Below are 55,100 nucleotides of genomic sequence, written 5' to 3' on the forward strand. Positions count from 1 at the left end.
AGGCGAAGATCCTCTACGTCGAACCCGACAAGGCCGACAAGGCCGAGAAGACCGGGCATTCGTCGTGAGAGGTAGGGCGGGGATAAAGGCGCACGAGAGAGCCTGCTATCGTCCGGTGCCAACTGCGGCATCGCGGGCGCGGGCATCTGAGCTGACGCCTGGTCAATCGCGAGGCGAGATGCCCCCCAGCCGCCCCCACATCCGTAACACCAGTCCCGTGCCGAACCGCGGCCCCGCGCCGCGCCGACACAACGAGGTTGCCGTACCCATGCGCCACGATGAAGGAGCCCGCGGTGAGTGCTGACCCGACGCAGACGCTCGCTTTCGACACGAGCTGCCACCTGTTCGACGGGTGTGGCTTCCCGGCTCCGGGCCTGCACTCGTTCCTGTTCAAGCCGCTCTTCGGCGACGCGGACAGCAACCTGTACTTCAACAAGACGATGCTGCTGGCGCTGCTCGGGTCGATCGTCATCGTGGGCTTCTTCTGGGCCGCCTTCGCCAAGCCGAAGGTCGTCCCGGGCAAGCTCCAGATGATCGCCGAGACCGGCTACGACTTCGTCCGGCGCGGTGTCGTCTACGAGACCATCGGCAAGAAGGAAGGCGAGAAGTACGTTCCGTTCGTCGTCTCGCTGTTCTTCTTCATCTGGATGATGAACCTCTGGTCGATCATCCCGATCGCCCAGTTCCCGGTCACCGCGATCATCTCGTACCCCGCGGCCCTGGCCGGCATCGTCTACATCACGTGGGTCGCGCTCACCTTCAAGCGCCAGGGTTTCGTCGGCTTCTTCAAGAACGTCACCGGCTACGACAAGACCCTCGGCGCGGTGCTGCCGCTCTCGATGACGATCGAGTTCTTCTCGAACCTCATCGTCCGGCCCTTCACCCACGCCGTACGACTCTTCGCGAACATGTTCGCCGGTCACACCCTGCTGCTGCTCTTCACGATCGCCAGCTGGTACATGCTGAACGGCATCGGCATCGCGTACTCCGGTGTCTCGTTCGTCATGGTCCTCGTGATGACCGCCTTCGAGCTCTTCATCCAGGCTGTCCAGGCCTATGTCTTCGTACTGCTGACCTGCAGCTACATCCAGGGCGCGCTCGCCGAGCACCACTGAGCCGTCCCACCACCCACCCAGACATCCGGTGGCCAACCCCCACCGGTCCTTGAAAGAGAAGGAAGAACCGGCATGTCCGCTCTCGAAACCCTTGCCGCCGGCGTCCAGATCAAGGGCAACCTCGGCTCCATCGGTTACGGCCTCGCCGCGATCGGCCCGGGCGTCGGCATCGGCATCATCTTCGGTAACGGCACCCAGGCGCTCGCCCGCCAGCCCGAGGCGGCCGGCCTGATCCGCGCCAACCAGATCCTCGGCTTCGCCTTCTGTGAGGCGCTCGCCCTGATCGGTCTGGTCATGCCGTTCGTCTACCCGACCTCCTGACCCGACCGTCGCGCACCAATAGACGAAAGGCACTGATATGAGCCCCCTGGTTCAGCTCGCGGCTGAGGAGGCCGAAAACCCCCTCATCCCGCCGATCCCAGAGCTCGTCATCGGCCTCATCGCCTTCGTCATCGTCTTCGGCTTCCTCGCCAAGAAGCTCCTTCCGAACATCAACAAGGTTCTGGAGCAGCGCCGCGAGGCGATCGAGGGCGGTATCGAGAAGGCCGAGGCCGCGCAGACCGAGGCCCAGAGCGTCCTTGAGCAGTACAAGGCGCAGCTGGCCGAGGCCCGGCACGAGGCCGCGCGCCTGCGCCAGGAGGCTCAGGAGCAGGGCGCCGCGCTCATCGCCGAGATGCGCGCCGAGGGCCAGCGGCAGCGTGAGGAGATCGTCGCCGCCGGTCACGCCCAGATCGAGGCCGACCGCAAGTCCGCGGCTCAGGCACTGCGTCAGGACGTCGGCCACCTGGCCACCGACCTGGCCGGCAAGCTCGTCGGCGAGTCCCTGGAGGACCACGCCCGGCAGAGCCGTGTGATCGACCGCTTCCTCGACGAGCTTGAGGAGAAGGCCGAGGCGGCTCGATGACAGCGCACGGAGCGAGCCGCGGAGCCGTGGCAGCCGCACGTGAGCGTCTCGACGCGCTGACGGACTCCACGTCCGTGGACGCGACGCGGCTCGCCGACGAGCTGGCGGCCGTCACCGCGCTGCTCGACCACGAGGGCGGCCTGCGCCGGGTCCTCACCGACCCGGCACAGGCCGGCGAGGCCAAGGCCGAGCTGGTCCGGCGCCTGATCGGCGGCCAGGTCTCCGAGGCCACCGCCGACCTGGTGTCCGGCCTGGTCCGCTCCCGCTGGTCGCAGCCCCGCGACCTGGTGGACGCGCTGGAGGAGCTGGCGAACACCGCCGACCTCACGGCCGCGGAGAAGTCCGGCGCGCTGGACGACGCCGAGGACGAGCTGTTCCGGTTCGGCCGGATCGTCTCCTCCAGCACCGAGCTGCGCGCCGCGCTCACCGACCGCAAGGCCGGTGCCGCCGCCAAGATCGAGCTGCTGCACCGGCTGCTCGGCGGCCGCGCCAAGCCGGTCACCGAGCGTCTGGTCACGCGCCTTGTGACCGTGCCGCGGGGACGTAGCCTGGAAGCGGGCCTGGAGGCCCTCTCCAAGCTCGCCGCGGAGCGCCGCAGCCGCGTCGTCGCCGTCGTCACCTCCGCGGTGCCGCTGAGCGAGCCGCAGAAGCAACGCCTGGGCGCCGCCCTCGCGAAGCTCTACGGCCGCACGATGCACCTCAACCTCGACGTCGACCCCGCGGTCGTCGGCGGGATCCGGGTGCAGGTCGGTGACGAGGTCATCAACGGTTCCCTCGCGGACCGGCTCGAGGACGCGACCCGCCGCATGGCGAGCTGACACCGACTCAAGAGCAGTACGTACTTACGACGGCCCGGGTTGGGCCGTACAAGAAGAATCCTGGGGGTCGCCCCCAGACCCCCCAAGTGAAACTTCGGGCCCAACAAGGAGAGCAGGGAACCCAGATGGCGGAGCTCACGATCCGGCCGGAGGAGATCCGGGACGCGCTGGAGAACTTCGTCCAGTCGTACAAGCCGGACGCGGCCTCGCGCGAGGAGGTCGGTACGGTCACCCTTGCCGGCGACGGCATCGCGAAGGTCGAGGGTCTTCCCTCGGCCATGGCCAACGAACTGCTGAAGTTCGAGGACGGCACCCTCGGCCTCGCGCTGAACCTGGAAGAGCGCGAGATCGGCGCCATCGTCCTCGGTGAGTTCAGCGGCATCGAGGAGGGTCAGCCGGTGCAGCGCACCGGTGAGGTCCTCTCCGTCGCGGTGGGCGAGGGCTACCTCGGCCGCGTCGTCGACCCGCTCGGCAACCCGATCGACGGCCTCGGCGAGATCGAGACGTCCGGCCGCCGTGCCCTGGAGCTGCAGGCTCCCGGCGTCATGGCCCGTAAGTCGGTGCACGAGCCGATGGAGACCGGCTACAAGGCCGTCGACGCGATGACCCCGGTCGGCCGCGGCCAGCGTCAGCTGATCATCGGCGACCGCCAGACCGGCAAGACCGCCCTGGCCGTCGACACGATCATCAACCAGCGCGACAACTGGCGCTCGGGCGACCCGAAGAAGCAGGTCCGCTGCGTCTACGTCGCCATCGGCCAGAAGGGCTCGACCATCGCCTCCGTGCGTGGCGCCCTGGAAGAGGCCGGCGCGCTGGAGTACACGACCATCGTCGCCGCCCCGGCGTCCGACCCGGCCGGCTTCAAGTACCTGGCGCCGTACACCGGCTCGGCCATCGGCCAGCACTGGATGTACGACGGCAAGCACGTCCTCATCATCTTCGACGACCTGTCGAAGCAGGCCGACGCCTACCGCGCCGTGTCGCTGCTGCTGCGCCGCCCGCCGGGCCGCGAGGCCTACCCGGGTGACGTCTTCTACCTGCACTCCCGTCTGCTGGAGCGCTGCGCGAAGCTCTCCGACGACATGGGCGCCGGCTCGATGACCGGTCTGCCGATCGTCGAGACCAAGGCCAACGACGTCTCGGCGTTCATCCCGACCAACGTCATCTCCATCACCGACGGCCAGTGCTTCCTGGAGTCGGACCTGTTCAACGCCGGTCAGCGCCCCGCGCTGAACGTCGGTATCTCCGTCTCCCGAGTCGGTGGTTCCGCGCAGCACAAGGCGATGAAGCAGGTCTCCGGCCGTCTGCGTCTGGACCTGGCCCAGTACCGCGAGCTGGAGGCGTTCGCCGCCTTCGGTTCCGACCTGGACGCCGCGTCGAAGTCGCAGCTGGAGCGTGGCCAGCGTCTGGTCGAGCTGCTCAAGCAGGCTCAGTACCAGCCGATGTCGACCGAGGACCAGGTCGTCTCGGTCTGGGCCGGCACCACCGGCAAGATGGACGACGTCCCGGTCTCCGACATCCGCCGCTTCGAGAAGGAGCTGCTGGAGTACCTGCACCGCAAGGAGCAGGGCCTCATGACCTCCATCAAGGAGGGCGGCAAGATGTCGGACGACACCCTCACCGCTGTTGCCGACGCGATCGCCGACTTCAAGAAGCAGTTCGAGACCTCGGACGGCAAGCTTCTCGGCGAGGACGCCCCGGCCGCGGCCAAGTGACGTAAGGAAGGGACCTGACTCATGGGAGCCCAGCTCCGGGTCTACAAGCGTCGCATCCGATCCGTCACCGCGACCAAGAAGATCACCAAGGCGATGGAGATGATCGCCGCCTCGCGTGTGGTCAAGGCGCAGCGCAAGGTGCGGGCCTCCGCGCCGTACGCGACCGAGCTCACCCGCGCGGTCACGGCGGTCGGTACCGGCTCGAACACCAAGCACCCGCTGACCACCGAGGCGGAGACGCCGACCCGTTCCGCGGTCCTGCTCCTCACGAGCGACCGCGGTCTGGCCGGCGCGTTCAACTCCAACGCCATCAAGGCCGCTGAGCAGCTGACGGCGCGCCTTGAGGCGGAGGGCAAGGAGGTCGACACCTACATCGTCGGCCGCCGCGGTCTGGCCCACTACAACTTCCGCGAGCGCAAGGTCGTGGAGTCGTGGTCGGGCTTCACCGACGAGCCCTCGTACGCGGACGCCAAGAAGGTCGCGGCGCCGCTGATCGAGGCCATCGAGACGGAGACGGCGGACGGCGGCGTGGACGAACTCCACATCGTCTACACCGAGTTCGTGTCGATGATGACGCAGACGGCGCTCGACGCCCGGCTGCTGCCGCTGCGCCTCGAAGAGGTGGCCGAGGAGAAGCCCCAGGGCGAGATCCTCCCGCTGTACGACTTCGAGCCCTCGGCGGAGGACGTCCTCGACGCCCTGCTGCCGCGCTACGTGGAGAGCCGTATCTACAACGCGCTGCTCCAGTCGGCGGCTTCGAAGCACGCCGCCACGCGGCGCGCGATGAAGTCGGCCACCGACAACGCGGGCGAGCTGATCAACACGCTCTCCCGTCTTGCCAACGCGGCCCGCCAGGCCGAAATCACCCAGGAAATCAGCGAGATCGTCGGTGGCGCCAGCGCCCTGGCCGACGCGACCGCGGGGAGTGACCGATAATGACCACCACTGTTGAGACCGCGACGGCCACGGGCCGCGTCGCCCGGGTCATCGGCCCGGTCGTCGACGTGGAGTTCCCCGTCGACGCGATGCCGGAGATCTACAACGCCCTGCACGTCGAGGTGGCCGACCCGGCCAACGCCGGCGAGAAGAAGATCCTGACCCTGGAGGTCGCCCAGCACCTGGGCGACGGCCTGGTCCGCACCATCTCCATGCAGCCCACCGACGGTCTGGTCCGCCAGGCCCCGGTCACCGACACCGGCGACGGCATCACCGTCCCGGTCGGCGACTTCACCAAGGGCAAGGTGTTCAACACCCTCGGTGAGGTGCTGAACGTCGACGAGCAGTACGAGGGCGAGCGCTGGTCCATCCACCGCAAGGCCCCGAACTTCGACGAGCTCGAGTCGAAGACCGAGATGTTCGAGACCGGCGTCAAGGTCATCGACCTTCTCACCCCGTACGTCAAGGGTGGAAAGATCGGTCTGTTCGGTGGTGCCGGCGTCGGCAAGACGGTGCTCATCCAGGAGATGATCTACCGCGTCGCCAACAACCACGACGGTGTCTCCGTGTTCGCCGGTGTCGGTGAGCGCACCCGTGAGGGCAACGACCTCATCGAGGAAATGGCCGACTCGGGCGTCATCGACAAGACCGCCCTGGTCTTCGGCCAGATGGACGAGCCCCCGGGCACCCGTCTGCGCGTCGCGCTGGCCGGCCTCACCATGGCCGAGTACTTCCGTGACGTCCAGAAGCAGGACGTGCTGTTCTTCATCGACAACATCTTCCGCTTCACGCAGGCCGGTTCCGAGGTCTCGACCCTGCTCGGCCGCATGCCCTCCGCGGTGGGCTACCAGCCGAACCTGGCCGACGAGATGGGTCTCCTCCAGGAGCGCATCACCTCGACCCGTGGTCACTCGATCACCTCGATGCAGGCGATCTACGTCCCCGCGGACGACCTGACCGACCCGGCCCCGGCCACCACCTTCGCCCACCTCGACGCGACGACGGTTCTGTCCCGTCCGATCTCCGAGAAGGGCATCTACCCGGCCGTGGACCCGCTGGACTCCACGTCCCGGATCCTGGACCCGCGCTACATCGCGGCGGACCACTACAACACCGCGATGCGCGTGAAGACGGTCCTCCAGAAGTACAAGGACCTCCAGGACATCATCGCGATCCTCGGTATCGACGAGCTGGGCGAGGAGGACAAGCTCACCGTCCACCGTGCCCGTCGCGTGGAGCGCTTCCTGTCCCAGAACACCCACGTCGCCAAGCAGTTCACCGGCGTCGACGGGTCGGACGTCCCGCTGGACGAGTCGATCGCGGCCTTCAACGCGATCATCGACGGCGAGTACGACCACTTCCCGGAGCAGGCGTTCTTCCTGTGCGGTGGCATCGAGGACCTCAAGGCCAACGCCAAGGAGCTGGGCGTCTCCTGAGCCCCGTGCTCTGACGGAGGGGGCGGGCGCGTCCCGCCCCCTCTCTCACGCCCCCTAGAATTGACCCCAACACCCGGCACCCCTGCCGGGTGGTGACCCGAGGAGCCACCCTTGGCTGCTGAGCTGCACGTCGAGCTCGTCGCCGCGGACCGCCAGGTCTGGTCCGGCGAGGCCACCCTGGTCGTCGCGCGCACCACGTCCGGCGACATCGGCGTCATGCCCGGTCACCAGCCGCTGCTCGGTGTGCTGGAGTCGGGCCCGGTGACCATCCGTACGAGTGAAGGTGGGACGGTCGTCGCCGCGGTGCACGGCGGTTTCGTCTCGTTCGCGGACAACAAGCTGTCGCTGCTGGCAGAGATCGCCGAGCTCTCGGACGAGATCGATGTCCAGCGCGTGGAGCGGGAGCTGGAGCGCGCGAAGGCGGAGGGCGACGCCACCGCCGAGCGGCGCGCCGACGTCCGCCTGCGGGCGGCGACTGCTCGCTGACACACTGCGCGTATGCGTTGACGTAACTCAGCCGCGGCTGGGACCGGAGCCATCCGGACCCAGCCGCGGCTGAGGTAGATCTGGGTCTTTTTACGTTCCATTACCTAGGAGACGGGGAGGTCGGTGCCGATGGTCCTCGCTCTGACTGTGGCCGGAATCGTGGTCGCGCTGGTAGTAGTGGGACTTTTCCTCTTCGGCCTGCGCCGCAGACTGATCCAGCGCTCCGGCGGCACCTTCGACTGTTCCCTGCGCTGGGACGTCCCCGAGAAACCGGACACCAGCGGAAAGGGCTGGAGCTACGGCGTGGCCCGCTACAACGGCGACAGCGTCGAGTGGTACCGCGTCTTCTCCTACGCCTACCGCCCCCGCCGGGTCCTGGAGCGGGCCCAGATCGAGGTGGCCGGCCGCCGCCTCCCCGAGGGCGAGGAGGAACTGGCGCTGCTCTCGGACGCCGTGATCCTCGCCTGTACCCATCGGGGCACCCGCCTCGAACTCGCGATGAGCGAAGACGCGCTGACCGGATTCCTCGCGTGGCTGGAAGCAGCCCCGCCCGGACAGCGAGTGAATGTGGCGTAGCCACATTCACTCGCTGGGTGGGGGTCCCCCCGGACGAAGTCTGGGGGAGCGTCAATGTCGCCTGACGGCCTTACAGGTTGTTGCTGATGGCGCTCACCAACTCGCCGTTGCTCGTGTCGCCGCTGAACTCCCAGAAGAACGCGCCGCCGAGACCCTGGGTCTTGGCCCAGCTCATCTTCCCGGCGATGGTCGACGGGGTGTCGTACGACCACCAGTTGCTGCCGCAGTGCGCGTACGCGGTGCCCGCGATGGTGCCGGTGACCGGGCAGGACGTCTTGAGGACCTTGTAGTCCTCGATGCCCTGTTCGTAGGTGCCGGCCGCCGCGCCCGTGGCCGTGCCGCCCGGTGCGTCCTGCGTCACACCCGTCCAGCCGCGCCCGTAGAAGCCGATGCCGATCAGCAGCTTGCTCGCCGGCACGCCCTGCGCCTTGAACTTGGCCATCGCGTCGGCCGTGTCGAAGCCGGCGGTCGGGATGCCGGTGTACGAGGTGAGCGGGGAGTGCGGGGCCGTCGGCCCGGTGGTCGCCCAGGCGCCGAAGAAGTCGTACGACATCACGTTGTACCAGTCGACGTACTGCGAGGCGCCCGCGTAGTCGGTGGCGTCGATCTTGCCGCCGGCGGAGCCGTCGGCCGTGGTGGCCGCGGTGACCAGGTTGCTGGAGCCGAACTTGGCGCGCAGCGCGGACATCAGGTTCTTGAAGGCCGCCGAGCCGCTGGTGTCGCAGCTCAGCCCGCAGGCGTTCGGGTACTCCCAGTCGATGTCGATGCCGTCGAAGACATCGGCCCAGCGCGGGTCCTCGACCAGGTTGTAGCAGGAGTTCGCGAACGCGGTCGGGTTGGCCGCCGCCTGTGCGAAGCCGCCGGACCAGGTCCAGCCGCCGAAGGACCACAGGATCTTGATGTTCGGGTACTTGGCCTTCAGCTCGCGCAGCTGGTTGAAGTTGCCGGCCAGCGGCTGGTCCCAGGTGTCGGCGACACCGCTGACCGACTGGTCGGCGGTGAACGTCTTCTGGTAGTCGGCGTAGGCGTCACCGATCGCGCACTGGCCGTTCGTCACGTTGCCGAAGGCGTAGTTGATGTGCGTGATCTTCGCCGCCGAGCCGGACGTCACCAGGTTCTTGACCTGGTAGTTGCGGCCGTAGATGCCCCACTCGGTGAAGTAGCCGAGCTTGACCTTGGAGCCGGTGGTCGGGGGAGTGGTGGTGCCGCCGGTGGTGTGCACCGCGACCGCGCCGCTGACCGGTCCTGTCTGGTTCGCGGTGTCGCGGGCCTGGACCGTGTACGAGTAGTCGGTGCCGGCCGTGAGCCCCGTGTCGGTGTACGACGTGGTGGTCACGGTGGAGACGACCTTGCCGTCGCGCAGCACGTCGTAGTTCTTGACGCCGTTGTCGTCGGTGGCCGCGGACCAGGCGAGCTTGACCGAGGTGTCCGTGATGGAGGACGCGGTCGGGGTGCCGGGCGCGGAGGGTGCCGCGTCACCGGGGACGGTGGTGCCGCCGTCGCAACTGGCCCCGTTGATCAGGCAGTTGCTGGGCGAGCCCGAGCCGGCGCCGTTGAAGCCGAAGGAGACGGAACCGCCGGGGGCGATGGTGCCGTTGTAGGACTTGTTCTTGGCGGTCCAGTGGGTGCCGGAGGAGGTGACGTCCGCGTCCCACGCGGAGGTGACCGAGGTTCCGGACGGGAAGTCCCACTCGACGGTCCAGGAGCTGATGGACGTGGTGCCGGTGTTCTTGACGGTCCAGCTGCCGCCGAAGCCGGTACCCCAGTCCGAGGACTTGGTGTACGTGGCCGTGGCGGACGTCGCGGCCTGGGCCGGGCTCGCGAGGCCGACCAGGCCGGCCAGGGGGAGCAACAGGGTCGCGAACCCCGCCGCGGCTCTGTGTCTGAAGCGCATGCTGCGCCTCCCTCTCGATCGGGGATGACGTGGGCATGACTGAGCCTCCATGCCCATGGTGCCGCGAGAATAGAAAGGTCTGGACCATCGGTCAATAGGTCTGGACCACTTCTGTATACGGCGATCAGCTCCCCAACTCCTGCGCCGGCGCGGCCGCTTGCACCTGGCCGCGCCGCGAACTCGGCGATCAGCCGTCGGGTGGCGGCGGGCGCGATCAGCCCCTCGCCACCCGCGACCGTGCGCACCGCGGCCACCGGATCCGGCGCCTCGGTGTTCTTCAGGAGGAAACCGGCGGCACCCGCCCGCAACGCCCCGAACACATACTCGTCGAGGTCGAAGGTGGTCAGCACCAGGACGTCCGCGAGCCCCTCCGCGACCACCTCCCCATCGGGCGCGCAGGATGGCGATCAGCCGGCGCATCTCCGCCAGCCCCTCGACGCTGTTTTCCCGGATGACGCCCAGCGCGTCCCGGGTGGTCGCCGGGTCGTCCAGGGAGAGCGCCGCCGAGGAGTGGATGGCGATCGCGGAGAGACGGGCCCGCGACCAGGCCGTGCGGCTCACGGGCCATCCGGGCGCGCTCCGCGGTGACGCCCTGAGCCCGGTCGATCTCGGCGAGCGGCGCGGTGTGGGCGGCGCGCGGCCGGGCCGGGCCGCCTCGGCGGCGTCCCGGCGGTGGGTGGCGCTCAGGGCCGTTGGCATGCACGGCCTGGTCGCGCCGACCTACGTCGTGTGGCCGAAGAAGCGGCTCGCGTCAGCGCTCCCCGCCGGGGACCCACAGCACGTCCCCGACGTCCTTGTTGGCTGTGCGGGCCAGGATGAACAGCAGGTCGGACAGCCGGTTGAGGTAGGTCGCGGTCAGCGGGTTCATCACCTCGCCGTGCACCTCCAGCGCCGCCCACGTGGACCGCTCGGCCCGTCGGACGACCGTGCAGGCCTGGTGGAGCAGGGCCGCGCCCGGGGTGCCGCCGGGGAGGATGAAGGAACGGAGCTTCTCCAGCCGCTCGTTGAAGCGGTCGCAGTCCGCCTCCAGCTTGTCGACGTAGAACTGCTCGACCCGCAGCGGCGGGAACTCCGGGTTCTCCACCACGGGTGTGGACAGGTCCGCGCCGACGTCGAAGAGGTCGTTCTGCACGCGGGTGAGTACCGCGACGACCTCGTCCTCCAGCCCGCCCAGCGCGATCGCCGTCCCGATCACCGCGTTCGCCTCGTTGGCGTCCGCGTACGCCGAGATCCGCAGATCCGTCTTGGCGACCCGGCTCATGTCCCCGAGGGCGGTGCTGCCCTGGTCGCCGGTCCTGGTGTAGATGCGCGTCAGATTGACCATGTGACCAGCGTAGTTACGCGCCCGCCGTGCGGAAGACGCGTGTGCCCACTGTCACGGCCAGTGTCGCGAAGCCGACGGCGACGAGGACGCCGTACACCATGTGGGTGCTCGTGTACGAGCCGACGTAGGCGTCCCGGACCGCGTCCACCAGGTAGCGGAACGGGACGAGGTGGGAGAGCGCGTCCAGCCAGGCCGGTGCCAGGGCCATCGGGAGCATCAGGCCGGACAGGAGCATGGACGGCATGGTCAGGGCATTGATCATCGGGCCGAACTCCTGCGGCGTGCGGACCTTGAAGGCCAGCGCGTACGACAGCGAACCCAGCGAGACGGTCAGCAGGGCAACGAAGGCGAAGCCGATCAGGATGCCGGGCACCGGGGCGCGCAGGCCCATGGCCACCGCCGCGAGCACGAGCAGCACGGCCTGGAAGACGAAGACGGTGGCTTCCCGCAGGACACGGCCCAGCAGCAGTGCGAGACGGCTGACGGGCGTCACGCGCATCCGCTCCACCACACCCTGGCCGTTCTCGAGGATGATGGCGAATCCGGCGAACGAGGCGCCGAACAGGGACAGCTGGAGCAGCAGCCCGGGGACGAGGACCTGCCAGCTGGAGCCGCGGGGGCCCAGCGGCAGGCGCGTGAGCAGTGGCCCGAAGAACAGCAGGTACAGCAACGGCATCAGGACACCGAAGAGCAGGGCGAAGCGGGAGCGCAGGGACTGACGGAGGTAGCGGCCGTAGATCAGGCCGGTGTCGTGGAGCAGCATCTCTTCCGGATTCCTATACGGCTACGGGTGCCACGTCGGCCGGGGAGGGACCGCGGCCGGTGATGGCGAGGAAAGTGTCCTGGAGGCTCGCGTCGATCGAGCCGCCGTGCGCCAGCTTCAGCGCGGTCGGGGTGCCCTCGGCGGCGACCACGCCCCGGTCGACGATCACCAGGCGCTCGGCGAGGGCGTCGGCCTCGTCCAGGTAGTGGGTGGTCAGGAAGACGGTCGTGCCGTGCTCGTCGCGCAGCCGGCGGACCAGATCCCACAGGTCGGCCCGGCTGCCGGGGTCCAGGCCGGTCGTCGGCTCGTCGAGGAACAGCACCTTCGGGCGGTGGGTGAGGGCCATCGCGATGTCGAGGCGCCGGCGCTGGCCGCCGGAGAGTGCGCCGCACTTGCGGTCGAGGAGCCCGGCGAAGCCCAGGTCGTGCGCCAGCTCCCGGGCCCGGGCGGCCGCCTGGGCCCGGGGCAGGCGGTAGAGGCGGCCCTGGGTGACGAGTTCCTCGCGCACGCCGATGTTCGGGTCGACCCCGCCCGACTGGGCCACGTATCCGCACGCGCGCCGCACCCCGACCGGATCGGCCGCCAGGTCGTGGCCGGCGACCGAGGCCGTGCCCCCGGTCGGCGCGAGCAGGGTCGTGAGCATGCGGAGGGTGGTGGTCTTGCCGGCGCCGTTCGGGCCGAGGAAGCCGAGGATCTCGCCCTCGCGGACGGTGAGGTCGACACCGCGCACCGCCTCCACCGGGCCGTGCTTGGTCTGGAAGGTGCGGGCCAGTCCGGCCGCGCTGATGACTGCTGCCATGCCGTCCAGAAAAACAGAGTCCCTGAAAATTTGCAATGTCCCCAAAATTTAAGGGAATCCAGGAAGGGTTACGATGCGGTCATGGCGGAAGGGCTCAGGGAGCGGAAGAAGCGGCAGACCCGGCAGTACATCTCCGATGTCGCCACGGGCCTGTTCGTCGAGCGTGGCTTCGACGCCGTGACGGTCGCGGAGATCGCCGACGCCGCCGACGTCTCCGTCAACACCGTCTACAACTACTTCCCGGCGAAGGAGGACCTCTTCTTCGACCGTTCCGCCGGGCTGGTCGACCGGATGGCCCGCTGGGTGCGCGGGCGGAACGCGGGGGAGTCGGCCGCCGCCGCCGTCCTGCGGGAGCTGCGCGAGGAGGTCGAGGCGGTGTCGCCCCGGGTCGGCCTGATCCCCGGATACGCCGCCTTCATGCGCGTCATCGAGCACGCGCCCGCGCTGCGCTCCCGGCTGTGGGCGATCGGGCAGGAGGTTCAGGGCAGGCTGGAGGACGCTCTGCGCGAGGACACCGGCGCCGCGGCCGACGACCCCATGCCGCACCTGATCGCCGGTCAGCTCGGCTGGGTGCACAGTACGGTCATGGCGGTCATCGGGCGCGAAATGGTCAAGGGGCGCGATCCGCGCGAAGTGTCACGAGAGGTACTTGCCCTTCTCGACGACATCGAGGACCTGTTGAGCGAGAAGGTCCTCAACTACGCCGTGCGTGGCGCGTAATGAACGGTGCCGCCGGGCTCCTCTGACGGGACGTGACGGTTGTCTCACCCCCTGAGACCGTGACACGCATTACTTACCGGGTTTCCCGGCCCCCGACGAGCGCTAGGGTCCGCCCAAGAGCCATACCTAAACAGCGTGTAAGGGGAGCGGAGTGGCACGGAAACTTGCCGTCATCGGTGCCGGCCTGATGGGTTCCGGCATCGCCCAGGTCGCCGCACAGGCCGGCTGGGACGTGGTCCTGCGTGACGTCACCGACGAGGCGCTGGACCGTGCCGTCGGCGGTATCCAGGCCTCGTACGACAAGTTCGTGAGCAAGGGGAAGTTGGAGGCGCACGACGCCGACGCGGCCCTGGCCCGCATCACCACGACCACCGACCTGGACGCCGTCGCCGACGCGGACATCGTGGTCGAGGCGGTCTTCGAGAAGCTGGAGGTCAAACACGAGATCTTCCGCGCGCTCGACAAGATCGTGCGCCCGGACGCCGTGCTCGCCTCCAACACCTCCGCCATCCCGATCACCAAGATCGCGGCGGCCACCGAGCATCCCGAACGGGTCGTCGGTGTCCACTTCTTCTCACCGGTGCCGATGATGCAGCTCGTCGAGCTGGTCCGCGGCTACAAGACGAGCGACGAAACCCTCGCCACCGCGCGGGAGTTCGCCGAGTCCACCGGCAAGACCTGCATCGTGGTCAACCGGGACGTCGCCGGCTTCGTGACGACCCGGCTGATCTCGGCGCTCGTCGTCGAGGCCACCAAGCTGTACGAGTCGGGCGTCGCCACCGCCGAGGACATCGACCTGGCCTGCAAGCTGGGCTTCGGTCACGCCATGGGCCCGCTGGCCACGGCCGACCTCACCGGCGTCGACATCCTGCTGCACGCCACCGGCAACATCTACACCGAGTCGCAGGACGAGAAGTTCGCCCCGCCGGAGCTGATGCGCCGGATGGTTGACGCCGGTGACATCGGACGCAAGAGCGGGCAGGGCTTCTACACGTACTGAAACATCAGTGCGTACAACCCCTGACCGCCACTGAAAGCGCACAAGCCCTGGGGGTTTCACTCCAGGGGGTGAATTCGGTATCGGTTCGCTTACAAACGGCAACCTCTGACCGTCGAACGCAGTCAGAGGTTGCATCACCGGACATCACATTTCACGGAGTAGGACACGCACTCTCGGGGAGCGCATATGTACATCAGGGGCGACCACGCCGAGCTGGTCGTCGGGGGCCGCCTCGACGTCCGCAGCGCGGCGGACGCCCGTACGGTCCTGCACTCGGCCGTCGACGACGGAGTCGGCGATCTGGTGCTGGACCTGTCCGAGCTGGACTCCTGGGACGCCACCGGCCTCGGGGTCATCATGGGGGCCCACCGGCGGGCCGGCCGCTGCGGCCGCCGCCTGGTGCTGCGCGATGTACCACCGCAGATGCAGCGCCTGCTGGTGGCCACCCGGCTGCACCGGATCCTGGCGATCGAGGGGGGCATCGGGGTGGAGTCACTGCCCCGGGTGTGACACCGGGACGGGCCGTGCGGTGGTGATCCGGTGTGGATCGGGCGACAGGGGTGACCCGGACGGACGGCGCACAAGCGCATGTCAGACGCAATCCTCACGAGACTGTGATGTCCCGGACGGCGCGGTACCCCGGACTGTCGTAGATACTGTGCCAAGGTTTAAGGTTCGGTCGCCCGCCGCCCTTGCCACCCTTCGAGCGCGGGCCCGGACCAGAAGCGACAGCGCGGTGTGCAACAGGCCGGGAGGGGCCGGAATTCACGGCACACGACGCTTTTGGGGGGCTAGGAACCTATGGACCCGATCAACCCGGGACCCGAGGGGTACGGCCAGGACGGTGACGGCAGCACGCCGCGCCAGCGCCCGCCCAGGGAATCCCTCACCAACGACTTCGGCCAGAGCACGCCGGCCATGGCCCGCACGGCCCGGCTGGTCTCCGGCGGCTTCCTGCTGACCGTCAACCCGGTCGACGGGAGCGAGATAGAACCCTGCCCCCCGACCGAGCGCCCCGCCAGACCGGAGAAGCGCACCGCCGACGAGCGCGCCGAGTACGAGCGCGCCGCCCGGCCGCCGGTACCGCCCGGCCCCGCCCAGCCCGAACTGCACCTCCTGGAGCGCCAGGACGACCGCGAGCGTCTCGTACGACTCCTCGCCCGCGGCCGCTCCGTCCGGCTCACCGGCCCCGCGGGCTCCGGCCGCACCGCGCTGCTCGACCTGGTCGCCGACGACTGCTCCGACCTCGCCCCCGACGGCGTGGTCCGCCTCAACGGCTTCCACCGCACTCCGGACGACCTGCTCCGCGACCTGTTCCACGCCGTCTACAAGGCGCCCGGGCACCGCCCCGACCACGACGAACTCCTCGGACTGGTCCGTGACATCGGCGCCGTCGTCGTCCTCGACGACATCGAGTTCGGCGGCGCCGGACTCGACGAGCTGATCGACGCCACCCCCGAGTGCGCGTTCCTGATCGGCGCCACCCCGGAGGTACCGGCGCCCTCCGCCGACTCCGCCGTCGAGGAGGTCTTCCTCAGCGGCCTGGAGCGGGCCGGGGGCGTGGACATCCTGGAGCGCGCAGTCGGCCGGGTGCTCACCGAGGAGGAGGCCAACTGGGCCGGCGACCTCTGGTTCGAGTCCGAGGGCCTGCCGCTGCGGTTCGTCCAGGCCGGCTCGCTGCTGCGCCAGCGGGACCAGCTGCGGGCCAGCACCGGCGCCGTCGACGAGCTGGGGGTCTTCCAGGACGCCATCCCGGCCGACGCGCCCTTCGACGCCGAGTCCACCGACGAGGTCCCGCTCCCGTCCCTCGGCGAGGCCGCCGCGCCCGCCCCGCTGCTCGCCGCCCGGCTGAGCACCTCGGCCCGGGCCACCCTGCGCTTCGCGGTCGCCCTCGGCGGCGAGGTGCCGCACCAGGCCCACCTCCCCGCGCTCGTCGGCGACACCCACGCGGACGCCGCTCTCGGCGAACTGGCGGCCTGCGGACTGGTCTCCCCGGTGGGCTCCCGCTACCGGCTCGCCGCGGGCGTCCTGCAGCAGCTGGAGGCCGCCGGCTACGGCGACGACACCCCGGCCCAGGCGCTCACCGCCGCCCAGCACTACGCCTGGTGGGCCGGGCACCCGTCGGTCACCCCCGAGAGGGTCTGCGCGGAGGCCGACGCGATCCTCGCCGCCCTGACGGTCGTGGTCCCCGACACCGTGCCCCCGGCCGAGGACGAGGAGTCCACGCCGGTACGACTGGCCCGTACGGCCGCGCCCGCGTTCGCGGCGGGGCTGCACTGGAGTGCCTGGGATCGGGCGCTGCGGGCCGGCGCCGAGGCCTCCCGGCTCGCCGGTGAGGTCGGTGAACAGGCCTACTTCCACCACGAGCTGGGCATCCTCGCGCTCTGCGGCGATCAGCTGGACCGGGCCCGGGCGGAACTGGAGGCCTCGATCGGCCTCCGCGGCGCCCTCGCCGACAAGCGGGGCACGACGGCCGGCCGGCGTGCGCTGGCCCTGGTCGCCGACCGCTCCGGCGAGGTCCTGCCGCTCCTTGCCGCGATGGCGGGCGACGAGATCCCCGATGCCCGCCACGAGGAGTCCATATCCCCGGCGGGCGGCATCACCACGCCCTTCCCGGCCGTCCACTCCCCGGTCTCGGACACCCTGATCACCCACCGGGTCCCGGCGCAGCCGGCTCCGGCCCAGGGCAACGGCCTGGTGCGCATGGCCCGCCGCAACCTGGTGGCGGTCGGCGCGGGCGTCCTCCTCACCGCGGTCCTCGGCACGGTGGTGGGGCTGGGCATGACCTCCCACGACAACGCCGACAACCCGGCCAACAACGTGAGTGTCAACCCGTCGGCGAGCGAGGGCACGGGCGACGGCAGCCTGGGGGCCGACCCCAAGCAGAGCTCCGGCACGGGAGACTCCGGCACCACGTCGGCCAAGCCGACCGACCCGGGCCCCGACGGCACCCTCGGCACCTCGGACGACCCGACCCCGCCCACGGACACGGCGACTCCGTCGGACACACCGTCGGGCACGAAGGGGACGTCCGGCGGGGGAACGCCGAGCACGTCGAGCAAGCCGACGACGAGCAAGCCGACGTCTCCGACGTCGCACTCGCCGTCCGCGAGCCCGTCGAAGTCGACCACGCCGTCTACTTCGGCGTCCCCGTCGGACTCGACCTCTCCGGAGCCGTCCGACACCCCGTCCACGAGCGACAGCGCCAGCGGCCCGGTGTCCGACTCCCCGTCGGTCACCACGTCGAGCGCATCGGAAGGCACCAGCCCGGGCACATCCACCGGCACGGTCATCTGAGCCACGGCCGAGGGCCGGTCTCCCGCGCGGAGACCGGCCCTCGGCCGTACCCGGCGCTCGCCACCGGCCTGAGCGGAGTTCGGCACCGCCGGCCCGCGCCGTCGTGGTGGAGCGCCGTCGCGGCGGATTGAACGTGGCCGCTCCGGTGGCGGCAGCCCCATGGAAGGATGTCCGCCTCAACGGCGGCCGCCGCATTGAACGGGGGCTGGGCCGTGGCGTCGGCTTCATTGAATGGGGGCTGCCCCGGCGGGAGACTCATTGAATGGGGGCTGCCCGACGCCGGTTGCCGCACCGATCGGTGGCCGCCCCGGCGGCGGCTGCCGCATCGAACGGTGGCCGGCCGCCCCGGCGGCAGCCCCATCGAACGGGGGCCGTGCCGAGGCGTCAGCCTCGTGGAACGGGGGCTGCCCCGGCGGCGGTTGCCGCACCGATCGGTGGCTGCCCCGGCGGCGGTTGCCGTATCGAACGGTGGCCGGCCGCCCCGGCGGCAGCCCCATTGAACGGGGGCCGTGCCGAGGCGTCAGCCTCGTGGAACGGGGGCTGCCCCGGCGGCGGTTGCCGCATCGAACGGGGGCTGCCCCGGCGGCGGTTGCCGTATCGAACGGGGGCTGTCCGGGCGGCGGGAGTCCCATTGAACGGGGCCGCGCCGAGGCGTCAGCCTCGTGGAACGGGGGGCGCCCGGCGGCGGTTGCCCCTCAGAACAGGCGCAGCTTGTCGTCCTCGATGCCGCGTAGGGCGTCGTAGTCGAGGATGGTGCAGCCGATGCCGCGGTCGGTGGCGAGGACCTTTGCCTGGGGCTTGATCTCCTGGGCCGCGAAGATGCCGCGGACGGGGGCGAGATGGGGGTCGCGGTTGAGGAGTTCCAGGTAACGGGTGAGCTGTTCGACGCCGTCGATCTCGCCCCGGCGCTTGATCTCGATCGCGACGGTCTGGCCCTCGGCGTCGCGGCAGAGGATGTCCACCGGGCCGATCGCCGTCATGTACTCGCGGCGGATGAGGGTGTAGCCGTCGCCGAGGGTCTCGATGCGGTCGGCCAGCAGCTCCTGCAGGTGCGCTTCCACGCCGTCCTTGATGAGGCCCGGGTCGACGCCCAGCTCGTGCGAGGAGTCGTGCAGGACCTCCTCCATCGTGATGATGAGCTTCTCGCCCGCCTTGTTGATGACGGTCCAGACGCCTTCCTCGTCACCGGCCCCCTCCTTGAGCGTGCACGGCGGCGACATCCAGTTGAGGGGCTTGTAGGCCCGGTCGTCCGCGTGGATCGAGACGCTGCCGTCCGCCTTGACCAGGATCAGACGGGGGGCCGAGGGAAGGTGGGCGGTGAGCCGGCCGGCGTAGTCGACGGAGCACCGGGCGATGACGAGACGCATGGTCGGCAACGCTACTCGACGCCCCACCCCTCACGCGATTCGCCCACCCGTCTCCCGCCAGCACCCTCAACCGAGGCCCTCCGGGCCGCCCGTCTTGAACACCAAACCCGACCAGGCCCCCCGGTGACCGCTGCTGCTGGGTCGCCTGAACACCCCTGTTCAAACCTGGCCGATTGTGTGCCTAAGGGGACCGTCGCATATACGCAATCTCCTGGTGGGGTCACCGTCCGTTGCCTACCGTAGTGAACGGGAGGTCGCGGTGTGTGTACTCAGCGTGTTCGGTATCGCGAACTCCCTTACCTGTCCGGCAACCCCCGCTGTTCGGGGGTGCGAGAGGAGAACCCATGTCGCTCGACGTCTCACCGGCCCTACTCGAACAGGCCGAGCGAGGCGAGGTCGACGAAGCAGAATTCGTCGACTGCGTCCGGACCTCCCTGCCCTACGCGTGGGAGATGATCAGCTCCCTGGTGGCCCAGCTGAAGGTGGACGGCGGAGCCTTCGCCGACAACCAGACGCCCCCGCCGGACGAGCAGGCACGCGGTCAGCTGCTGCGTGCGCTCGCGAGTGACGCCATACGCGGCGCCCTGCAGCGGCACTTCGGTGTGCGGCTGGCCTTCCAGAACTGCCACCGGGTTGCGGTGTTCCCGCTGGACGCCTCGGTCGACGAGACGCTGGCCCGCTTCACCTCGGTGCGCAGTCAGTTGCTGAACCAGTCCCCGGAGCTCCGGGACTGCTGACGCGGAGCTCCGGTACTGCTGACGCAGTGAGCCGCTTGCTTGCCGCTCCACACGCGGGAGGTGCATCAGTCACTGGGGCGGCAAGCTCTCCGCGGCACGCGGTCACCGGAGGTGCGGCAGTACCTCGGCACCCAGCCGTCGTACGTTCTCCTCGGTGGCCGCGAGGTCTCCCGAGCCTTCGGTCAGCAGGGCGAAGCGGGAGATCCCGGTGCGCTCCGAGGTCGCGGCGAGCCGGTCGGCGCACAGCCGCGGGGTGCCCACCGGGTGCAGTCCGCAGAGCAGTTCGGTGTACGCGAGCGGGTCCCGCATCGAACGGAACCGGCCGTCCACGGTCACATGGGCCTCCAGGCCCTGCTTCAGCCAGCCCGGCATCGCCTTGGTGAGCGTCTCCACCGCCTCCGTGCGCCGGTCGGCGATCTGGCAGACGCCGGCCGAGACATGGGCCGCGCCGGAGATCTCCTCGCCCGGCCGCCCGGCCGCCCGCGCGTACTGCCGCCACAGAGCGACCATCTCGGCCTTCTCCTCGTCCCCGACGTGCATCCCGAGCAGCATCGGCAGCCCTTGCTCCGCGGCCAGCCGGACGCTCGCCTGCGAGGTGCAGGCGACCACGACCTCCGGTCCCGGCGCCTCCGTCAGCGCCTCCGAGGGGCGCGGTACGACCGGGACCTCACGGAACGAGAAGCGCGGACCCGAGGCCGACACGGCCGGCTCCCGCAGCCAGCGCATCAGCAGATCGAGTGATTCGGGGAAGCCGCGTTCGTACGCCTCCAGTCCGGACCCGAACACCTCCAGGTCCACCCAGGGCCCGCCGCGGCCCACGCCCAGGGTGAAACGGCCGCCGCTCGTCACATGCAGCAGCGCGGCCTGTTCGCCGAGTGCCACCGGGTGGACCGTGGGCAGTACGCTGACCGCCGTACCGACCCGCAGGCGCCTGGTGCGGCCCAGCAGTAAAGCCGCCAGCGTGACCGCCGACGGACAGGTGCCGTACGGCACGAAGTGGTGCTCGGCCAGCCAGACCGCGTCCAGTCCGGCCTCCTCGGCCACCTCCGCCGTGCGCACCGCCCGGTGCAGGGCCTCCCCCTGGCCCTGGCCCGGGAACTGGGCCGCCAGCACAAAACTTCCTACGTGCATCGCATTTCCTGCTTTCCTGGCTCCGACCCGGAGCTCCCCCACCCGGCATAACCGTCTGACACGTGCCGAGGACACGGCCTGGCGAAGAGATTTGCGGATTGTCTGGAGAATGGGTCGCCCTGGAGGGGGACTTGTGGGGGTTGGTGCCCTACGCGTACCCCCGTGCGCGCGTCGTAGGCTGGACGCAGCCCTTGCTTCCTGTATAGCCCCGAGAGGTGTCCCGTGTCCCCGCGTCGCAACCGACCCCAGGGCCCGAATGGAGCCCCCTCCTCCGGCCGGAGCGCCGAGGACGACCGCGCGGACCGGTACGGCGGCTGGCAGTCCTCGGAGGACTGGCAGGGCGAGGAGTGGAACGTACGGCATGTGGCGGGCGCCAGCGCGGTCGGCAAGACGTACCGCTGCCCGGGCTGCGACCAGGTGATCCCCTCCGGCGTCCCGCACGTGGTGGCCTGGCCCGAGCACTCGGGCGTGGACGAGCGCCGGCACTGGCACAAGGCCTGCTGGAACGCGAAGGACCGCCGCACCACGCGGGTGCAGCGGTCCCGTAACGCGCCGAAGTTCTGAGAGCCGTACGGCTTACACGTCCCGCTTCTCCAGCAGCGCGCAGGCGCCCGCGAACACGACGGCCGTCACGCCCAGGATGATCCACAGCGGGTCCCAGCCCGAAGGGCCTTCCTGGCTGAGCGAGTTGGAGTAGAAGATGCTCATCTGGTTCGGGATCGAGTACTCGAACAGCGCCGTGCGCACCTTCTCCAGCGACGACGAGAACATGAACAGGGCGATCACCAGCGGGGCGAGCACCGCGCCGATCATGATGGTGATGGCGCCCGCCGAGTGCCGGATGACCGAACCGACGAGCAGGGCGAGCAGTCCGAGCAGCGCGATGTAGAGGCTGACGCCGACGGTCGCCTTCAGCCATTCCCCGCCGGTCGGCGTCCGGGCGTTGTCGCCCAGGATCGACACCTGCGTCATGGCCACGAACGAGCTGGCCGCCAGGGTGATCACGAAGGCGACCGCGAAGAAGACGATCGACTTCGCGGCGAGCACCCGCAGGCGGGACGGACAGGCCACCGTCGTCGTACGGATCATGCCGGTGCCGTACTCGGAAGCCGTGGTCAGCACGCCCAGCGTGATGACGCAGATGGAGCCGAGCAGCAGTCCGAAGAAGCCCAGGGACAGGGCGTTCTCGCCGCCGAGGTCCTCGGTGGAGGAGCCGCTGACCACCGCGGCGGCGAGCAGGCCGATGCCGACGACGAGGAGGACGAAGACCCCGAGCGTCCACATCGTCGAGCGCACCGACCGGATCTTCGTCCACTCGGAGGTGATCGCGTGCCCGAGGTGGGTGCGCACCACCGGGATCGGCGAGGTGTAACCGGGGTACGGACCGCCGGGCGCCGCCTGCCAGTCGGGTGCGGCCGGGGTCGCCTGCGGCATCGGGGGCTGGTGGGTGCTCATCGGGCGTCCTCGGGCTTGGTCAGGTCGGCGGGGGCGGAGGCGGGCGCGGCGGGGGCCGTGGCGGGCGCGGAGGCCGGCTGTGACGATTCAGCGGCGGGCGCCGGGGCGGGCGCGGGCGCCGGGGCCGCGTAGGGGTTGTACGGCCCCTGTGGAGCGCCGTACGGCCCCGCGGGCGCCCCCTGTGCCCCGTACGGGTTCGCGAACGGGGCGCCGCCCTGCTGGGGCGGCGGCGGGGCGTACCAGCCCGGCTGGCCCTGCCCGGGCACCGGCGTCGGCGGCTGCGCCCCGGGCGGCAGCGGCTGCTGGAGGCCGGCCTTCTGGTCGATGGTGGACCGGTAGTCGACGGCGCCCTGGGTCATCCGCATGTACGCCTCCTCGAGCGAGGCCTGGTGCGGGGAGAGCTCCCACAGCCGTACGTCCGCCTCGTGCGCGAGGTCGGAGATGCGGGGCAGCGGCAGGCCGGTCACCCGCAGCGCGCCGTCCTGCTCGGGCAGCACATGGCCGCCGGCCTCGGTCAGCGCCGAGCTGAGCTTCTCGCGCTGCTGGGGCTCGGTGTCCGGGGTGCGCACCCGCGCGAAGTCGGCCGAGTTGGCCGAGATGAAGTCCGTCACACTCATGTCGGCCAGCAGCTGGCCGCGCCCGATGACGATCAGGTGGTCGGCGGTCAGCGCCATCTCGCTCATCAGATGCGAGGAGACGAAGACCGTACGGCCCTCGGCGGCCAGCGACTTCATCAGGTTGCGCACCCAGAGGATGCCCTCGGGGTCGAGGCCGTTGACCGGCTCGTCGAAGAGCAGCACCTGGGGGTCGCCGAGCAGCGCGGCGGCGATGCCGAGACGCTGGCCCATACCGAGCGAGAAGCCCTTGGAGCGCTTTCCCGCCACGTCCTGCAGACCGACGACCCCGAGTACCTCGTCGACCCGGCGGGCCGGGATGGCGGACAGCTGGGCCAGGGAGAGCAGGTGGTTGCGGGCGGAGCGGCCGCCGTGCACCGCCTTGGCGTCGAGCAGCGCGCCGACCTGGCGGGCGGCGTTGGGCAGCCTGCGGTACGGGTAGCCGCCGATGGTGACGGAACCGGCGGTCGGGTTGTCCAGACCCAGGATCATCCGCATGGTCGTCGACTTGCCCGAGCCGTTGGGCCCGAGGAAGCCGGTGACGGCTCCCGGCCGTACCTGGAAGGAAAGGTTGTAGACGGCGGTCTTGTCGCCGTAGCGCTTGGTCAGGCCGACAGCCTCGATCATGCTCCGCACCCATCGAAAGGATCAGGACAGCAGGGCAGACGCCCCCGTAAGGGTTAGGAGGATATCCGGGCGCTGACGGTTCCCATCAAGAGCTGGCAAAGCCGGGCGGTACCGATCAGGTCACTGGGCGTCCCGCTTCTTCAGCAGGACATAGCCCCCGGCCAGCGCGGCGATCACCCACAGCCCCATGATCCCGAGGCCGCCCCAGGGCCCGTACGGGACGTCGTCGCCGACCCTCGGCACCACCTGCATGATGTGGCTGCCCGCCTGGTCCGGCAGGAACCGGCCGATCTTCTTGGTCGCGTCGACGTTGCCGAGGATGTTGGAGATCAGGAAGAAGAACGGCATCAGGATGCCGAGGGACAGCATCGGTGAACGCAGCATCGCGGCCACGCCCATGGAGAACACCGCGATCAGCGTCATGTAGAGCCCGCCGCCGATGACCGCGCGCAGTACCCCCGGGTCGCCGAGGTACGCCCGGTGCGAGCCGAGCATCGCCTGCCCGAGGAAGAAGGCCGCGAAGCTGGTGACCATGCCGACCGCCAGGGCCAGGCCCGCCGCCACCGCGATCTTGCTGAACAGGAAGGTGGCCCGCTGCGGCACGGCGGCCAGCGAGGTCCTGATCATCCCGGTGCTGTACTCGTTCGACACGACCAGCACCCCGAACACGATCATCGCCAGCTGACCGAGGGTCATCCCGGCGAAGCTGATGTTCGTCGGGTCGAAGGAGAGCCGTTCGCGCACGGGCATGTTGCCGAACTGGTGGTTCGCCAGCGCGGAGAGCAGCATCCCGAGGGCCACGGAGACGACCACGGCCAGGGACAGCGTCCACACCGTGGAGGCGACGGACCGGATCTTGGTCCATTCGGACCGCACGACCTGGGTGACGACCGCCATGTCACGCCCCCTTGTCCCAGTCGGCACCCCAGGCCTGCGGCACCGGGGGCGCGTCGGTGTGCGCGTGGTACTCCACGGACTCCGCCGTCAACTGCATGAACGCCTCCTCCAGCGAGGCCTGCTGGATGCTCAGCTCGTGCAGCACGATCCCGTTCTGCGCGGCCAGCTCCCCGATCGGTTCGGCCTTCCCGCCCTCCACCTCCAGCGCCCCGGTCCCCGTCTCCACGACGGTGATCCCGGCCCCGTGCAGCACGTCGAGCAGCCGCTCGCGCTGGGGGGAGCGGACCCGGACGTACGACCGTGAGTTGGCCCGGATGAAGTCGGCCATGGAGGTGTCGGCGAGCAGCCGCCCCTGTCCGATGACCACGAGGTGCTCGGCGGTCAGCGCCATCTCGCTCATGAGGTGACTCGACACGAACACGGTCCGGCCCTGCGCGGCCAGCGATTTCATCAGGGTCCGGATCCAGTGGATCCCTTCCGGGTCGAGCCCGTTCACCGGCTCGTCGAACATCAGGATCCGCGGATCGCCCAGCAGCGCCCCGGCGATCCCCAGCCGCTGCCCCATCCCCAGCGAGAACCCCTTGGCCTTCTTCCGCGCCACAGCCGTGAGCCCGACGGTGTCGAGCACCTCGGCCACCCGCGCCTTCGGGATCCCGTTGCTCTGCGCGAGGCACAGCAGATGGTTGAAGGCACTGCGCCCGCCGTGCACGGCCTTGGCGTCGAGCAGCGCGCCGATGTACGCCAACGGGTCCTTGAGCTGCTCGTACCGCTTGCCGTCGATCCGCACGTCGCCGGCCGTCGGGTGGTCGAGCCCGAGGATCATCCGCATGGTGGTGGACTTCCCGGCGCCGTTGGGCCCGAGGAACCCGGTCACGATGCCGGGCCGGACGGCGAACGTGAGGTGGTCGACCGCCGTCTTGTCGCCGTAGTGCTTGGTCAGGCCCTCCAGCTCGATCATGCGGCCACGCTATGGCCGGGGTTCGGGGGCTGCCACCCGAGCAGGCCCCGGTTCGTGCTGCCGGGTGGGGAGCAGCAGGGCCAGGCCGGCGGCGAGGGCCGTGAGAACGGCGGACCACAGGAACGTCCGGGCGAAGGCGGTGTCGGTGCCGCCGCCGCGCTGGAGGAGTACGGCGAGGACGCACCAGTACGTGCGCGTTCCCGAAGCCGCCCTGGTCGCCCACCTGTGCCAGGCCGTAGATCAGCGCGGCGAGCCCGGGGGTGAGGAGGGCAAGTCCGGTCAGGTCGAGACGGGCACCGGGCCGGCCGGCGTCGCGCGGTACGCTCCGCAGCGCGAGGGCGCCGGCGAGCAGACAGATGGGCACGTTGACGTAGCAGATCACCCGCCGGCTGAGGTGACCGACGATCAGACCGCCGAGCACGGGTCCGAGGATCGGCCCGACGAGGGCGGGCAGTGACACGACGGCCATCAGCCGCCCCAGCTTCTGCCCGCCGGCGGCGCGGATGAGGAGTGTCTGCAGCACCGGCACATCAGCTCGCCGCCGACGCCCTGCACCACCAGGAAGACGATCAGTGACTCGATGTCCCAGGCGAGCGCGCAGAGCAGCGATCCGGCCAGGAACAGCGCGAGTGCCGCGAGCCACACCTGCCGGCCCCCGTACCGTTCCGCGGCCCATCCGCCGACCGGCACGACCATCACCAGGGCGATCGTGCTGTCCAGCAGCGGGGCGAGGGCGCCGAGGGCAGCTGGCCCTGATGGGAGACGCAAGGTCTCTAAAGAAGCTCCAAGGAGGCTCGGCTACGCCAGGCTCACGATGGAGGGCGTCGCGGCCCGTGCACACACCGGCAAGCAGGTGCTGTACCGCCGGTGGCGGAACAGGGCCGAGCTGGTGGTCGCGGCGCTGCGGCACCGCCAGGGCGGCTCCCTCGCGGAACAGGTTGCCGATACCGGCTCTCTCCGGGAGAACGTCCTGACGGTCCTGCGGATGATGGCGGACCGGCAGCGGGAGATCGCGCAGGACGTCGTGCACGGGGTGCCGGCGGAGATCGGCGAACTGCGGGTGGAGGTCGTCGGAATCATGCGGGACGTGATGACGACCCTGCTCGAACGGGCGGTGGAACGGGGCGAGATTCCCACCGCCGACGTCTCACCGAGGATCATGAACCTGCCGACGGACCCTCTGTGCCACGAGGTCGTGCCGCGCAGTGAGCCGGTGACGGAGGACGTACTGGTGGAGATCGTGGACGAGGTGTTCCTGCCACTCGTCCGCCGTTGAAGGCCGCGGGCCCGGTGGGAACTGCGCGAGCAACCACACACGACCCGCACCCGTACGACGAAGGCCCGCACCCCCGAAAAAAGGGAGCGCGGGCCCTGCGACGTAGCTAACGCTTACCGGGACTGCTGTGCCGGAACCCCACGGGAGATCGGCTCGTCCTCGGCCGGCGAGCTGGCGGCAGCCACCGCCGCACCCGTCAGCGTCGCCAGCATCTCGCGGACGTTCGTCAGCTGGGCGTTGATCGAGTCGCGGCGGTTGGTCAGCGCGGCGAGCTCACGCTCCGATTCCGAACGGATCCGGTCGGCCTTGGCGTTCGCGTCGGCGACGATGTCCTCGGCCTGGCGCTGAGCCGTCTCGACGGTCTGACGCGCCCGGCGCTCGGCGTCGGTGCGCAGCTTCTCCGCCTCCAGCCGCAGCTGCTCCGCGCGGTGCTCGATCTCCGCGAGGCGCTTCTCGGCCTTCTGCTGGCGGGACGCCAGGTCGCGCTCGGACTGCTCGCGGCGCTTGGCAAGGTTCGTCTCGAAGTCGGCGGCGGCCTGCGCGGCCTTCGCACGGGTCTCCTCGAAGAGGGCGTCCGCCTCCTCGCGCTTGGACTGCGCGTCCTTCTGGGCCTCGGAGCGCAGCTGCGACGCGTCGCTCTTGGCCTTCTCGACGATCCGGACGCCCTCGTCCTCGGCCTTGGCCTTGCGCTCCGCAGCGAACGATTCTGCGTCGTTGCGCACCTGCTGGGCCGCCGACTCGGCGAGCTCACGGTGCTGCTCGGCGGCGCGACGGGCCTCCTCGCGCAGGTCCTTCGCCTCCTCCTCGGCGAGGCGGAGGATCTTCTCGACACGCGCGCCGAGGCCGGCGTACGACGGCTCCGCGTCGGTTACCTGAGCCTGGGCGTTCTGCGTCTCGAGGTGGAGCTCCTCGATGCGCTTTTCCAGAGCGGTGATGCGGGCGAGAGCGCTGTCACGGTCGGAGACGAGCTTGGAGATCCGTTCGTCCACCTGAGCGCGGTCGTACCCACGCCGCACTAGCTCGAAGCCGTAGGGGGAAGTGTCGCTCATGGGGTTCCTGTCGAAAGAGACCGGTGAGGTGATAGGGGGAATCCTAGGGGCCGAAGCGGTGTGTCATCGAGCGGATACGTGTTTGATCTGGAGAATGACACCCCTTTTGAGTGGCTAGCTGTGAGATCGCTTGCCAAAGCCTCTGCCGCAGATTTAATCAAAAGCACCAGAACACTACAGAACCGACCCCGGTCTCTAGCCTTCTGACGCCTTGCCACCCGATCGGGGAGCGCCCACCGAACTGCCCGCCTTGACTCCGCCGTCCTTGCCGGCCGACGGGGTCTCGAAGGACTCCAACGCCTCCAGGACGTCTTGGACACGGGAGATCTCGCCGTTGATGTTCTCCCGCCTGCGCTCCAGGATCTCCAGCTCGCGCTTGCCCTCCTCGACCGTGCGGCGAGCCTCGCGGATCGCCTCGGCCTTGAGCTCCTCGGCCTCCCGCACCAGCGTGGCCTTCTTCTGCTCGGCCTCCTTGAGCAGCCCCTCCGCCTTCTTGACGGCGGCGATCCGGACCTTGCCCGCCTCGGAGTTGGCCTCCGAGACCAGGTCCTTCGCCTTGGCCTGGGCCTTGGCGAGCTGCTCCTCGGCGGCCTTGATCAGCGCGTCGCAGCGGTCGCCGGTGGACTTCATGGTCTCGGCGGCCTCGCGGCGGGCCCGCTCGTGCAGCTCCTCGATCTCGGCGGTGATGCGCTCGCGCAGCTCCTCCGCCCGCTCCCTGATGGCGGTGGCGTCCCGGCGGGCGCCGACGAGCAGCTCGTCCGCGTCCGTGCGCGCCTTCTCCACCCGCGTGTTGCCCTCGACCGTGGCCTCGGACACCAGCCGGTCGGCCTCCTTGCGGGCCGCGCCCACCATGGTGTCGGCCTGCGCCTCGGCGTCCGCGGTGGTCTGGTGGGCCTGCTGCTGGGCCTCGGTGAGCAGTTTGTCGGCCTCGGCGGTCGTCTCGTTGATGAGCGTGTCGACCTGCTCGGCCACGTCCTGGCGCCGCTTGTTGGCGTCCTTGCGGGCCTCGTCGAGGGTCCGCTCGGCCTCCTCGCGCGCGGAGTTGAGCATGCGCTCGACCGCCGCCTCCGCGTCGGCCTTGAGCCGCTCCGCGTCGTTGCGGGTGCGGTCGGCGTGCAGCTGGGCGGAGCCGACCGTCTCGGCGGCCTCGGCGCGCAGCCGCTCCGCGTCCCCGGTGGCGTCCGAGATCAGCTTCTCGGCCTTGGCGATCGCGTCGGCGCGGACGCGGTCGGCCTCGGCGATGGTCTCGTTCTGGAGCAGCTCCGCCTCGTTGCGGGCCTCCGTGATGAGGGTGTCGGCCTGGGTCGCCGCGTCCGAACGGATCCGGTTGGCGTCCTCCCGGGCCTCGGCGCGCGAGCGTCCCGCGTCCTGCTCGGCCTGGGCGATGGTGTCGGAGGCCTCGGTGCGCACCCGCTGGGCGTACGCGGACGCCTCGGACCGCAGCCGCTCGGACTCGGTCATCGCGTCGGCCACGGTCCGCTCGGCGAGCGCCTTGGCGGCCTCGGACGCCTCGTTGGCCTCGCGGCGGATCCGGGTCGCGTCCTCGCTGGCCCGCTCCCGCTCGGCGTAGGCGTCGGCGCGGACCCGGTCCGACTCCTCCTCCGCCTCCCGCCGGGTGCGGTCCGCCGCGTGCTCGGCGGCCGAGCGCAGCCCGGAGATCTCCTCCTGCGCCTGCTCGTGCAGCCCGGAGACCGAGTCGCGCACCTGCTGGGCGTGCTGCTCGGCGGCCGAGACCATCTCGGTGGCCCGCCGGTCCGCCTCCTCGACCAGCCGCACCGCCTCGGCCTGGGCCTCCTCGACCCGGTTGCGGGCCTGGGCCAGCAGGTCCTCGCTCTGCTCGCGGGCCCGCTCGCGCTCCTGGTCGGCCTCCTGGCGGGCGGAACCGAGGAGCTCCTCGGCCTCGCGGCGCCGCCGGGCGGCCTCCTCCTGCGCGGCGGCCAGCGTCTCGGACGCCTCGGTGGACAGCCGCTCGGCCGCCGCCTGCGCCTCGGCACGCACCCGGTCGGCGGTGTCCTGGGCCTCCTGCTTCAGCCGCTCCGCCTCGGCCGCGGCCTCGGACCGCAGCCGTACGGCGACGGCCTCGCCCTCCGCGCGGGACGCGGACGAGTCGGCGGCCGCCTCGTCACGCAGCCGCTGGGCCTCGGTCTCGGCCTGCTGCTGGAGCGTACGGATCCGCTCGGCGGCCTCGGAACGCAGCCGCTCGGTCTCCTCGCCGGCCTCCCGGCGGATCCGGGCGGCCTCCTCGCGGGCCTCCGTGAGCGCCTGCTCGGCGCCGGTGAGCCGGTCCTCGGCCTCGGTGTGCAGCCGGGTCAGCTCGTCGGCGGCCTCCGCGCGCCGGGCCTCGATGCCCCGCTCGGTCTCCTCGCGCAGCTCGGCCGCGGCCCGCTCGGCGTCCGCCTTGAGCCCCTCGGACTGCTCCAGGACCTCGGTACGGTGCCGCTCGGCCTCCTGCCGGGTGCGCTCCAGGGTCTCCTCGGCCTGCCGGCGCAGCGTGGTCGCGCGCTCGATGGCCTCGGTGCGGACCTTCTCGCTGTCCGTGGTGGCCGTCTGCCGCAGCTCGTCCGCGTCGGCCTTGGCCTTGGCGAGCAGCTCCTCGGCGGACCGGGCCGCCTCCTCGATCTGCTGGACGGTCTCGCGCCGGGCCTCGGCCCGGATCGACTCGCCCTCCGCGACCGCGTCGGCCCGCAGCTGCTCGGCCTCGCCGCGCAGCCGGCGCGCCTCCTCCTGCAGCTCGACCGTCTTGGCGCGGTACTCCTTGGTGTCGTCCTTCGCCGCACCCTTGAGGCCCTCGGCGGTGTCGTGCGCCTCGGCGCGCAGCCGGTCCGCCTCCGCCTCGGCCTCGGACCGGATCCGCTCGGCCTCCTCGAGGGCGCCCTTGGTGGTCTGCTTGGCCTCCTCCGAGGCCCGGTTCAGGACGTCCTCGGCGGTCTTGGCCGCCTTGGACAGCTGGGAGGCGCTCTCCTCGGCGGTGAGCGTACGGGCCTTCTCGGAGGCCTCCGCGATGATCTTCTCGGCCTCGGCCCTGGCGTCCGCGACGACCTGCTCGGCCTCCGCCTTGGTCGCCTCGGCGTCCTTGGTGGCCTCGCTGACCAGCCGGGCGACCTGCTCCTTGGCCGTCTGGGTGCGCTGCTGGTTGGTGGCCTCGGCGCTGGAGAGGGCCTTCGTGGCGTTCGCCTCGGCCTCGGTGACCAGCTTCTCGGCCTCGGACTGCGCCTTGCGCAGCGCCTCCTCGGCCTCCGCCATCCGCTGCTCGGCGGCCCGGCTCAGCTCGCCCGCCTGCCGACGGGCCGAGTCCGACTCCGTCGCGGTGGAGTTACGGAGCTGCTCCGCGTGGTCGGTGGCCTCCTGGGCCTGGGTGGACGCGGCGTTCAGCAGCCGCTCGGCGTCCCGGCGGGCGCGCAGCAGGATCTGCTCGGCCTCGGTGCGCGCCGCCTCCGCGTCGCTGGTCAGCCGCTGCCGGGCCTCGTCGGTCAGCCGCTGGGCCTCGGCCCGGGCGGCCGTCATGGCCTGCTCGGCCTCGGCGCGCGACTCGTCCAGCAGCCGCCGTGCCTGCGACTCGGTCCGGGCCCGCAGCTGCTCGGCCCAGGCCACGTTCTCGTTGACGTGCGACTCGACGGTCCCACGGCGCTCGGCGAGCTCCTGGTCCAGCTGCTGGCGGCGGGTCACCGCCTCCTGGTGCAGCTCGGCCTGGAGCCGCGCGGCCTGCTCGGCGTGCTCCTGGAGGATCCGCTGGGTCTGCGCCCTGGCCTCGGCGGCCACCCGCTCCGCCTCCTGGCGGATCTGGTCGGCCTGCATCTGGGCGTTACGCAGCAGCTGCTCGGCGTGGTAGCCGACGTCACCGCCGTCGAACGCGGGCCGGGACATGATGGTGCGCCGCGCCTCGTGCAGCTTGGCGCGCAGCACCTCGACCTGGTAGCCGAGGTCCTCGGCATGCTGGATCGCCTTTTCCCGCTCGGTCTTCAGCCGTTTCATCTCGGCTTCGAAACGAGTGAGGTGGTCGACGTCAGCCGCCGGCTCTCGCTCCTGGCTCTCGTAGCCCCGCACTGCGCGGTCCCATCCGTCCCCTGGTCGCAACCTTCTCCGAACGAGCTCCGTCCATCCGCCGAACGGGGCCCCCGGGGAATGGTGTCAGATCAACGGCGGAGCACGGGCTGCTGCCCCGACGCTCGTCCCCCGAAACCCGGACCCCGGCATGCGGCCGCCCCGGCCCTGCGAACGTGCGAAGGGACGACCGGCCCCAACCCTACCGGCCCATATGTACGAGGGTCAGTGCTCAGGTGACTCAACGGCCGCCGAAGTGACCAGTTCTGTCAGTACGCCGTGGCAATCCTTTGGGTGCAGGAAGGTGATCCGCGACCCCATGGAGCCGATCCGTGGCTCGTCGTACAGAACGCGTACGCCCTGGGAACGGATGTCGGCCGCGTCCCCGTCCACATCCGCCGTACCGAAGGCGATGTGGTGGACGCCCTCGCCGTTCTTCGCGAGCCACTTGCCGACCGCCGAGTCCTCCCGGGTCGGCTCGAGGAGCTGCAGGTAGGAGGCACCTCCGTCGGACGTCTCGTTGATCTTGAGCATGGCCTCGCGCACGCCCTGTTCCTCGTTGACCTCGGTGTGGAACACCTCGAAGCCGTACGTGGCCCTGTAGAACTCGACGGTCGCGTCGAGGTCGTGACAGGCGATCCCGATGTGGTCGATTCGCGTCAGCATGGATTCAGTGCAGCGCTACGACGGTGGTTACGCAACGTGCCAGCGATCACACTGACGGCCCGATGACGGCACGGAGTGCCACGCAATACATTCGAAGTAAACCCTCGTTCACTCCTCGGCAGTGCAGCCGGTAAGGGGAATCACCGCTCATGACCTCTGGAACCTCTGGAACCACCTCGGTGATCGTCGCGGGCGCGCGGACGCCCATGGGACGACTGCTGGGCTCGCTGAAGTCCTTCTCCGGAGCCGACCTCGGCGGCTTCGCGATCAAGGCCGCCCTCGACCGTGCGGGGATCGGGGGCGACCAGGTGCAGTACGTGATCATGGGTCAGGTGCTGCAGGCCGGCGCCGGCCAGATCCCGGCCCGCCAGGCCGCCGTGAAGGCCGGCATCCCGATGAACGTCCCGGCGCTCACCGTCAACAAGGTGTGCCTGTCCGGCCTCGACGCCATCGCCCTGGCCGACCAGCTGATCCGCGCCGGCGAGTTCGACATCGTGGTCGCGGGCGGCCAGGAGTCCATGACCAACGCCCCGCACCTGCTCCCCAAGTCCCGCGAGGGCTTCAAGTACGGCGCCATCGAGATGCTCGACGCGATGGCCTACGACGGCCTCACCGACTCCTTCGAGAACATCGCCATGGGCGAGTCCACGGAGAAGCACAACACCCGCCTCGGCATCCTGCGCCCCGAGCAGGACGAGATCGCCGCCCTGTCCCACCAGCGGGCCGCCGCCGCCCAGAAGAACGGCGTCTTCGAGGCCGAGATCACCCCGGTGGAGATCCCCCAGCGCAAGGGCGAGCCGGTCGTCTTCAGCAAGGACGAGGGCATCCGCGGCGACACCACCACGGAGTCCCTGGGCAAGCTGCGCCCGGCCTTCACCCGCGACGGCACCATCACCGCCGGCACCTCCTCGCAGATCTCCGACGGCGCCGCCGCCGTGGTCGTCATGAGCAAGGCCAAGGCGGAGGAACTGGGCCTTCAGTGGCTCGCCGAGATCGGCGCCCACGGCAACGTGGCCGGCCCGGACAACTCGCTCCAGTCCCAGCCGTCGAACGCGATCAACCACGCGCTCAAGAAGGAAGGCCTGGAGGTCGCCGACCTCGACCTCATCGAGATCAACGAGGCCTTCGCCGCCGTCGCCGTGCAGTCAATGAAGGACCTCGGCGTGTCCACGGAAAGGGTGAACGTCAACGGCGGCGCCATCGCCCTCGGCCACCCCATCGGCATGTCCGGCGCCCGGCTCGTCCTGCACCTCGCCCTGGAGCTCAAGCGGCGCGGCGGCGGGGTCGGCGCGGCCGCGCTGTGCGGTGGCGGCGGCCAGGGTGACGCACTGATCGTGCGGGTACCGAAGGCCTGAGTACGTTTTCCTGAGCGAACGCACGCGAACGGAGCTGTGATGCAGGACGTCTCCACACTGGTGGCCCAGGCCAGGGCGGGCCGGCCGCGTGCGGTGGCCCGGCTGATCTCCCTGGTGGAGGGGGCGTCTCCGCAGCTCAGAGAGGTCATGGCGGCCCTGGCGCCACTGACCGGGAACGCGTATGTCGTAGGCCTGACGGGCTCCCCGGGAGTCGGTAAGTCGACCTCCACCTCGGCGCTCGTCAGTGCCTACCGCAAACAGGGGAAGCGGGTCGGCGTCCTGGCCGTCGACCCGTCCTCCCCCTTCTCCGGGGGCGCCCTCCTCGGCGACCGCGTCCGCATGTCCGACCACGCTTCGGACCCCGGCGTCTACATCCGCTCGATGGCCACGCGCGGTCACCTCGGCGGCCTCGCCTGGTCCGCCCCCCAGGCCATCCGGGTCCTGGACGCGGCCGGCTGCGAGGTGATCCTCGTCGAGACCGTCGGAGTGGGCCAGTCGGAGGTCGAGATCGCCTCCCAGGCGGACACGAGCGTGGTCCTGCTGGCCCCGGGGATGGGCGACGGCATCCAGGCCGCCAAGGCCGGAATCCTGGAGATCGGCGACGTCTACGTCGTCAACAAGGCCGACCGCGACGGCGCCGACGCCACCGCCCGCGAACTGAACCACATGCTGGGCCTCGGCGAGTCCCGCGGCCCCGGCGACTGGCGCCCCCCGATCGTCAAGACGGTCGCGGCCCGCGCCGAGGGCATCGACGAGGTCGTGGAGGCCCTGGAGAAGCACCGCGCCTGGATGGAGGAGCGGGGCGTCCTCGCCGAACGCCGCCTCGCCCGCGCCTCCCGCGAGGTCGAGACGATCGCCGTGACAGCCCTGCGCGAACGCATCGGCGACCTCCACGGAGACCGCCACCTGGGCGCCCTCGCCGAACGCATCGTCGCCGGCGACCTGGACCCGTACCGCGCGGCCGACGAACTGGTGACGGGCCTGACGGAGGGCTAGCCGCCCTGGGCGCGTGTGCCGTTCCCCGGCTGCGGGCCGGTGGGGGCCGGTCGCGCCCACGCGGCGGTAGCCGCACATCCGATACAGCCCCGCGCCCCTGACGGGGTGCCGCAGCGAGCGGCGGACGGGACCTGAACCCCCGTCCGCCGCTCTTCAGGTGCTGTCCATGGTCACGGGCGCCCGCGCTGGCCGCGCAGGTGCTCGGCGATGGGCTTCAGGCCCTTGTCCAGCTCTATGAGTGCCTCCGGCGACAGCAGGTCGATGAAGTGCCGTCGCACGGAGGCGACATGATGTGGCGCCACCTTCTTCATGGTCTCCATGCCATGCTCGGTGAGGACGGCGAACAGCCCCCGGCGGTCGGACTCGCAGTTCTCGCGGCGGACCAGGTTCGCGTTCTCCATACGGGTGATCTGGTGCGAGAGCCTGCTCTTGGACTGGAGGGTCGCGGACGCGAGGTCGCTCATCCGCATCCGGTACTCGTCCGACTCGGACAGATTCACCAGGATCTCGTAGTCGTTCATTGTCAGGCCGAACGGCTGCAGGTCCTTTTCGAGCTGGTACGTCAACAGCCTGTTGACCTCCAGGTGGGTGCGCCAGGCGCACTGCTCCGCATCGGTCAGCCAGCGCGTGGCCGTCTCGGTCTCCATGTATGAAGTCTACCTAAAATGTTGAAAGGCGAACTAGTGACGGTGGTGTGACTGTGCGCACGCGTTCGATGTCACACTCCGCAGACTACCGCTCACAGCCCGAAGCGACGCTGGAGGTCCCCCAGCTGTCCGGGAAGGCGCGGTGCGCCCTGCTGCTGTGAATGACCTGTGAAGGGCCCGCCTGCGCCGGGTACTCCGGGCTCGTGCGGAACCGCTCCCGTGGCCTGCTCGGCCATCAGGGTCTCGGTGGACTGGAGCAGGACCGTACCGGCCCCTACGAACTCGAACTGATGCTCCTCTCCGGAGGCCCCGCCGAGGCCTGTCAGTGCACGTAGACCGCCCATGACACCGGTCATGTAGCCGTGGTCGTAGTGGTGGCACGGGGAGGGGCAGTCGGCCCATCCCACGAGTGCCTGCGGGTCCACCCGGATCGGGGGTTCCATGAACACCACCGGACCGTTAGATGCAGCCACAAACTTTCCGGTTCCGATAAGGGTCAGAAAACCCGGCACGATCGACTGTTTGAGCGCGAGACTTGGCTGAAAAGCGAGCAGGTTGCCGGAGCGAATGGTCAGGTTGCCGTCGTCGAGGTCGTACGAATTGACGTCGAAGGCCCGGTCGGCGAGGAGCATCTTGCCCGAGCCCGCCGCCACCACCCAGTCGCTCGCGTGCAGAGGCGAATGGAACGAAGTGCGGACCAGGCGGTCCAGCCGGCCGTGTCCGACGCCGTTGAAGTCGATCGCCCCGTAGTAGGCGATCATCTTCCCCTTCTGCAGGAACCACTGGCCGCTCTTGAGCTCCACGCAGAAGGTGTACTTGTTGACGTTGTCGTCGACGGGGAGGGTCATGGGGTCGTACACGACCGGGCCCGCTGCTCCGTATGTGCTCAAAGCTTCTCCTCCGAGGCCTGCACGTACACCGTGCCGTTGCCGCTGAGCTCCAGCTGGAACGCCTCGCCGGAGCCGCGGCCCACCATGTCCCGCCAGCCGAGCGCGGACGAGAGCTTGTTGCGCACGTCGCCGTGGTGGGCGACATAGGCCTGGGGGTCGACATGGACCGGGCGCTGCGGGGTGATCGGGATCTCGAAGACCCCGCCGTGGGCCATCACGGCGACCGCGCCGTGGCCCTGGAGGGTCGTGGTGAACAGGCCCTGGCCGGTGACCTGGCCGCGCACCATGCCCATCACCCCGCCCTGGGAGCCCATGAACATCGTGCCCTGCTGGAGCGTGCCCTCGAAGGCGAGCAGCCGGTCCGCCTCGACGTAGAGGGTGTCGCCGGTGAGGGTGATCACGTGGACGTGATGGCCGCCGTGCCCGAAGAAGACCGTGCCGCTGCCCTCGACCGTCATGAGCGGGGTCGCCTCGCCGGCCACCCGGCGGCCGAGCATCGACATCACCCCGCCCTGGCCGCCCTGGATGTTGGGCGTGAAGGACACCTCGCCCTTGTAGGCGAGCATCGCCCCGCGCTGGCTGTACAGCCGCTGCCCGGGCAGGACGGTCGCCTCGACCATCTTGGAGTTCACCTCGCGCAGTGCCATGTCACACATCACCCGCGATCGTGTTCCGCTCGCTCGGCTGTACGTACACCAGGCCGTCCCCCTCGAACCGGATCTGGAAGGCCTCCCCGCCGCCCTCCCCGAAGAGCGTGCGGAATGTCACACCTGACTGGAAGGACTGGCGGAGGTTGCCCTGGTGGGCGATGTACGCGCCAGGGTCGACGGTGAGCGGGTACTGCGGGCTCACCCGGAGCACGACCGCCGGGCCGTCGGACATGATCGCCGCCTGGCCGTGGCCCTCGACCGTGGTGGTGAACAGGCCGTTGCCCTGGGAGGCGCCGCGCAGGCCGGTGAAGGTCGTGCCGGTGCGCAGGCCGGCATCGGTGGCGAGCAGGTTGCTCGACTCGACGTACAGCTTGTCGCCCTGCAGGCCGACCAGGTTGATCTCGGACGCCCGGTCCGCGAACCAGCACGTCCCGTGCCCCTTCACCTCCATCACCGTCATCTGCTCGCCGGTGAGCCGCCGGGTCACCATCCCCCGTAGCCCCTCGCCGCCGCCGCTCAGCTTCTTGAACGCCATCTGCCCGTCGTACGCGACCATCGAGCCGTTCTTCGCCTTCACGGCGTCCCCGGTCATCTCGACGGCGAGCACCTTGCTTCCTTGAAGTCGGAACATCGCCACGCTGCGAAGGTAGCCGCAGGCAGACGGCGGCGACAGGTCCCGTGGGTGGACCTCGACCCGGATCCACCCCTTAGGGGCGGGCCCTGCGCTCGCCGGGCAGGCGTATCACGGCGGTGCCGGCCGTCAGGTCGACGGTGGTCCGGGGCGGGGCGCCGTCCTCCTCGTCGTCGCGCAGCACCAGCGCGCTCTGCCGCTCCTTGAGCTCGTTCTGCTTGCCGGGGGAGAGGGCCGCGTGCAGCTGTTCGAAGCCCGTCGCGGAGATCTGGCCCTGCCGCGCGGAGTTCCGCCAGGGCAGCACCCCGGCCCGGCCGGCCCGCAGCAGCAGCTGGTCCACGAAGGCCAGGACGGTGAGCAGCACCACCAGGCCCGGCAGGGTCATGAAGAAAACGAACTGCATCCCGCCCGCACCCCCTGCGTCGACGGACCCACCCTCCCACCCCCGCGCCGGACGCGCGAGGCTCCTTTGCCACAATGGGTGAACGTTTGTGCTCGCGTTCACAAAGAGTGGACGTCACTCCCACCGAAGGTGACTCGTGGACATCAAGACCGCCACCGCCATCCGCCGCCTCCGCCTGGTCTCCGCCCCGGAGGCCGTGTCCTTCCTGATCCTCCTCGTCTGCTCGGTGCTCAAGCGGACCACGGACTTCAACGCGGTACCCGTGATGGGCGCGGTCCACGGTGTCCTGTTCATCCTGTACGTGATCTTCTGGGCGGATGCCTGGAACCGCGCCAAGTGGCCGCTGGGCACCGGACTCCTCTACTTCGTCCTCTCCGTCCTGCCGACGGGCGGTTTCTTCGCGGAGCGCAAGCTGCGCCGTGAGTCCGAGGACGCGGTCATCGCGGCCCGGGCCCGCCAGGAAGGGGCGGTGAAGGCATGATCGTCGCCTTCTCCGTGACGCCGCTGGGCGTGGGCGAGGACGTGGGGGAGTACGTGGCCGACGCCGTCAGGGTCGTGCGCGAGTCCGGGCTGCCCAACCGCACCGACGCCATGTTCACCTCGATCGAGGGCGAGTGGGACGAGGTCATGGACGTCGTCCGGCGTGCCGTCGCCGTCGTCGAGGAGCGTGTCCCGCGCGTCTCCCTGGTCCTCAAGGCGGACATCCGGCCCGGCGTCACCGACGGGCTGACCAGCAAGGTGGAGACCGTGGAGCGGCACCTCGCCGAGTAGTCGGGCGAGCGGCCAACTGCCGACGGAACCCCGGCCCTTGGGGCCGGGGTTTTCTTCTGCCCTGCGATTGAGCGATCGCTCAAAAGGGGGTACCTTCATGTCCGGAGATTTGAGCGACCGCTCAAAAAGGGCTCGGAAGACCAGGTGACGGGGGTACGACACCCATGGGGCTCTACATAGAGGCGCACATCCGCGCCGACCTCGACGAACTGTGGGCACGCACCCAGGACCCGGGGCGGCACCAGCGCTGGGACCTGAGGTTCACCGAGATCGACTACCTCCCACGGGTGGAGGGCGAGCCGCAGCGCTTCCGTTACGCCACGCGGGTGCTGCCCTTCCTGACGATCGCCGGCACCGGTGTCTCGGCGGGGGAGAAGGAGCGCCCCGACGGCACCCGCACCTCCGCGCTGCGCTTCGCCTCCCCGCACCCGCTCTCGCTGCTCGCCGAGGGCAGCGGCTACTGGCGGTACATCCCGGTCGCCGACGGCGTCCGCTTCCTCACCGGCTACGACTACCGGCCCCGCTGGGGCGCCCTCGGTGCGCTCGCCGACCGCCTGGTCCTGCGTCCGCTGATGGGCTGGGCGACCGCCTGGTCCTTCGACCGGCTGCGGCTGTGGCTGGAACGCGGGATCACCCCGGAACGGGCCCGGTGGAACTGGCTGGCCGAGATGGCGGCCCGGGCGCTGACGGTCGCCGGCTGCGGCACCGCCCTGATCCGGGGCCCGGTCCTCGGCGCCCTCCCGCCCACCGTCGCCTTCCTGGTCCCGCTCCTCCTGGTCGTCGCCCTCTTCCTGGCCCTCTGCACCCCGCCCCTCGCCACCACCCCGGCCGCCCGCCGCTGCCTGCGCACCCCTCCCGTCCGTGTGACCGCCCCGCGCGTCCTGCGCACCCTGGAGAAGCAGCCATGACCTCGATGTTCCGCACCGTGATGGGCCCCGACTTCGACCGGCTGCACCCACAGCTCCAGCGCCGTTTCTCGGTCGGCCTGGCGAGCGGCGAGGCCTGCACCGGCCACGGCGTGATGGACCGGATCTGGCACGGCGGGGCGTTCGTGAAGCCGTTCCTGGCGCTGGGCACCACCCGCAACATCCTGGTCCCGAAGGCCGCCCGGAACGTGCCCTTCAAGATCGAGAATGTGCCCTACGCGGACACCTACGGCCGTGAGACGGTGACCTTCGTGCGCACCTTCGACCTGCCCGGCCGCTCCCGCCGCTTCGACGCCCAGATGGTGCTCAGCCCCAAGGGCGACCGCATCCTCGACTACCTCGGCACCCACCAGCACCTCGCCAGCGAACTGCACTTCCACGCCGAGTCCGACGGCTCCCTGCTGATCCGCTCCGGCGAACACCGGTTCAGGGAGGGTCCGGTGGACGTCCGCGTCCCCGAACTCGTCGGCGCCACCGCCGAGGTGCGCGAGTCCTACGACGACCGGGCCGGCCGCTTCCGCATCCGGGTGCGGGTCGTGAACCGGTACTTCGGGCCGCTCTTCGGCTACCAGGGCTCCTTCGAGGCGTCGTACACCGACATCCGCGGCTGCGGGGTGCGACCCGGACTGCGGCCCGTCCGCGAGGAGTCGCGCGCGTGAGCCCGGAGACCGCCAAGTCCCTGGAGACCAAGCACAAGCTGCTGGAGGGCGCGCTGCGGACGCTCACCGAGCAGGGCATCGCCAAGACCTCGGCCCGTACGGTGGCGGCGGCGGCCGGGGTCAACCAGGCGCTCGTCTTCTACCACTTCGGATCCGTGGACGAACTACTCGCCGCCGCCTGCCGGTACGGCGCCGAGCAGGCCGTCGACCGCTTCCGCCCCCGCCTCGCCGCCGTCGGCTCGCTCTCCGAGCTGCTCACCGTGGGGCGGCAGATCCACGAGGAGGCGCGGACGGGCGGCCATGTCGCCCTGCTCGGGCAGCTGCTGGCCGGCGCGCAGACCCACGAGGCGCTCGGGCCCGCCACGGCGGCCGGGCTCGACCTGTGGATCGCCGAGATACAGACGGTGCTCGTCCGGGTCCTCGCCGCCACGCCCTTCGGGGAGTTCGCCGACCCGGCCGGGCTCGCCCGCGCGGTCGCCGCGTCCTTCGTCGGTATCGAGCTGTACGAGGGCGTCGACCCGGCCGGCGCCCACGCCGCCCTGGACGCCCTGGAGCAACTCGGCGCCCTGGTCGCCGCGCTGGACGAGCTCGGCCCGGTCGCCCAGCGCGCGGTCCGTCACCACCTGCGCCGCACGAACCGCCGCTAGGGGGCCTGGCCGTCAGGGCGTGGTCAGGGCTGCCCCGGCTCCGGCGGCAGATGGCGGACCACGAGCGCGACGGCCTCCTGCGCCGGCGCTTCCTCTACGACCTCTCCGGCACCGCCCAGCACCGCGACGCGCAGGTCAGGCACGCCCTGATCTGCCTGCTGCACTGGGCCCAGCGCCACCACCTCGCGATCGCGCTCGAAGACCTCGACTTCCAAGCGGAGAAGACCCCCGAGAAACACGGCCGCCGCAAGAAGTTCCGCAACCTGATCTCCGGCATGCCCACCGCCAGACTGCGGGCCCGGCTGGTCAGCTGGGCGGCCGAACTCGGCATCCCCGTCATCGCCGTCGACCCCGCCTACACCAGCGGGTGGGGCGCCCAGCACTGGCAGAAGCCCCTCACCGGAAAGAACAGGGAGAGCACCCGCCACGACGCTGCCGCCGTGGCGATCGGAAGGCGCGCCCTGGGGCACCCGATCCGGCGACGGACGGCACCGCCCCCACACGACCGGAGCGATCGCGTGGGGCATCGGACCGTCCAGGCCCGACCGGTCACCCCAGGGTGTGAGGGAAACCGCACCCGCATCCCCGGACCACGGACACGATCCGTGCCGCCCGGCTGCGGAGTGAAAGCGGTGGACCAGAACGCCCAACACCGTTCGGGGCGTTGGCTGAGCACGGGTTCTGGCAACAGGACTCACTCCCGCTCAGTCTTTGGGAACGGTCGGCGTACACGCTGGGCCTGGACCAGTGGTTCGTGCGGGCCGTGCCCGAGGAACTGCGGGGCCGGGCGACGACGGTGCTCAGCGCGGGGCTGATGACCGTCCAGGGCGTCGGCATGACGCCGGCGGGGGTGGCGGCGGAAGCGGTGGGGGGTGCGGGCCACGGTCGCGGGGGCCGGGGCGGTGGGGGTGCTGTGCTGCTGGGGGCTGGCGGCGGCGGCCCGGCGGGCGGTGCCGCGGGTGCCGTGACGGCATGGGTGCCCGAAAGCCGAGACACGGCTGACCGCTATATGACCGGCCGGTAGGGTCGGTGACGTGTCCAAGCCTCTCAGTCTCCCCTTCGACCCCATCGCCCGAGCCGACGACCTCTGGAAGCGGCGCTGGGGAAACGTACCGTCGATGGCCGCGATCACCTCGATCATGCGGGCCCAGCAGATCCTGCTGGCCGAGGTCGACGCGGTGGTCAAGCCGTACGGGCTGACGTTCGCACGCTACGAGGCGCTGGTGCTGCTCACCTTCTCCAAGGCCGGTGAGCTGCCGATGTCGAAGATCGGCGAGCGCCTCATGGTGCACCCGACCTCCGTCACGAACACCGTGGACCGGCTGGTCAAGTCCGGCCTGGTCGACAAGCGCCCCAACCCCAACGACGGACGCGGCACGCTCGCCACCATCACCGAGAAGGGCCGCGAGGTCGTCGAGGCGGCCACCCGCGACCTGATGGCCATGGACTTCGGCCTCGGCGTGTACGACTCCGAGGAATGCGCCGAGATCTTCGCGATGCTGCGCCCACTCCGGGTCTCGGCGCACGACTTCGACGAGGACTGAACCCGCTGTCGGCACACCGGTGACCCGGCCCAAGATCTCCCCGAACGGGTGGTTACGCTCGTCCTCATGAAAAAGAGCGTGCTGACCCGCTACCGTGCCCTGGCTTATATCACCGGTGTACTGCTGGTGCTGCTGTGCCTGAGCATGATCGGCAAGTACGGGTTGCATATCGACGGTGCCGGTGACGTCACGCGGGTCGTCGCCATCGCGCACGGCTGGCTCTACGTGGTCTACCTGGTCTTCGCCTTCGACCTGGGCTCCAAGGCGAAGTGGCCGGTCGGTAAGCAGCTGTGGGTGCTGCTGGCGGGGACCATCCCGACGGCCGCCTTCTTCGTGGAGCGCAAGGTCACCCGTGAGCTCGACGCCAAGGTGACCGAGGGCTCTCCCGCCGTCGCCAAGGTCTAGACCCGGGCCGTACCGCCGTACGGAACACCCGTACGGCGGTTCTTCGTCGACATTTACTTGGACGTCCTAGTAAATTCGATGGTATGGACGCTGACGCCATCGAGGAGGGCCGCCGACGCTGGCAGGCCCGGTTTGACGCGGCTCGTAAGCGGGGCGCGGACTTCACGACGCTCTCCGGTGATGCCGTGGAGCCGGTGTACGGGCCCCGGGACGGGGACGTGTACGAGGGGTTCGAGCGGATCGGGTGGCCGGGGGAGTATCCGTTCACCCGGGGGCTGTATCCGACCGGGTACCGGGGGCGGGCCTGGACCATCCGGCAGTTCGCGGGGTTCGGGAACGCCGAGCAGACCAACGAGCGCTACAAGATGATCCTCGCCAACGGTGGCGGCGGGCTGTCCGTGGCGTTCGACATGCCGACCCTCATGGGGCGGGACTCGGACGATCCGCGCTCGCTCGGCGAGGTGGGGCACTGCGGGGTGGCCGTCGACTCCGCGGCCGACATGGAGGTCCTGTTCAAGGACATCCCGCTGGGCGACGTCACGACGTCGATGACGATCAGCGGTCCGGCCGTGCCCGTCTTCTGCATGTACCTGGTCGCCGCCGAGCGGCAGGGTGTCGATCCGGCGGTGCTCAACGGCACGCTCCAGACCGACATCTTCAAGGAGTACATCGCCCAGAAGGAGTGGCTCTTCCAGCCCGAGCCGCACCTGCGGCTCATCGGCGACCTGATGGAGTACTGCGCGGCCGGCATCCCCGCGTACAAGCCGCTGTCCGTGTCCGGCTACCACATCCGCGAGGCGGGAGCCACGGCCGCGCAGGAGCTGGCGTACACCCTCGCGGACGGCTTCGGGTACGTCGAGCTGGGGCTCTCGCGCGGGCTCGACGTGGATGCCTTCGCGCCCGGCCTCTCCTTCTTCTTCGACGCGCACGTCGACTTCTTCGAGGAGATCGCCAAGTTCCGCGCCGCGCGCCGGATCTGGGCCCGGTGGATGCGGGACGTGTACGGGGCGCGGTCGGACAAGTCGCAGTGGCTGCGCTTCCACACGCAGACCGCGGGTGTCTCGCTGACCGCCCAGCAGCCGTACAACAACGTGGTGCGTACGGCGGTGGAGGCGCTCGCGGCCGTGCTCGGCGGGACCAACTCGCTGCACACCAACGCGCTCGACGAGACGCTGGCGCTGCCGAGCGAGCAGGCCGCCGAGATCGCCCTGCGCACCCAGCAGGTGCTGATGGAGGAGACCGGGGTGGCCAACGTGGCGGATCCGCTGGGCGGTTCCTGGTACGTCGAGCAGCTCACCGACCGGATCGAGGCCGACGCGGAGAAGATCTTCGCGCAGATCAGGGAGCGGGGGCTGCGCGCCCACCCCGACGCACGGCACCCGATCGGGCCGGTCACCTCCGGGATCCTGCGGGGCATCGAGGACGGCTGGTTCACCGGGGAGATCGCCGAGTCCGCGTTCCGGTACCAGCGGGCGCTCGAGAAGGGCGACAAGCGGGTGGTGGGCGTGAACGTCCACACCGGGTCCGTCACCGGCGACCTGGAGATCCTGCGCGTCTCGCACGAGGTGGAGCGGGAGCAGGTGCGGGTGCTGGGAGAGCGGAGGTCCGCGCGCGACGAGGGTGCGGTGCGCGCCGCCCTGGACGCGATGCTGGGCGCGGCCCGCTCCGGGGCCAACATGATCGAGCCGATGCTGGACGCCGTACGCGCCGAGGCGACCCTGGGCGAGATCTGCGGGGTGCTGCGCGACGAGTGGGGGGTGTACACGGAACCGGCGGGGTTCTGACCCCCAGGCCTCAGCGGGCCTCAGCGGGCCTCGGCGGGCCTCAGTGGGCTTCGGCGTCGCCCGCCGCGCCCGCCAGGCCCAGCAGCAGGATCCGCGTCAGGCTGTGCACCCACTCCTCGTCCGCCGGTTTGCCGCTCACCAGCGCGCGGTGCACCACCGAGCCCGCCACCAGGTCGAAGATGAGGTCCGCCGTGCGGTCCGCCTCGCACGGGTCGGGCTGCTCGGGGAGCTCGCCGCGCCGCTGGGCCCGCTCGCGGCCCTCCACGACCAGCCGCTTCTGACGGTCCACGATGGAGGCGCGGATACGTTCCCGCAGCGCCTCGTCCCGGGTCGACTCGGCCACCGCCGCCATCAGCCCGCTCTTGGCCTCCGGGCGGTCCAGGATCGCCGCGAACTGGAGCACCACGCCCTCGATGTCGTTCGCCAGGCTGCCCCGGTCGGGGAGTTCGAGCTCGTCGAACAGCTCCGCCACCGCGTCGACGACCAGTTCGTTCTTGCCGGCCCAGCGGCGGTAGAGCGTCGTCTTCGCCACCCCGGCGCGGGTCGCCACGTCCCCCAGAGTGAGCTTGGACCAGCCCAGTTCGACCAGCGCCTGGCGGGTCGCCGCCAGGATCGCCGCGTCCGCGGCGGCGCTGCGCGGGCGTCCGGTACGGCTGGCGGGGGTGCGGCTCTGCATTCCACGACCATAACCGGCGGTTCCTGTGATGCCGTGAGGGAGATCACCGGAATGTGGTGTCGCGGGGACCCGCGAAGGGATTACGCTACGGGTCGTAGCGAAAGCTCGAGGGTGACCGGACGGGCGATCGAACGGGCGACGACCATGAGGCGTGGGGTGGGGACCCGGCGCCGGCAGAAAACGCACAGCAGACCTGTCTTTCACAACGCTTTTCACACACGCGCGGGAACGGGGGAGGATAGACGCATGCAGCCACGGAACATGTCCATGAGCGGCGTCGTCGACCTCGCCGCGGTGAAGGCGGCCCAGGAGGCCAAGGCCAAGGCCGAGCAGACGCGCGCCGAAACGGCCCGGCAGGGTGGGGTCGGCGCCGTCTCCCCGGCCGATCTGGTCATCGACGTCGACGAAGCCGGCTTCGAGCGCGATGTCCTGCAGCGGTCCGCCGAAGTCCCCGTCGTCATCGACTTCTGGGCCGAGTGGTGTCAGCCCTGCAAGCAGCTGAGCCCGGTCCTGGAGCGTCTCGCCGTCGAGTACGACGGCCGCATCCTGCTGGCCAAGATCGATGTCGACGCCAACCAGATGCTGATGCAGCAGTTCGGGATCCAGGGGATCCCCGCGGTGTTCGCCGTCGTCGCCGGGCAGGCCCTGCCGCTCTTCCAGGGGGCGGCCGGCGAGGAGCAGATCCGCGGCACCCTCGACCAGTTGATCCAGGTCGCCGAGGAGCGCTTCGGGCTGACCGGGCTGGTCGTCGACCCGGACGCGCAGCCGGGTGCCGCCCCGGCCGAGACCGCGATCCCGGCCGGCCCGTACGACGCCCTCCTCGAGGCCGCCGTCCAGGCGCTGGACGCGGGTGACTTCGGCGGTGCCGTCCAGGCGTACCAGAACGTGCTGAGCGACGACCCGGCCAACAGCGAGGCCAAGCTGGGGCTCGCGCAGGCCGAGCTGCTCAGGCGGGTGCAGGGGATGGACCCGCAGCGGGTGCGCGAGGACGCGGCCGGGAAGCCGGGCGACGCCGAGGCGCAGATCGCGGCCGCCGACCTGGATCTGGTGGGCGGGCATGTCGAGGACGCCTTCGGGCGGCTGATCGAGACCGTGCAGCGGACCGCCGGGGACGACCGGGATGCCGTACGGCGACGGCTCCTTGAGCTCTTCGAGGTCGTCGGCACCGACGATCCCCGGGTCGTGGGGGCGCGTCGGGCACTGGCGCGGGCGCTGTTCTGACCAGTCGCTAAACGTCACGTCCTGTGATGCCCGAGTGAAAGATTTGCCGACGAGATGTCACGGCGGCCGCTCTTTACCAAATCTTGGTAATCGCGGCCGCTGTTACTCGCAGTAAATCAGGGGCGTTGATCTGTCTGGTTCCGTCCATGGATCAACAGTTTTGTTCTCCCCCTCGAAGCCACCCAGAGTCGCTCTCCGAGACCAGCGGGTCGTCCTTCGGTTATCCGCCCGTTACTACCCAGTAACGAAGCCCCTTGTGCGGGCGGCGAGAATGCACCACGATCGGCGACGCTCGGTCCATTCCCGTACCCCGACGGCCAGTCGGGCCCGCGGGTTCATCTGGGTCCCCACCGAGCAGAGTCGGCGGCAGTGGCGCCGACTCTTGGGCAGGGGGGTCTTCGCCCTGAGGCGAAGCCTGTCCAGCAAGGTTGTGCGTGATGCGTGTCAGGCGCGACCAGTGGTTGTCGCTCGGGGGTGATCGCCGGTGATCGAGGTGCGGTTCGCGCCTGTGAGCTCGGGCGCTCCCCTTCCGAGGACGTAGCACTTCTCCCATCCCTGCCCGGTTGAGCCGCCGTTGGGGGCGAGTCCGGGCCAGGAGATGTACGTCCGAGAAGGAGGAAATATGGAGTCCCAGGTGCGTGGCGGGACCAGATGGAAGCGGTTCGCTGTGGTCATGGTGCCCAGCGTCGCCGCCACGGCGTGTATAGGTGTCGCCCTCGCGCAGGGCGCTCTCGCCGCGTCGTTCAGCGTTTCCGGTCAGTCGTTCAAGGTGACCGCGGACCGGCTCGACGGCACGGGCTTCGAGCAGTACGGAGCTCTTGACTCGGGCTACACGCTCAGCGGCGACAAGACGGTTCACCCCGTCGCTGTCTCCGCGTTCAAGAGCGCGAAGATCCAGAACATGTGCCAGTCCGTGGTCACGCCGAACATCCCGATACTCGGTTCGGTCAGCCTCACGCTGAAGGCCGGCGCCGACACCCCGGTCGAGGCGTCGAACCTCTACATCGACCTCGACGACCTGAGCGCCGACGCGACGTTCACCAACATCGACATCGGTGTGGCCGCCAAGGACGCCAGCAAGGGTCCGGGCATGAAGGGTGGCAGCGAGCAGGCCAACCCGTACGGCTTCGCGCAGCAGGCCGACTCGGCCACGCTGACCAACGTGAAGCAGACGGCGTGGGCCACCACTGCCGGAACCTTCAAGCTGAGCGGTCTGCACATGTCGGTGTCGACCGGAACGCACGAGTGCTACTGAGCACTCAATGAACGGGCGGGGGGCCTTACGGACCCCCGCCCGTCCACACTCCGGGCGTGCTTCACGCGCGGTACACATCACCACCACAGCAACACCGCACCAGGGAGCTGTTTTCCATGAGCGCCGAGACCCCTGCCGCCGCACCCGGTCAGTTCAGCCACCGGAGGCAGCAGTTCCGTGACTGGCGGGGAACGCGTCCGTTCTGGGCCGGTCTCTTCGTCTTGCTCAGTGGCTTTCCGATCATGTACTTCCCGTACGCGCATCTCCAGCTCGGTCATCTCACGATCGCGATGTCGACCACCGCGGGTGCCGGATCCCTGATCATCGGTGTGCTGCTCGTCGTCCTGGGCATCAGCCTCTGGTTCCAGAAGCATGTACGGACCTTCGCGGGAGTCGCCGCGATCCTGCTCGCGCTGGTGTCCCTGCCCGTGTCCAACTTCGGCGGCTTCGTCGTGGGCTTCCTGTTCGCCCTGGTCGGCGGAGCGATGGCCGTGGCCTGGTCGCCGGGTGTCCCCCCGCAGCCGCAGCCGGAGGGCGACGTCCCCCCGGCCGGGAGCGACACCCCCGACGAGGTCACCTACTTCACGGGTGCGGACGGCGTGGACGAGGCGAATGACCTGTCAGGAACGAGCCCGCTGAACGGGGCGAACGGGAGGCACAGTGCCGGCTGACGAGGTGACCCACGGGACTGGGGTGGACGAGTCCCGTGTGAGAACCGGGCCGCGCCACGCGGCACCAAAGAAGCCGCTGTTCACCAGGTTCCACATGCCGGCGGGCAAGGCGATAGCCACCGTGGCGATGCCGACGGCCGTGCTCATGGGCATGGGCTTCACGTCGACGCTCGCCCTCGCCGACAGCAACAACACGTCGTCGCCGACCTCGAAGAGTCTCACGGCCGACGAGTACAAGGACTGTGTCTCCGCCCTGGAGTCCTCCTCGCCCTCCCCCTCGGCGAGCGCGAGCGACGACGCCACGGACTCGGCGACGCCGTCCGCCTCGGCGTCGGACGGCAAGAAGGACTCCACGTCCTCCTCGGACACGTCCTCGTCCTCGGATTCAGGTTCCGACGACGCGGCCACTCCGACGCCGTCCGCGTCCAAGTCGTCCTCGTCGTCCGGCTCCTCGGACTCGTCGGGTTCGTCCGGCTCCTCGGACTCGGGCAGTACGGCGAGCCCGTCGCCGTCCGCCTCCGCGAGCAGCAGCAGCAGCGGCGGACTGCTGGACTCGATCGGCGACGCGATCTCCGGCATCCTCAGCGGCGGCACGACGACGTCTACCTCGTCGAGCTCGACGGCCACCGAGAGCGCGACCCCCTCGCCCTCGGCGACCTCGGACTCCTCGTCGAGCAAGGACAGCAGCACGTCCGACACCGCCAAGGACACCGTCTCCGAAGCGGCCAAGACGGTCACGGACACCGTGAAGGACACCACCGACACGGCGACCAAGGCGGCCGACGCCGCCACCAAGGCGGCCGCGGACGCCGCCACGGACACCGCCTCGCCGAGCGCCTCCGCGAGCTCGAGCACGTCGGCCGACGACTGCCCGGTCGCCACCGACGACGAGAGCGGCGTCGACAACAAGGTGCCGGTGGCGGACGACCCCTGGTACCTGAGCGCCAGCTCGCTGCTGCTGAAGAGCGCCGACTACCAGGGTGTGGTCGAGGTGAAGACGGCCAGCGGCGAGAAGAAGAAGGTGCTGAAGTACGTCATCTCGGGCGGCACCGACATCGGCGACCTGCACCAGACGGTGAAGGACTCGCTGTCCGGCAAGACGTACCACGTCCAGGCCGCCTCCGGTTCGACGTCGACCATCCGCGACGGCGACACGGTGATGTACACGGAGTCCATCTCCGGCAACCTGTTCGGTCTGATCCCGATCACGTTCGACCCGGACAACCCGCCGCCGCTGAACATCCCGCTGATCTACTTCACCAAAGTGAAGGTCACCCAGGCCGGCCAGTTCGGTGGCACCCTGCACGTGCCCGGGATGCACGTGTACACGACCGGCTGAGCGCACCCACAAGCCCGTTCGGGAGCCGCGCAACACCTGAGGGCGCCCCCTTCACAGGGGGCGCCCTCAGCGCCGTACAAGAGCCTTCGCGGGTGCGTCAGTTGCCGGCGGTGCCGCCGATGTGGTGGACGCGGAGCATGTTGGTGGTGCCGGAGACACCGGGGGGCGAACCGGCCGTGATGATCACGGTGTCGCCCGGGTTGAAGCGGTTGATCTTGGCGAGCTCCATGTCCACCATGTCCACCATGGCGTCCGTGCTGTTCACCAGCGGGACCACGTGCGACTCCACGCCCCAGCTGAGGGTGAGCTGGTTGCGGGTGTTCTCGTCGGTGGTGAAGGCGATGATCGGCTGCTGGGCGCGGTAGCGCGACAGCCGGCGGGCGGTGTCACCGGACTGGGTGAAGGCCACCAGGCCCCGGCCGCCCAGGAAGTCCGCGATCTCGCACGCGGCACGCGCGACCGAACCACCCTGCGTACGCGGCTTCTTGCCCGGCACCAGCGGCTGCAGGCCCTTGCTCAGCAGCTCCTGCTCGGCCGCGGCGACGATCTTCGACATCGTCTTCACGGTCTCGACCGGGTACGCGCCCACGCTCGACTCGGCGGACAGCATGACCGCGTCGGCGCCGTCCAGGATCGCGTTGGCCACGTCGGAGGCCTCGGCGCGGGTCGGACGGGAGTTGGTGATCATCGACTCCATCATCTGGGTCGCCACGATCACCGGCTTGGCGTTGCGCCGGCACAGCTCGATCAGGCGCTTCTGCACCATGGGGACCTTCTCGAGCGGGTACTCGACGGCGAGGTCGCCACGGGCGACCATCACGGCGTCGAACGCCAGCACGACGCCCTCCATGTTCTCGACCGCCTGCGGCTTCTCCACCTTGGCGATGACGGGGACCCGGCGGCCCTCCTCGTCCATCACCCGGTGGACGTCGTTGACGTCCTTGGCGTCCCGCACGAAGGACAGCGCGACCATGTCGCAGCCCATGCGCAGCGCGAACCGCAGGTCCTCGATGTCCTTGTCGCTCAGCGCGGGCACGTTGACGGCCGCGCCGGGCAGGTTGATGCCCTTGTGGTCGGAGACGACACCGCCCTCGATGACGATCGTCTTCACACGCGGGCCCTCGACGTCCAGGACCTTCAGCTCGACGTTGCCGTCGTTGATCAGGATCTGGTCGCCGCGCGAGACGTCGCCCGGCAGGCCCTTGTAGGTCGTACCGCAGATGGTCTTGTCGCCCGGGACGTCCTCGGTCGTGATGACGAACTCGTCACCGCGCTCCAGCTCCACCGGTCCCTCGGCGAAGGTCTCCAGACGGATCTTCGGGCCCTGCAGGTCGGCGAGGACCCCGATGGCACGGCCGGTCTCCTTGGAGGCGGCCCGGACGCGGTCGTACCGCCCCTGGTGCTCGGCGTGCGTGCCGTGGCTGAAATTGAACCGGGCCACGTTCATGCCGGCCTCGATCATGGAGACGAGCATCTCGTGGGTGTCGACCGCGGGGCCGAGAGTACAGACGATTTTCGAACGGCGCATGGGGCGATCCTATCGGTTTGTTTCGCTACGGAATATTCCGTCTGGTGGAAGATACAAATGGGCGTTAAGCTGCTCAGCTGTTATTTCCGACCAGTGCGTACGTCTGGGTGGCGATCTCCAGTTCCTCGTCCGTCGGCACCACCGCGACCGCGACCCGTGCCCCCGCCGGCGAGATCAGCCGCGCCCCGGCCGCGCGCACCGCGTTCCGCTCCGGGTCGACGGCGAGCCCCAGCCCCTCCAGACCCGCCACGGCCGCCTCCCGCACCGGGGCCGCGTTCTCGCCGACCCCCGCCGTGAAGGCCACCGCGTCCACCCGGCCGAGGACGGCGTAGTACGCACCGATGTACTTCTTCAAGCGGTGAATGTAGATGTCGAAGGCGAGACCCGCCTCTTCGTCACCCTCGTCGATCCGGCGCCGGATCTCCCGCATGTCGTTGTCACCGCACAGACCGAACAAACCACTCCTCTTGTTGAGAAGAGTGTCGATCTCGTCCATGGACATTCCGCCAACTCGCGCCAAATGGAAAATGACGGCCGGATCCAGATCACCGGAACGGGTTCCCATCACCAGTCCCTCCAAAGGTGTCAGCCCCATGGAGGTGTCCACGCACTTCCCGCCCCGCACCGCCGAGGCGGACGCCCCGTTGCCGAGATGCAGCACGATGACGTTCACCTCTTCCGGTGCCTTCCCCAGCAGCCGCGCGGTCCGACGGGAGACGTACGCGTGCGAGGTGCCGTGGAAGCCGTAGCGGCGGATGCGGTGCCGGTCGGCGATCTTCGGGTCGATCGCGTAGCGGGCCGCGGACTCCGGCATCGTCGTGTGGAACGCCGTGTCGAAGACGGCCACCTGCGGCAGGTCCGGACGCAGCGCCCGCGCGGTGCGGATACCGGTCAGGTTGGCCGGGTTGTGCAGCGGGGCGACCGGGATGAGCCGCTCGATCTCGGCGAGCACCTCGTCGTCGATCACGGTCGGCTCAGTGAAGAACATCCCGCCGTGCACCACCCGGTGCCCGATCGCGGCCAGCTCCGGCGAGTCGAGCCCGAGCCCGTCCTTGGCCAGCTCCTCCGCCACGGTCTTCAGGGCCGCCTCGTGATCGGCGATCGGCCCGTTCAGCTCGCGGGTCTCACCGGTGGTGAGGCAGGAGTGCTTGAGCCGGGAGGTCTGCTCACCGATCCGCTCGACCAGACCCACCGCCAGCCGGCTGCTGTCCCGCATGTCCAGCAGCTGGTACTTCACCGACGAGGAGCCGGAGTTGAGGACGAGGACACGGGTGCGGCTCACTGCTCGGACGCCTTCTCACTGGGGTTCTGGGCCTGGATCGCCGTGATGGCGACGGTGTTGACGATGTCCTGGACGAGAGCGCCCCGGGACAGGTCGTTGACGGGCTTGCGCAGCCCCTGCAGCACCGGCCCGACGGCGATCGCGCCGGCCGACCGCTGCACGGCCTTGTACGTGTTGTTGCCGGTGTTGAGGTCCGGGAAGATCAGCACACTGGCCTGCCCGGCGACCTCGGAACCCGGCAGCTTGGTGGCGGCCACGCTCGGCTCCACGGCCGCGTCGTACTGGATCGGCCCCTCGATCTTCAGGTCGGGCCTGCGCGAGCGCGCCAGCTCGGTCGCCTCCCGCACCTTGTCGACGTCGACGCCCGAACCGGACGTACCCGTCGAGTACGACAGCATCGCGATCCGCGGCTCCACCCCGAACTGGGCGGCGGTACCGGCCGACTGGACGGCGATGTCGGCGAGCTGCTCGGCGTCCGGGTCCGGGTTCACCGCGCAGTCGCCGTAGACCAGCACCTTGTCGGCGAGGCACATGAAGAACACGGAGGAGACGATCGAGGACCCCGGCTTGGTCTTGATGATCTCGAAGGCCGGGCGGATCGTCGCCGCCGTCGAGTGCACGGACCCGGAGACCATGCCGTCCGCGAGCCCCTCCTGGACCATCAGCGTGCCGAAGTAGTTGACGTCCGAGACCACGTCGTAGGCCAGCTCCACCGTCACGCCCCTGTGGGCGCGGAGCAGCGCGTACTGCTCGGCGAAGGCGTCGCGCAGTTCGGAGGTGGCCGGGTCGATCAGCTGCGCGTCGGCGAGGTCGATGCCGAGGTCGGCGGCCTTCTTGCGGATCTGGTCGACGGGTCCGAGCAGTGTTATGTCACATACCCCCCGGCGCAGCAGCACCTCCGCCGCGTGCAGCACCCGCGCCTCGGTCCCCTCCGGCAGCACCACCCGCCGCTTGTCGGAACGCGCCTGCTCGAGGAGCTTGTGCTCGAACATCATCGGGGTGAGCCGGCCGGTGCTCGGCGCCGAGACCCGCTTGTTGAGGCCGGCGGTGTCGACATACCGCTCGAACAGGCCGAGCGCGGTCTCCGCCTTGCGCGGGGTGGCCGCGTTCAGCTTGCCCTCCAGGGAGAACAGCTGGGCCGCGGTCGGGAAGCTGTTGCCGGCCACCGAGAGGACCGGGGTGCCCGGGGCGAGGCGGGCGGCGAGGGTGAGGATCTCGTGGCTGGGCCGCTCGTCGAGGGTGAGCAGCACGCCGGCTATCGGCGGGGTGCCGGCGCTGTGCGCGGCCAGCGAGCCGACGACCAGGTCGGCGCGGTCGCCCGGGGTGACGACCAGGCAGCCGGGGGTCAGGGCGGGAAGGAAGTTCGGCAGCATCGCCCCGCCGAACACGAAGTCCAGCACGTCCCGGGCGAGCCCCGAGTCGTCGCCGAGCAGCACCTTCGCGGCGAGCGCGTGGGTGATCTGGGCGACCGTCGGCGCGGACAGCGCGGGTTCGTCCGGCAGCACGTACACCGGCACCGGCAGCCGCCCCTCGATCCGCTCGGCGATCTCGTCGCGGTCCTCGCGGGCGACCCGGTTGGCGACCATCGCCAGCACGTCGCAGCCGAGGCCGTCGTACGCCCGGAAGGCGTTGCGGGTCTCCGCCAGCACCGACTCGGTGTTCTGGTCGCGGCCGCCGACCACCGGGATCACCGAGGCGCCGAACTCGTTGGCGAGCCGGGCGTTGAGGGACAGCTCGTCCGGGAACTGGGTGTCGGCGTAGTCGGTGCCGAGGACGAGGACGACGTCGTAGTCCCGCGCCACCAGGTGGAAGCGGTCGACGAGGGTGGAGACCAGTTCGTCGGCGCCGCGCTCGGCCTGGAGGGCGGACGCCTCGTGGTAGTCCAGGCCGTAGACGGTCGCCGGGTCCTGGGCGAGGCGGTACCGCGCGCGCAGCAGCTCGAACAGGCGGTCGGGCCGGTCGTGGACGAGGGGGCGGAACACGCCGACCCGGTCGACCTGCCGGGTCAGCAGCTCCATCACGCCCAGCTCGACCACCTGGCGGCCGTCGCCGCGGTCGATCCCGGTCACGTACACGCTGCGCGTCACGTGTGCACTCCGTCTCTGTGTAGTCCTTGTGCGGCCGCATAAAAATCGCCCACCGGGGTGAGCGGAACCCTCTTGACAATACCCCCGACGCCGGATAAGGCGCCCGTCAGGATTTCGCCGCCCCGCGTGGCA

The 55,100-nt window shown here is 70.2% G+C and carries 54 protein-coding genes and 4 pseudogenes (1 of these 58 cut by a window edge); 32 read left to right on the forward strand and 26 right to left on the reverse strand.

Going from position 1 to position 55,100, the window contains the following annotated elements; all coding sequences use genetic code 11:
- The 10 genes from ACFZDK_RS05385 to ACFZDK_RS05430 form a co-directional block, all read left to right on the forward strand.
- Positions 1-68, forward strand: partial view of a hypothetical protein gene (locus ACFZDK_RS05385; RefSeq protein WP_390969910.1) — the 3' end only. The gene continues 364 nt to the left of window position 1, outside the view; 68 of the gene's 432 nt are visible here — the last part of the coding sequence; its start codon lies beyond the left edge, outside the window; the stop codon is at positions 66-68.
- Positions 69-278: 210 nt separating this feature from the next.
- Entirely contained in the window at positions 279-1,115 is an 837-nt protein-coding gene (atpB, locus tag ACFZDK_RS05390; protein WP_390969912.1) for a F0F1 ATP synthase subunit A, read from the forward strand.
- Between the two features lie 72 nt (positions 1,116-1,187).
- Positions 1,188-1,436 (forward strand): ATP synthase F0 subunit C, encoded by a 249-nt coding sequence (gene atpE, locus ACFZDK_RS05395; protein ID WP_217555087.1) that lies wholly within the window; start codon positions 1,188-1,190, stop codon positions 1,434-1,436.
- Between the two features lie 37 nt (positions 1,437-1,473).
- Positions 1,474-2,019 carry a F0F1 ATP synthase subunit B gene (locus ACFZDK_RS05400; RefSeq protein ID WP_133025280.1) on the forward strand — a complete coding sequence of 182 codons (546 nt, stop codon included), beginning with the start codon at positions 1,474-1,476 and terminating at the stop codon, positions 2,017-2,019.
- The gene (locus ACFZDK_RS05405) at positions 2,016-2,837 is read left to right on the forward strand and encodes a F0F1 ATP synthase subunit delta (protein ID WP_390969915.1); all 822 of its coding nucleotides are present in this window, start codon (positions 2,016-2,018) and stop codon (positions 2,835-2,837) included. Before ACFZDK_RS05400 ends, ACFZDK_RS05405 begins: the two co-directional genes overlap by 4 nt.
- A gap of 125 nt (positions 2,838-2,962) precedes the next feature.
- The gene (gene atpA, locus ACFZDK_RS05410; RefSeq protein ID WP_046730639.1) at positions 2,963-4,552 is read left to right on the forward strand and encodes a F0F1 ATP synthase subunit alpha; all 1,590 of its coding nucleotides are present in this window, start codon (positions 2,963-2,965) and stop codon (positions 4,550-4,552) included.
- Between the two features lie 21 nt (positions 4,553-4,573).
- The gene (locus ACFZDK_RS05415; RefSeq protein WP_217555084.1) at positions 4,574-5,488 is read left to right on the forward strand and encodes a F0F1 ATP synthase subunit gamma; all 915 of its coding nucleotides are present in this window, start codon (positions 4,574-4,576) and stop codon (positions 5,486-5,488) included.
- Entirely contained in the window at positions 5,488-6,924 is a 1,437-nt protein-coding gene (gene atpD, locus ACFZDK_RS05420) for a F0F1 ATP synthase subunit beta (RefSeq protein WP_390969918.1), read from the forward strand. Before ACFZDK_RS05415 ends, atpD begins: the two co-directional genes overlap by 1 nt.
- A 111-nt stretch (positions 6,925-7,035) precedes the next feature.
- Positions 7,036-7,410 carry a F0F1 ATP synthase subunit epsilon gene (locus tag ACFZDK_RS05425; RefSeq protein WP_355721021.1) on the forward strand — a complete coding sequence of 125 codons (375 nt, stop codon included), beginning with the start codon at positions 7,036-7,038 and terminating at the stop codon, positions 7,408-7,410.
- 129 nt (positions 7,411-7,539) lie between these two features.
- On the forward strand, positions 7,540-7,986 hold the full coding sequence (locus tag ACFZDK_RS05430; RefSeq protein ID WP_362334390.1) for a DUF2550 domain-containing protein: 447 nt from the start codon (positions 7,540-7,542) through the stop codon (positions 7,984-7,986).
- A 70-nt stretch (positions 7,987-8,056) separates the two neighbouring features.
- Here ACFZDK_RS05430 and ACFZDK_RS05435 read toward each other — a convergent pair whose 3' ends face one another.
- The 6 genes and pseudogenes from ACFZDK_RS05435 to ACFZDK_RS05460 form a co-directional block, all read right to left on the reverse strand.
- Positions 8,057-9,880, reverse strand: coding sequence for a glycosyl hydrolase family 18 protein (locus ACFZDK_RS05435; protein ID WP_390970116.1), 1,824 nt, complete (start codon positions 9,878-9,880; stop codon positions 8,057-8,059).
- A gap of 164 nt (positions 9,881-10,044) precedes the next feature.
- Positions 10,045-10,263: pseudogene (locus ACFZDK_RS05440) on the reverse strand (DNA-binding response regulator); the annotation flags it as partial.
- Between the two features lie 7 nt (positions 10,264-10,270).
- Positions 10,271-10,526: pseudogene (locus ACFZDK_RS05445) on the reverse strand (histidine kinase); the annotation flags it as partial.
- A gap of 105 nt (positions 10,527-10,631) precedes the next feature.
- Positions 10,632-11,204 (reverse strand): cob(I)yrinic acid a,c-diamide adenosyltransferase, encoded by a 573-nt coding sequence (locus tag ACFZDK_RS05450; protein ID WP_390969921.1) that lies wholly within the window; start codon positions 11,202-11,204, stop codon positions 10,632-10,634.
- A 13-nt stretch (positions 11,205-11,217) separates the two neighbouring features.
- Positions 11,218-11,967 (reverse strand): ABC transporter permease, encoded by a 750-nt coding sequence (locus ACFZDK_RS05455; protein ID WP_390969923.1) that lies wholly within the window; start codon positions 11,965-11,967, stop codon positions 11,218-11,220.
- A 13-nt stretch (positions 11,968-11,980) separates the two neighbouring features.
- On the reverse strand, positions 11,981-12,766 hold the full coding sequence (locus tag ACFZDK_RS05460) for an ATP-binding cassette domain-containing protein (RefSeq protein ID WP_390969925.1): 786 nt from the start codon (positions 12,764-12,766) through the stop codon (positions 11,981-11,983).
- A gap of 81 nt (positions 12,767-12,847) precedes the next feature.
- On the opposite strand from ACFZDK_RS05460, the gene ACFZDK_RS05465 reads away from it, so the two are divergent.
- The 4 genes from ACFZDK_RS05465 (at position 12,848) to ACFZDK_RS05480 (ending at position 17,783) form a co-directional block, all read left to right on the forward strand.
- On the forward strand, positions 12,848-13,486 hold the full coding sequence (locus ACFZDK_RS05465; RefSeq protein ID WP_390969927.1) for a TetR family transcriptional regulator: 639 nt from the start codon (positions 12,848-12,850) through the stop codon (positions 13,484-13,486).
- 151 nt (positions 13,487-13,637) lie between these two features.
- Positions 13,638-14,486, forward strand: a complete 849-nt coding sequence (locus ACFZDK_RS05470) for a 3-hydroxyacyl-CoA dehydrogenase family protein (protein ID WP_351321981.1) — start codon at positions 13,638-13,640, stop codon at positions 14,484-14,486.
- A gap of 186 nt (positions 14,487-14,672) precedes the next feature.
- A complete protein-coding gene (locus ACFZDK_RS05475; RefSeq protein WP_031040714.1) occupies positions 14,673-14,996 on the forward strand; it encodes an STAS domain-containing protein in 324 nt (107 codons plus the stop codon).
- Between the two features lie 291 nt (positions 14,997-15,287).
- Positions 15,288-17,783: an ATP-binding protein gene (locus ACFZDK_RS05480; RefSeq protein WP_390969930.1), complete on the forward strand. Its 2,496-nt coding sequence runs from the start codon at positions 15,288-15,290 to the stop codon at positions 17,781-17,783.
- A 695-nt stretch (positions 17,784-18,478) separates the two neighbouring features.
- On the opposite strand, the gene nucS is transcribed toward ACFZDK_RS05480, so the two are convergent.
- Positions 18,479-19,150 carry an endonuclease NucS gene (gene nucS, locus ACFZDK_RS05485; protein WP_355721009.1) on the reverse strand — a complete coding sequence of 224 codons (672 nt, stop codon included), beginning with the start codon at positions 19,148-19,150 and terminating at the stop codon, positions 18,479-18,481.
- Positions 19,151-19,494: 344 nt separating this feature from the next.
- Here nucS and ACFZDK_RS05490 point away from each other — a divergent pair, with 344 nt between their 5' ends.
- Positions 19,495-19,887 (forward strand): SCO5389 family protein, encoded by a 393-nt coding sequence (locus ACFZDK_RS05490; RefSeq protein WP_355721006.1) that lies wholly within the window; start codon positions 19,495-19,497, stop codon positions 19,885-19,887.
- Between the two features lie 102 nt (positions 19,888-19,989).
- On the opposite strand, the gene ACFZDK_RS05495 is transcribed toward ACFZDK_RS05490, so the two are convergent.
- Complete coding sequence (locus ACFZDK_RS05495) at positions 19,990-21,018, reverse strand: LLM class flavin-dependent oxidoreductase (RefSeq protein WP_390969932.1); 1,029 nt, start codon at positions 21,016-21,018, stop codon at positions 19,990-19,992.
- 222 nt (positions 21,019-21,240) lie between these two features.
- On the opposite strand from ACFZDK_RS05495, the gene ACFZDK_RS05500 reads away from it, so the two are divergent.
- Complete coding sequence (locus ACFZDK_RS05500) at positions 21,241-21,582, forward strand: ATP/GTP-binding protein (protein WP_390969934.1); 342 nt, start codon at positions 21,241-21,243, stop codon at positions 21,580-21,582.
- A gap of 12 nt (positions 21,583-21,594) precedes the next feature.
- Here the strand turns inward: ACFZDK_RS05500 and ACFZDK_RS05505 are convergent, their stop codons facing one another.
- The 6 genes and pseudogenes from ACFZDK_RS05505 to ACFZDK_RS05530 all read right to left on the reverse strand — a co-directional run bounded on the left by ACFZDK_RS05505 (position 21,595) and on the right by ACFZDK_RS05530 (position 26,337).
- Positions 21,595-22,473 (reverse strand): ABC transporter permease, encoded by an 879-nt coding sequence (locus ACFZDK_RS05505; RefSeq protein ID WP_390969936.1) that lies wholly within the window; start codon positions 22,471-22,473, stop codon positions 21,595-21,597.
- Positions 22,470-23,714 (reverse strand): ATP-binding cassette domain-containing protein, encoded by a 1,245-nt coding sequence (locus tag ACFZDK_RS05510; protein WP_390969938.1) that lies wholly within the window; start codon positions 23,712-23,714, stop codon positions 22,470-22,472. The genes ACFZDK_RS05505 and ACFZDK_RS05510 overlap by 4 nt, the downstream gene beginning before the upstream one ends.
- Before the next feature lie 120 nt (positions 23,715-23,834).
- Entirely contained in the window at positions 23,835-24,611 is a 777-nt protein-coding gene (locus ACFZDK_RS05515) for an ABC transporter permease (protein ID WP_390969940.1), read from the reverse strand.
- 1 nt (position 24,612) lies between these two features.
- A complete protein-coding gene (locus ACFZDK_RS05520) occupies positions 24,613-25,569 on the reverse strand; it encodes an ATP-binding cassette domain-containing protein (protein WP_390969942.1) in 957 nt (318 codons plus the stop codon).
- 346 nt (positions 25,570-25,915) lie between these two features.
- A pseudogene (locus tag ACFZDK_RS05525) lies at positions 25,916-26,038 on the reverse strand (hypothetical protein); the annotation flags it as partial.
- Positions 26,038-26,337, reverse strand: a complete 300-nt coding sequence (locus ACFZDK_RS05530; RefSeq protein WP_390970122.1) for a hypothetical protein — start codon at positions 26,335-26,337, stop codon at positions 26,038-26,040. The gene ACFZDK_RS05530 and the pseudogene ACFZDK_RS05525, both read right to left, overlap by 1 nt.
- Between ACFZDK_RS05530 and ACFZDK_RS05535 the strand changes: the two genes are divergently transcribed.
- The gene (locus tag ACFZDK_RS05535) at positions 26,279-26,845 is read left to right on the forward strand and encodes a TetR/AcrR family transcriptional regulator C-terminal ligand-binding domain-containing protein (RefSeq protein WP_390969944.1); all 567 of its coding nucleotides are present in this window, start codon (positions 26,279-26,281) and stop codon (positions 26,843-26,845) included. The two genes, ACFZDK_RS05530 and ACFZDK_RS05535, sit on opposite strands and share 59 nt — an antisense overlap.
- A 113-nt stretch (positions 26,846-26,958) precedes the next feature.
- On the opposite strand, the gene ACFZDK_RS05540 is transcribed toward ACFZDK_RS05535, so the two are convergent.
- The 3 genes from ACFZDK_RS05540 to mce all read right to left on the reverse strand — a co-directional run bounded on the left by ACFZDK_RS05540 (position 26,959) and on the right by mce (position 32,601).
- On the reverse strand, positions 26,959-27,894 hold the full coding sequence (locus tag ACFZDK_RS05540; RefSeq protein WP_089098739.1) for a cellulose-binding protein: 936 nt from the start codon (positions 27,892-27,894) through the stop codon (positions 26,959-26,961).
- Between the two features lie 195 nt (positions 27,895-28,089).
- Positions 28,090-31,938: a polarized growth protein Scy gene (gene scy / locus ACFZDK_RS05545; RefSeq protein ID WP_390969947.1), complete on the reverse strand. Its 3,849-nt coding sequence runs from the start codon at positions 31,936-31,938 to the stop codon at positions 28,090-28,092.
- A 222-nt stretch (positions 31,939-32,160) separates the two neighbouring features.
- The gene (gene mce / locus ACFZDK_RS05550) at positions 32,161-32,601 is read right to left on the reverse strand and encodes a methylmalonyl-CoA epimerase (RefSeq protein WP_390969949.1); all 441 of its coding nucleotides are present in this window, start codon (positions 32,599-32,601) and stop codon (positions 32,161-32,163) included.
- A gap of 149 nt (positions 32,602-32,750) precedes the next feature.
- On the opposite strand from mce, the gene ACFZDK_RS05555 reads away from it, so the two are divergent.
- Together ACFZDK_RS05555 and meaB are read left to right on the forward strand one after the other, a co-directional pair.
- On the forward strand, positions 32,751-33,956 hold the full coding sequence (locus ACFZDK_RS05555) for an acetyl-CoA C-acyltransferase (protein WP_390969951.1): 1,206 nt from the start codon (positions 32,751-32,753) through the stop codon (positions 33,954-33,956).
- A gap of 39 nt (positions 33,957-33,995) precedes the next feature.
- Complete coding sequence (gene meaB / locus ACFZDK_RS05560; protein ID WP_390969953.1) at positions 33,996-34,952, forward strand: methylmalonyl Co-A mutase-associated GTPase MeaB; 957 nt, start codon at positions 33,996-33,998, stop codon at positions 34,950-34,952.
- A gap of 170 nt (positions 34,953-35,122) precedes the next feature.
- Here the strand turns inward: meaB and ACFZDK_RS05565 are convergent, their stop codons facing one another.
- From ACFZDK_RS05565 to ACFZDK_RS05585, 5 genes are all read right to left on the reverse strand, one after another.
- Positions 35,123-35,599: a MarR family transcriptional regulator gene (locus tag ACFZDK_RS05565; RefSeq protein WP_355727435.1), complete on the reverse strand. Its 477-nt coding sequence runs from the start codon at positions 35,597-35,599 to the stop codon at positions 35,123-35,125.
- Positions 35,600-35,691: 92 nt separating this feature from the next.
- A complete protein-coding gene (locus tag ACFZDK_RS05570; RefSeq protein WP_390969956.1) occupies positions 35,692-36,489 on the reverse strand; it encodes an AIM24 family protein in 798 nt (265 codons plus the stop codon).
- Positions 36,486-37,136: an AIM24 family protein gene (locus tag ACFZDK_RS05575; protein ID WP_390970117.1), complete on the reverse strand. Its 651-nt coding sequence runs from the start codon at positions 37,134-37,136 to the stop codon at positions 36,486-36,488. Before ACFZDK_RS05575 ends, ACFZDK_RS05570 begins: the two co-directional genes overlap by 4 nt.
- Position 37,137: 1 nt before the next feature.
- Complete coding sequence (locus tag ACFZDK_RS05580; RefSeq protein WP_350789852.1) at positions 37,138-37,770, reverse strand: AIM24 family protein; 633 nt, start codon at positions 37,768-37,770, stop codon at positions 37,138-37,140.
- A 76-nt stretch (positions 37,771-37,846) separates the two neighbouring features.
- A complete protein-coding gene (locus tag ACFZDK_RS05585; protein ID WP_390969958.1) occupies positions 37,847-38,173 on the reverse strand; it encodes a DUF6191 domain-containing protein in 327 nt (108 codons plus the stop codon).
- Positions 38,174-38,309: 136 nt separating this feature from the next.
- Here ACFZDK_RS05585 and ACFZDK_RS05590 point away from each other — a divergent pair, with 136 nt between their 5' ends.
- The 9 genes and pseudogenes from ACFZDK_RS05590 to ACFZDK_RS05630 all read left to right on the forward strand — a co-directional run bounded on the left by ACFZDK_RS05590 (position 38,310) and on the right by ACFZDK_RS05630 (position 44,909).
- Positions 38,310-38,654, forward strand: a complete 345-nt coding sequence (locus ACFZDK_RS05590) for a DUF3817 domain-containing protein (protein WP_355727429.1) — start codon at positions 38,310-38,312, stop codon at positions 38,652-38,654.
- Positions 38,651-38,944: an MTH1187 family thiamine-binding protein gene (locus tag ACFZDK_RS05595; RefSeq protein WP_390969960.1), complete on the forward strand. Its 294-nt coding sequence runs from the start codon at positions 38,651-38,653 to the stop codon at positions 38,942-38,944. The genes ACFZDK_RS05590 and ACFZDK_RS05595 overlap by 4 nt, the downstream gene beginning before the upstream one ends.
- Positions 38,945-39,108: 164 nt before the next feature.
- On the forward strand, positions 39,109-39,852 hold the full coding sequence (locus ACFZDK_RS05600; protein WP_390969962.1) for a hypothetical protein: 744 nt from the start codon (positions 39,109-39,111) through the stop codon (positions 39,850-39,852).
- A complete protein-coding gene (locus ACFZDK_RS05605; RefSeq protein ID WP_390969964.1) occupies positions 39,849-40,529 on the forward strand; it encodes a DUF4166 domain-containing protein in 681 nt (226 codons plus the stop codon). The genes ACFZDK_RS05600 and ACFZDK_RS05605 overlap by 4 nt, the downstream gene beginning before the upstream one ends.
- Positions 40,526-41,176, forward strand: coding sequence for a TetR family transcriptional regulator (locus ACFZDK_RS05610; RefSeq protein ID WP_390969966.1), 651 nt, complete (start codon positions 40,526-40,528; stop codon positions 41,174-41,176). Before ACFZDK_RS05605 ends, ACFZDK_RS05610 begins: the two co-directional genes overlap by 4 nt.
- Before the next feature lie 83 nt (positions 41,177-41,259).
- Positions 41,260-41,888 (forward strand): annotated as a pseudogene (locus ACFZDK_RS05615) (IS200/IS605 family accessory protein TnpB-related protein); the annotation flags it as partial.
- A 322-nt stretch (positions 41,889-42,210) separates the two neighbouring features.
- A complete protein-coding gene (locus tag ACFZDK_RS05620; RefSeq protein ID WP_390969968.1) occupies positions 42,211-42,720 on the forward strand; it encodes a MarR family transcriptional regulator in 510 nt (169 codons plus the stop codon).
- A 66-nt stretch (positions 42,721-42,786) separates the two neighbouring features.
- Positions 42,787-43,125: a DUF3817 domain-containing protein gene (locus ACFZDK_RS05625; protein ID WP_355727414.1), complete on the forward strand. Its 339-nt coding sequence runs from the start codon at positions 42,787-42,789 to the stop codon at positions 43,123-43,125.
- Positions 43,126-43,208: 83 nt separating this feature from the next.
- Positions 43,209-44,909 carry a methylmalonyl-CoA mutase family protein gene (locus ACFZDK_RS05630; RefSeq protein ID WP_390969970.1) on the forward strand — a complete coding sequence of 567 codons (1,701 nt, stop codon included), beginning with the start codon at positions 43,209-43,211 and terminating at the stop codon, positions 44,907-44,909.
- Between the two features lie 40 nt (positions 44,910-44,949).
- Here ACFZDK_RS05630 and ACFZDK_RS05635 read toward each other — a convergent pair whose 3' ends face one another.
- Positions 44,950-45,585 carry a TetR/AcrR family transcriptional regulator C-terminal ligand-binding domain-containing protein gene (locus ACFZDK_RS05635; RefSeq protein ID WP_390969972.1) on the reverse strand — a complete coding sequence of 212 codons (636 nt, stop codon included), beginning with the start codon at positions 45,583-45,585 and terminating at the stop codon, positions 44,950-44,952.
- 246 nt (positions 45,586-45,831) lie between these two features.
- Between ACFZDK_RS05635 and ACFZDK_RS05640 the strand changes: the two genes are divergently transcribed.
- The 4 genes from ACFZDK_RS05640 (at position 45,832) to ACFZDK_RS05655 (ending at position 50,071) form a co-directional block, all read left to right on the forward strand.
- A complete protein-coding gene (locus ACFZDK_RS05640) occupies positions 45,832-46,806 on the forward strand; it encodes a tetratricopeptide repeat protein (protein ID WP_390969974.1) in 975 nt (324 codons plus the stop codon).
- A 622-nt stretch (positions 46,807-47,428) separates the two neighbouring features.
- The gene (locus tag ACFZDK_RS05645; protein ID WP_390969976.1) at positions 47,429-48,061 is read left to right on the forward strand and encodes a DUF6230 family protein; all 633 of its coding nucleotides are present in this window, start codon (positions 47,429-47,431) and stop codon (positions 48,059-48,061) included.
- A 116-nt stretch (positions 48,062-48,177) separates the two neighbouring features.
- Entirely contained in the window at positions 48,178-48,732 is a 555-nt protein-coding gene (locus tag ACFZDK_RS05650; protein ID WP_390969978.1) for a DUF6114 domain-containing protein, read from the forward strand.
- Positions 48,722-50,071, forward strand: a complete 1,350-nt coding sequence (locus ACFZDK_RS05655; protein ID WP_390969979.1) for a hypothetical protein — start codon at positions 48,722-48,724, stop codon at positions 50,069-50,071. Before ACFZDK_RS05650 ends, ACFZDK_RS05655 begins: the two co-directional genes overlap by 11 nt.
- A gap of 97 nt (positions 50,072-50,168) precedes the next feature.
- Here ACFZDK_RS05655 and pyk read toward each other — a convergent pair whose 3' ends face one another.
- The 3 genes from pyk to pta all read right to left on the reverse strand — a co-directional run bounded on the left by pyk (position 50,169) and on the right by pta (position 54,968).
- The gene (pyk, locus tag ACFZDK_RS05660) at positions 50,169-51,599 is read right to left on the reverse strand and encodes a pyruvate kinase (protein ID WP_359224263.1); all 1,431 of its coding nucleotides are present in this window, start codon (positions 51,597-51,599) and stop codon (positions 50,169-50,171) included.
- 73 nt (positions 51,600-51,672) lie between these two features.
- The gene (locus ACFZDK_RS05665; RefSeq protein WP_390969982.1) at positions 51,673-52,881 is read right to left on the reverse strand and encodes an acetate/propionate family kinase; all 1,209 of its coding nucleotides are present in this window, start codon (positions 52,879-52,881) and stop codon (positions 51,673-51,675) included.
- A complete protein-coding gene (gene pta / locus ACFZDK_RS05670; protein ID WP_390969984.1) occupies positions 52,878-54,968 on the reverse strand; it encodes a phosphate acetyltransferase in 2,091 nt (696 codons plus the stop codon). The genes ACFZDK_RS05665 and pta overlap by 4 nt, the downstream gene beginning before the upstream one ends.
- Positions 54,969-55,100: the final 132 nt, after the last annotated feature.

The sequence above is a fragment of the Streptomyces sp. NPDC007901 genome, assembly GCF_042959465.1.
GTDB lineage: Bacteria > Actinomycetota > Actinomycetes > Streptomycetales > Streptomycetaceae > Streptomyces.

What these genes read in the sequence shown, in the direction of transcription:
- ACFZDK_RS05600 (WP_390969962.1), top strand. Translation starts at nt 39,109, where the DNA reads ATGGGGCTCTACATAGAGGCGCACATCCGCGCCGACCTCGACGAACTG.
- ACFZDK_RS05475 (WP_031040714.1), top strand. Translation starts at nt 14,673, where the DNA reads ATGTACATCAGGGGCGACCACGCCGAGCTGGTCGTCGGGGGCCGCCTC.
- ACFZDK_RS05650 (WP_390969978.1), top strand. Translation starts at nt 48,178, where the DNA reads ATGAGCGCCGAGACCCCTGCCGCCGCACCCGGTCAGTTCAGCCACCGG.
- ACFZDK_RS05625 (WP_355727414.1), top strand. Translation starts at nt 42,787, where the DNA reads ATGAAAAAGAGCGTGCTGACCCGCTACCGTGCCCTGGCTTATATCACC.
- ACFZDK_RS05460 (WP_390969925.1), bottom strand. Translation starts at nt 12,766, where the DNA reads ATGGCAGCAGTCATCAGCGCGGCCGGACTGGCCCGCACCTTCCAGACC.
- atpE (WP_217555087.1), top strand. Translation starts at nt 1,188, where the DNA reads ATGTCCGCTCTCGAAACCCTTGCCGCCGGCGTCCAGATCAAGGGCAAC.
- ACFZDK_RS05640 (WP_390969974.1), top strand. Translation starts at nt 45,832, where the DNA reads ATGCAGCCACGGAACATGTCCATGAGCGGCGTCGTCGACCTCGCCGCG.
- mce (WP_390969949.1), bottom strand. Translation starts at nt 32,601, where the DNA reads ATGCTGACGCGAATCGACCACATCGGGATCGCCTGTCACGACCTCGAC.
- ACFZDK_RS05405 (WP_390969915.1), top strand. Translation starts at nt 2,016, where the DNA reads ATGACAGCGCACGGAGCGAGCCGCGGAGCCGTGGCAGCCGCACGTGAG.
- ACFZDK_RS05605 (WP_390969964.1), top strand. Translation starts at nt 39,849, where the DNA reads ATGACCTCGATGTTCCGCACCGTGATGGGCCCCGACTTCGACCGGCTG.
- ACFZDK_RS05585 (WP_390969958.1), bottom strand. Translation starts at nt 38,173, where the DNA reads ATGCAGTTCGTTTTCTTCATGACCCTGCCGGGCCTGGTGGTGCTGCTC.
- ACFZDK_RS05495 (WP_390969932.1), bottom strand. Translation starts at nt 21,018, where the DNA reads ATGCACGTAGGAAGTTTTGTGCTGGCGGCCCAGTTCCCGGGCCAGGGC.
- ACFZDK_RS05400 (WP_133025280.1), top strand. Translation starts at nt 1,474, where the DNA reads ATGAGCCCCCTGGTTCAGCTCGCGGCTGAGGAGGCCGAAAACCCCCTC.
- ACFZDK_RS05630 (WP_390969970.1), top strand. Translation starts at nt 43,209, where the DNA reads ATGGACGCTGACGCCATCGAGGAGGGCCGCCGACGCTGGCAGGCCCGG.
- atpD (WP_390969918.1), top strand. Translation starts at nt 5,488, where the DNA reads ATGACCACCACTGTTGAGACCGCGACGGCCACGGGCCGCGTCGCCCGG.
- ACFZDK_RS05415 (WP_217555084.1), top strand. Translation starts at nt 4,574, where the DNA reads ATGGGAGCCCAGCTCCGGGTCTACAAGCGTCGCATCCGATCCGTCACC.
- ACFZDK_RS05540 (WP_089098739.1), bottom strand. Translation starts at nt 27,894, where the DNA reads ATGAGCGACACTTCCCCCTACGGCTTCGAGCTAGTGCGGCGTGGGTAC.
- nucS (WP_355721009.1), bottom strand. Translation starts at nt 19,150, where the DNA reads ATGCGTCTCGTCATCGCCCGGTGCTCCGTCGACTACGCCGGCCGGCTC.
- ACFZDK_RS05520 (WP_390969942.1), bottom strand. Translation starts at nt 25,569, where the DNA reads ATGATCGAGCTGGAGGGCCTGACCAAGCACTACGGCGACAAGACGGCG.
- ACFZDK_RS05565 (WP_355727435.1), bottom strand. Translation starts at nt 35,599, where the DNA reads ATGGAGACCGAGACGGCCACGCGCTGGCTGACCGATGCGGAGCAGTGC.
- ACFZDK_RS05480 (WP_390969930.1), top strand. Translation starts at nt 15,288, where the DNA reads ATGGACCCGATCAACCCGGGACCCGAGGGGTACGGCCAGGACGGTGAC.
- ACFZDK_RS05515 (WP_390969940.1), bottom strand. Translation starts at nt 24,611, where the DNA reads ATGGCGGTCGTCACCCAGGTCGTGCGGTCCGAATGGACCAAGATCCGG.
- atpB (WP_390969912.1), top strand. Translation starts at nt 279, where the DNA reads ATGAAGGAGCCCGCGGTGAGTGCTGACCCGACGCAGACGCTCGCTTTC.
- ACFZDK_RS05455 (WP_390969923.1), bottom strand. Translation starts at nt 11,967, where the DNA reads ATGCTGCTCCACGACACCGGCCTGATCTACGGCCGCTACCTCCGTCAG.
- ACFZDK_RS05490 (WP_355721006.1), top strand. Translation starts at nt 19,495, where the DNA reads ATGTCGCTCGACGTCTCACCGGCCCTACTCGAACAGGCCGAGCGAGGC.
- ACFZDK_RS05635 (WP_390969972.1), bottom strand. Translation starts at nt 45,585, where the DNA reads ATGCAGAGCCGCACCCCCGCCAGCCGTACCGGACGCCCGCGCAGCGCC.
- ACFZDK_RS05555 (WP_390969951.1), top strand. Translation starts at nt 32,751, where the DNA reads ATGACCTCTGGAACCTCTGGAACCACCTCGGTGATCGTCGCGGGCGCG.
- ACFZDK_RS05580 (WP_350789852.1), bottom strand. Translation starts at nt 37,770, where the DNA reads ATGTTCCGACTTCAAGGAAGCAAGGTGCTCGCCGTCGAGATGACCGGG.
- ACFZDK_RS05575 (WP_390970117.1), bottom strand. Translation starts at nt 37,136, where the DNA reads ATGGCACTGCGCGAGGTGAACTCCAAGATGGTCGAGGCGACCGTCCTG.
- ACFZDK_RS05430 (WP_362334390.1), top strand. Translation starts at nt 7,540, where the DNA reads ATGGTCCTCGCTCTGACTGTGGCCGGAATCGTGGTCGCGCTGGTAGTA.
- ACFZDK_RS05450 (WP_390969921.1), bottom strand. Translation starts at nt 11,204, where the DNA reads ATGGTCAATCTGACGCGCATCTACACCAGGACCGGCGACCAGGGCAGC.
- ACFZDK_RS05595 (WP_390969960.1), top strand. Translation starts at nt 38,651, where the DNA reads ATGATCGTCGCCTTCTCCGTGACGCCGCTGGGCGTGGGCGAGGACGTG.
- ACFZDK_RS05435 (WP_390970116.1), bottom strand. Translation starts at nt 9,880, where the DNA reads ATGCGCTTCAGACACAGAGCCGCGGCGGGGTTCGCGACCCTGTTGCTC.
- ACFZDK_RS05645 (WP_390969976.1), top strand. Translation starts at nt 47,429, where the DNA reads ATGGAGTCCCAGGTGCGTGGCGGGACCAGATGGAAGCGGTTCGCTGTG.
- ACFZDK_RS05510 (WP_390969938.1), bottom strand. Translation starts at nt 23,714, where the DNA reads ATGATCGAGGCTGTCGGCCTGACCAAGCGCTACGGCGACAAGACCGCC.
- pyk (WP_359224263.1), bottom strand. Translation starts at nt 51,599, where the DNA reads ATGCGCCGTTCGAAAATCGTCTGTACTCTCGGCCCCGCGGTCGACACC.
- atpA (WP_046730639.1), top strand. Translation starts at nt 2,963, where the DNA reads ATGGCGGAGCTCACGATCCGGCCGGAGGAGATCCGGGACGCGCTGGAG.
- ACFZDK_RS05465 (WP_390969927.1), top strand. Translation starts at nt 12,848, where the DNA reads ATGGCGGAAGGGCTCAGGGAGCGGAAGAAGCGGCAGACCCGGCAGTAC.
- meaB (WP_390969953.1), top strand. Translation starts at nt 33,996, where the DNA reads ATGCAGGACGTCTCCACACTGGTGGCCCAGGCCAGGGCGGGCCGGCCG.
- ACFZDK_RS05505 (WP_390969936.1), bottom strand. Translation starts at nt 22,473, where the DNA reads ATGAGCACCCACCAGCCCCCGATGCCGCAGGCGACCCCGGCCGCACCC.